The sequence below is a fragment of the Kutzneria viridogrisea DSM 43870 genome, assembly GCF_000525635.1.
Classification (GTDB): Bacteria; Actinomycetota; Actinomycetes; order Mycobacteriales; family Pseudonocardiaceae; genus Kutzneria; species Kutzneria viridogrisea.
This window is the reverse complement of sequence record NZ_CP007155.1, coordinates 1,653,674-1,711,344: the sequence shown is the minus strand read 5'-3', so window position 1 is coordinate 1,711,344 and position 57,671 is coordinate 1,653,674. Positions and strand designations below refer to the sequence as shown.

The 57,671-nt window shown below is 69.0% G+C and carries 52 protein-coding genes and 1 pseudogene (2 of these 53 running past the window's edge); 23 read left to right on the top strand and 30 right to left on the bottom strand.

What is annotated here, in order from left to right:
• A protein-coding gene (locus KALB_RS07655; RefSeq protein WP_035976528.1) for an HAD family hydrolase crosses the window boundary here: on the top strand, positions 1–241 show its 3' end. It extends 443 nt beyond the left edge of the window; the window shows 241 of its 684 coding nt (coding positions 444–684); the start codon falls outside the window, past its left edge; its stop codon occupies positions 239–241.
• Positions 242–275: 34 nt separating this feature from the next.
• The gene (locus KALB_RS07650) at positions 276–1,208 is read left to right on the top strand and encodes a DUF8017 domain-containing protein (protein WP_148309394.1); all 933 of its coding nucleotides are present in this window, start codon (positions 276–278) and stop codon (positions 1,206–1,208) included.
• A 25-nt stretch (positions 1,209–1,233) separates the two neighbouring features.
• Here the strand turns inward: KALB_RS07650 and KALB_RS07645 are convergent, their stop codons facing one another.
• Positions 1,234–2,982, bottom strand: coding sequence for a proline--tRNA ligase (locus KALB_RS07645; RefSeq protein ID WP_025355135.1), 1,749 nt, complete (start codon positions 2,980–2,982; stop codon positions 1,234–1,236).
• Between the two features lie 115 nt (positions 2,983–3,097).
• On the opposite strand from KALB_RS07645, the gene KALB_RS07640 reads away from it, so the two are divergent.
• On the top strand, positions 3,098–3,451 hold the full coding sequence (locus tag KALB_RS07640) for a VOC family protein (protein WP_025355134.1): 354 nt from the start codon (positions 3,098–3,100) through the stop codon (positions 3,449–3,451).
• A gap of 138 nt (positions 3,452–3,589) precedes the next feature.
• Here the strand turns inward: KALB_RS07640 and KALB_RS07635 are convergent, their stop codons facing one another.
• From KALB_RS07635 to KALB_RS07620, 4 genes are read right to left on the bottom strand one after another with little or no spacing between them, the layout of a single operon-like run.
• Positions 3,590–4,540 carry a phosphotransferase family protein gene (locus KALB_RS07635; RefSeq protein WP_025355133.1) on the bottom strand — a complete coding sequence of 317 codons (951 nt, stop codon included), beginning with the start codon at positions 4,538–4,540 and terminating at the stop codon, positions 3,590–3,592.
• Positions 4,541–4,544: 4 nt separating this feature from the next.
• Positions 4,545–5,090: a flavoprotein gene (locus KALB_RS07630; RefSeq protein ID WP_025355132.1), complete on the bottom strand. Its 546-nt coding sequence runs from the start codon at positions 5,088–5,090 to the stop codon at positions 4,545–4,547.
• Between the two features lie 27 nt (positions 5,091–5,117).
• Complete coding sequence (locus KALB_RS07625; RefSeq protein WP_025355131.1) at positions 5,118–6,284, bottom strand: S53 family peptidase; 1,167 nt, start codon at positions 6,282–6,284, stop codon at positions 5,118–5,120.
• 13 nt (positions 6,285–6,297) lie between these two features.
• Positions 6,298–8,421, bottom strand: coding sequence for a hypothetical protein (locus KALB_RS07620; protein WP_148309393.1), 2,124 nt, complete (start codon positions 8,419–8,421; stop codon positions 6,298–6,300).
• A gap of 282 nt (positions 8,422–8,703) precedes the next feature.
• Between KALB_RS07620 and KALB_RS07615 the strand changes: the two genes are divergently transcribed.
• On the top strand, positions 8,704–9,588 hold the full coding sequence (locus KALB_RS07615) for an NAD(P)-dependent oxidoreductase (protein ID WP_025355129.1): 885 nt from the start codon (positions 8,704–8,706) through the stop codon (positions 9,586–9,588).
• A 2-nt stretch (positions 9,589–9,590) separates the two neighbouring features.
• On the opposite strand, the gene KALB_RS07610 is transcribed toward KALB_RS07615, so the two are convergent.
• Entirely contained in the window at positions 9,591–10,043 is a 453-nt protein-coding gene (locus tag KALB_RS07610; RefSeq protein ID WP_025355128.1) for a MarR family winged helix-turn-helix transcriptional regulator, read from the bottom strand.
• A gap of 128 nt (positions 10,044–10,171) precedes the next feature.
• On the opposite strand from KALB_RS07610, the gene KALB_RS07605 reads away from it, so the two are divergent.
• Entirely contained in the window at positions 10,172–13,297 is a 3,126-nt protein-coding gene (locus tag KALB_RS07605) for an efflux RND transporter permease subunit (RefSeq protein ID WP_025355127.1), read from the top strand.
• A 53-nt stretch (positions 13,298–13,350) separates the two neighbouring features.
• On the opposite strand, the gene KALB_RS07600 is transcribed toward KALB_RS07605, so the two are convergent.
• A complete protein-coding gene (locus KALB_RS07600; protein WP_025355126.1) occupies positions 13,351–14,568 on the bottom strand; it encodes a glycoside hydrolase family 27 protein in 1,218 nt (405 codons plus the stop codon).
• A gap of 107 nt (positions 14,569–14,675) precedes the next feature.
• Positions 14,676–15,041, bottom strand: a complete 366-nt coding sequence (locus KALB_RS07595) for a nuclear transport factor 2 family protein (protein WP_025355125.1) — start codon at positions 15,039–15,041, stop codon at positions 14,676–14,678.
• 141 nt (positions 15,042–15,182) lie between these two features.
• On the opposite strand from KALB_RS07595, the gene KALB_RS07590 reads away from it, so the two are divergent.
• Together KALB_RS07590 and KALB_RS48110 are read left to right on the top strand one after the other, a co-directional pair.
• Complete coding sequence (locus KALB_RS07590) at positions 15,183–16,412, top strand: GNAT family N-acetyltransferase (protein WP_025355124.1); 1,230 nt, start codon at positions 15,183–15,185, stop codon at positions 16,410–16,412.
• A gap of 156 nt (positions 16,413–16,568) precedes the next feature.
• On the top strand, positions 16,569–17,333 hold the full coding sequence (locus KALB_RS48110) for a hypothetical protein (RefSeq protein WP_042221823.1): 765 nt from the start codon (positions 16,569–16,571) through the stop codon (positions 17,331–17,333).
• Between the two features lie 71 nt (positions 17,334–17,404).
• Here the strand turns inward: KALB_RS48110 and KALB_RS07580 are convergent, their stop codons facing one another.
• Positions 17,405–18,211 (bottom strand): Fpg/Nei family DNA glycosylase, encoded by an 807-nt coding sequence (locus KALB_RS07580; protein ID WP_025355122.1) that lies wholly within the window; start codon positions 18,209–18,211, stop codon positions 17,405–17,407.
• Entirely contained in the window at positions 18,211–18,684 is a 474-nt protein-coding gene (locus tag KALB_RS07575; protein ID WP_025355121.1) for a ribose-5-phosphate isomerase, read from the bottom strand. The genes KALB_RS07580 and KALB_RS07575 overlap by 1 nt, the downstream gene beginning before the upstream one ends.
• Before the next feature lie 79 nt (positions 18,685–18,763).
• Here KALB_RS07575 and KALB_RS07570 point away from each other — a divergent pair, with 79 nt between their 5' ends.
• From KALB_RS07570 to KALB_RS07550, 5 genes are all read left to right on the top strand, one after another.
• A complete protein-coding gene (locus KALB_RS07570) occupies positions 18,764–19,513 on the top strand; it encodes a 2-phosphosulfolactate phosphatase (RefSeq protein ID WP_025355120.1) in 750 nt (249 codons plus the stop codon).
• A complete protein-coding gene (locus tag KALB_RS07565) occupies positions 19,510–20,334 on the top strand; it encodes an MBL fold metallo-hydrolase (protein ID WP_025355119.1) in 825 nt (274 codons plus the stop codon). The genes KALB_RS07570 and KALB_RS07565 overlap by 4 nt, the downstream gene beginning before the upstream one ends.
• Positions 20,335–21,259: 925 nt before the next feature.
• Positions 21,260–21,865, top strand: coding sequence for a ferric reductase-like transmembrane domain-containing protein (locus tag KALB_RS07560; protein WP_063750722.1), 606 nt, complete (start codon positions 21,260–21,262; stop codon positions 21,863–21,865).
• A gap of 151 nt (positions 21,866–22,016) precedes the next feature.
• The gene (locus tag KALB_RS07555; protein ID WP_025355117.1) at positions 22,017–22,247 is read left to right on the top strand and encodes a ferredoxin; all 231 of its coding nucleotides are present in this window, start codon (positions 22,017–22,019) and stop codon (positions 22,245–22,247) included.
• A 5-nt stretch (positions 22,248–22,252) separates the two neighbouring features.
• On the top strand, positions 22,253–23,596 hold the full coding sequence (locus tag KALB_RS07550; RefSeq protein ID WP_081789836.1) for an NAD(P)/FAD-dependent oxidoreductase: 1,344 nt from the start codon (positions 22,253–22,255) through the stop codon (positions 23,594–23,596).
• A 54-nt stretch (positions 23,597–23,650) separates the two neighbouring features.
• Here KALB_RS07550 and KALB_RS07545 read toward each other — a convergent pair whose 3' ends face one another.
• Together KALB_RS07545 and KALB_RS07540 are read right to left on the bottom strand one after the other, a co-directional pair.
• Complete coding sequence (locus KALB_RS07545; RefSeq protein WP_025355115.1) at positions 23,651–25,081, bottom strand: aldehyde dehydrogenase family protein; 1,431 nt, start codon at positions 25,079–25,081, stop codon at positions 23,651–23,653.
• A 118-nt stretch (positions 25,082–25,199) separates the two neighbouring features.
• On the bottom strand, positions 25,200–25,829 hold the full coding sequence (locus KALB_RS07540; protein WP_025355114.1) for a mycothiol-dependent nitroreductase Rv2466c family protein: 630 nt from the start codon (positions 25,827–25,829) through the stop codon (positions 25,200–25,202).
• A 195-nt stretch (positions 25,830–26,024) separates the two neighbouring features.
• Here KALB_RS07540 and pepN point away from each other — a divergent pair, with 195 nt between their 5' ends.
• Together pepN and KALB_RS07530 are read left to right on the top strand one after the other, a co-directional pair.
• Positions 26,025–28,574: an aminopeptidase N gene (pepN, locus tag KALB_RS07535; RefSeq protein ID WP_025355113.1), complete on the top strand. Its 2,550-nt coding sequence runs from the start codon at positions 26,025–26,027 to the stop codon at positions 28,572–28,574.
• Positions 28,575–28,716: 142 nt separating this feature from the next.
• Complete coding sequence (locus KALB_RS07530; RefSeq protein ID WP_042221817.1) at positions 28,717–28,938, top strand: DUF397 domain-containing protein; 222 nt, start codon at positions 28,717–28,719, stop codon at positions 28,936–28,938.
• On the opposite strand, the gene KALB_RS07525 is transcribed toward KALB_RS07530, so the two are convergent.
• The 9 genes and pseudogenes from KALB_RS07525 to KALB_RS07495 form a co-directional block, all read right to left on the bottom strand.
• Positions 28,935–29,846 (bottom strand): phosphorylase family protein, encoded by a 912-nt coding sequence (locus tag KALB_RS07525; RefSeq protein ID WP_025355111.1) that lies wholly within the window; start codon positions 29,844–29,846, stop codon positions 28,935–28,937. The genes KALB_RS07530 and KALB_RS07525 overlap by 4 nt on opposite strands.
• Before the next feature lie 188 nt (positions 29,847–30,034).
• A complete protein-coding gene (locus KALB_RS07520; protein WP_051912997.1) occupies positions 30,035–30,880 on the bottom strand; it encodes a helix-turn-helix domain-containing protein in 846 nt (281 codons plus the stop codon).
• A gap of 232 nt (positions 30,881–31,112) precedes the next feature.
• Entirely contained in the window at positions 31,113–31,595 is a 483-nt protein-coding gene (locus KALB_RS07515; protein WP_025355109.1) for a DUF5130 family protein, read from the bottom strand.
• Positions 31,582–31,848 (bottom strand): aa3-type cytochrome oxidase subunit CtaJ, encoded by a 267-nt coding sequence (gene ctaJ, locus KALB_RS45135; protein WP_030108629.1) that lies wholly within the window; start codon positions 31,846–31,848, stop codon positions 31,582–31,584. The genes KALB_RS07515 and ctaJ overlap by 14 nt, the downstream gene beginning before the upstream one ends.
• A gap of 51 nt (positions 31,849–31,899) precedes the next feature.
• The gene (locus KALB_RS07510; RefSeq protein WP_025355108.1) at positions 31,900–33,180 is read right to left on the bottom strand and encodes an MFS transporter; all 1,281 of its coding nucleotides are present in this window, start codon (positions 33,178–33,180) and stop codon (positions 31,900–31,902) included.
• 608 nt (positions 33,181–33,788) lie between these two features.
• Positions 33,789–34,472: an HNH endonuclease gene (locus KALB_RS07505; protein ID WP_411931127.1), complete on the bottom strand. Its 684-nt coding sequence runs from the start codon at positions 34,470–34,472 to the stop codon at positions 33,789–33,791.
• A 171-nt stretch (positions 34,473–34,643) separates the two neighbouring features.
• Entirely contained in the window at positions 34,644–35,915 is a 1,272-nt protein-coding gene (locus KALB_RS07500; RefSeq protein ID WP_063750727.1) for a tyrosine-type recombinase/integrase, read from the bottom strand.
• A 120-nt stretch (positions 35,916–36,035) separates the two neighbouring features.
• Positions 36,036–36,233, bottom strand: coding sequence for a helix-turn-helix transcriptional regulator (locus KALB_RS45130; RefSeq protein ID WP_148309392.1), 198 nt, complete (start codon positions 36,231–36,233; stop codon positions 36,036–36,038).
• 10 nt (positions 36,234–36,243) lie between these two features.
• Positions 36,244–37,674: pseudogene (locus KALB_RS07495) on the bottom strand (replication initiator); the annotation flags it as partial.
• Between the two features lie 124 nt (positions 37,675–37,798).
• Between KALB_RS07495 and KALB_RS07490 the strand changes: the two are divergent.
• Positions 37,799–38,839 (top strand): IS630 family transposase, encoded by a 1,041-nt coding sequence (locus KALB_RS07490; protein ID WP_025353822.1) that lies wholly within the window; start codon positions 37,799–37,801, stop codon positions 38,837–38,839.
• Positions 38,840–39,106: 267 nt separating this feature from the next.
• On the opposite strand, the gene KALB_RS07485 is transcribed toward KALB_RS07490, so the two are convergent.
• The 5 genes from KALB_RS07485 to KALB_RS47505 form a co-directional block, all read right to left on the bottom strand.
• Positions 39,107–40,591 (bottom strand): FtsK/SpoIIIE domain-containing protein, encoded by a 1,485-nt coding sequence (locus tag KALB_RS07485; protein WP_201771891.1) that lies wholly within the window; start codon positions 40,589–40,591, stop codon positions 39,107–39,109.
• Between the two features lie 501 nt (positions 40,592–41,092).
• On the bottom strand, positions 41,093–41,671 hold the full coding sequence (locus KALB_RS47510) for a hypothetical protein (RefSeq protein ID WP_162483056.1): 579 nt from the start codon (positions 41,669–41,671) through the stop codon (positions 41,093–41,095).
• Positions 41,672–41,700: 29 nt separating this feature from the next.
• On the bottom strand, positions 41,701–41,988 hold the full coding sequence (locus KALB_RS48105) for a hypothetical protein (RefSeq protein WP_162483055.1): 288 nt from the start codon (positions 41,986–41,988) through the stop codon (positions 41,701–41,703).
• Complete coding sequence (locus tag KALB_RS48100) at positions 41,988–42,269, bottom strand: hypothetical protein (RefSeq protein WP_025355101.1); 282 nt, start codon at positions 42,267–42,269, stop codon at positions 41,988–41,990. Before KALB_RS48100 ends, KALB_RS48105 begins: the two co-directional genes overlap by 1 nt.
• A 17-nt stretch (positions 42,270–42,286) precedes the next feature.
• Positions 42,287–42,757 carry a hypothetical protein gene (locus KALB_RS47505; RefSeq protein WP_025355100.1) on the bottom strand — a complete coding sequence of 157 codons (471 nt, stop codon included), beginning with the start codon at positions 42,755–42,757 and terminating at the stop codon, positions 42,287–42,289.
• Positions 42,758–42,953: 196 nt separating this feature from the next.
• Here KALB_RS47505 and KALB_RS07460 point away from each other — a divergent pair, with 196 nt between their 5' ends.
• Positions 42,954–43,862 (top strand): DUF5919 domain-containing protein, encoded by a 909-nt coding sequence (locus KALB_RS07460; protein ID WP_030111193.1) that lies wholly within the window; start codon positions 42,954–42,956, stop codon positions 43,860–43,862.
• Positions 43,859–44,671 carry an inositol monophosphatase family protein gene (locus KALB_RS45120; RefSeq protein ID WP_081789240.1) on the top strand — a complete coding sequence of 271 codons (813 nt, stop codon included), beginning with the start codon at positions 43,859–43,861 and terminating at the stop codon, positions 44,669–44,671. The genes KALB_RS07460 and KALB_RS45120 overlap by 4 nt, the downstream gene beginning before the upstream one ends.
• 14 nt (positions 44,672–44,685) lie before the next feature.
• Here KALB_RS45120 and KALB_RS46365 read toward each other — a convergent pair whose 3' ends face one another.
• A complete protein-coding gene (locus KALB_RS46365; RefSeq protein WP_148309390.1) occupies positions 44,686–45,582 on the bottom strand; it encodes a hypothetical protein in 897 nt (298 codons plus the stop codon).
• Positions 45,583–46,133: 551 nt separating this feature from the next.
• Between KALB_RS46365 and KALB_RS46360 the strand changes: the two genes are divergently transcribed.
• The 6 genes from KALB_RS46360 to KALB_RS07435 all read left to right on the top strand — a co-directional run bounded on the left by KALB_RS46360 (position 46,134) and on the right by KALB_RS07435 (position 54,225).
• Positions 46,134–46,355 (top strand): hypothetical protein, encoded by a 222-nt coding sequence (locus tag KALB_RS46360; protein ID WP_148309389.1) that lies wholly within the window; start codon positions 46,134–46,136, stop codon positions 46,353–46,355.
• Between the two features lie 735 nt (positions 46,356–47,090).
• Positions 47,091–49,217 carry a prolyl oligopeptidase family serine peptidase gene (locus KALB_RS07455; protein WP_025355098.1) on the top strand — a complete coding sequence of 709 codons (2,127 nt, stop codon included), beginning with the start codon at positions 47,091–47,093 and terminating at the stop codon, positions 49,215–49,217.
• Positions 49,214–50,203 (top strand): mechanosensitive ion channel family protein, encoded by a 990-nt coding sequence (locus KALB_RS07450; RefSeq protein ID WP_025355097.1) that lies wholly within the window; start codon positions 49,214–49,216, stop codon positions 50,201–50,203. The genes KALB_RS07455 and KALB_RS07450 overlap by 4 nt, the downstream gene beginning before the upstream one ends.
• Before the next feature lie 31 nt (positions 50,204–50,234).
• Positions 50,235–50,618 carry a globin gene (locus tag KALB_RS07445; protein ID WP_025355096.1) on the top strand — a complete coding sequence of 128 codons (384 nt, stop codon included), beginning with the start codon at positions 50,235–50,237 and terminating at the stop codon, positions 50,616–50,618.
• 106 nt (positions 50,619–50,724) lie between these two features.
• A complete protein-coding gene (locus tag KALB_RS07440; protein ID WP_030111191.1) occupies positions 50,725–52,320 on the top strand; it encodes a glycoside hydrolase family 13 protein in 1,596 nt (531 codons plus the stop codon).
• Between the two features lie 63 nt (positions 52,321–52,383).
• A complete protein-coding gene (locus KALB_RS07435; protein WP_025355094.1) occupies positions 52,384–54,225 on the top strand; it encodes a LamG-like jellyroll fold domain-containing protein in 1,842 nt (613 codons plus the stop codon).
• 6 nt (positions 54,226–54,231) lie between these two features.
• Here KALB_RS07435 and KALB_RS07430 read toward each other — a convergent pair whose 3' ends face one another.
• From KALB_RS07430 to KALB_RS07420, 3 genes are all read right to left on the bottom strand, one after another.
• A complete protein-coding gene (locus tag KALB_RS07430; protein ID WP_025355093.1) occupies positions 54,232–54,867 on the bottom strand; it encodes a DUF8010 domain-containing protein in 636 nt (211 codons plus the stop codon).
• On the bottom strand, positions 54,860–55,249 hold the full coding sequence (locus KALB_RS07425) for an acyl-CoA thioesterase (RefSeq protein ID WP_042220286.1): 390 nt from the start codon (positions 55,247–55,249) through the stop codon (positions 54,860–54,862). Before KALB_RS07425 ends, KALB_RS07430 begins: the two co-directional genes overlap by 8 nt.
• A 184-nt stretch (positions 55,250–55,433) precedes the next feature.
• A protein-coding gene (locus tag KALB_RS07420) for an NAD-glutamate dehydrogenase (protein WP_025355091.1) crosses the window boundary here: on the bottom strand, positions 55,434–57,671 show its end. 2,724 nt of this gene lie beyond the right edge of the window; the window shows 2,238 of its 4,962 coding nt (coding positions 2,725–4,962); the start codon falls outside the window, past its right edge — the gene reads right to left on this strand; it ends in the stop codon at positions 55,434–55,436.

Here is a 57,671-nt window from a genome sequence, read left to right as displayed (position 1 = left end):
GGACCTGGTCGCCGCTGCCGTGCGCAAGGCGGAGGCCAAGCACGGCTGCCGATTCGCGCCGGACTCCGTGGTGGTCATCGGCGACACCCCGCACGACGTGGACGCCGCACTGCAAAACGGGGCTGTCGCGGTCGGCGTGGCCACTGGAGGGGCCAGCGAGCAGGACCTGCGCGAGGCGGGCGCCCACCACACGCTGCGCGATCTGTCGAACACGGCGCAGGTACTCGCGGCGGTTCTCTGACGCGGGCCGCCGGGGCCAGGTAGCGTTTGCGCCCGTGACGTGGCCAACCGGCGGACAAAGTGACTCCACTCAGCCCTACACGGGTGGGTTCGGGCCTCAGGGGAGTCAGGGCGACCAGCCGGGCCATGGCTACCCCGGCCAGCAGCAGTACGGGTACCCGCAGTACCAGCAGCAATACCAGTACAGCGGGCTTGGCATGTACGGCAATCAGCCGCAGCAGCAACCGCCCAAGCCGCCGCGCAAGACCAAGGCACTGGCGATCGTGCTGACGCTGGTGGGCGTGCTGGTGGTGGGCGGCGGCGTGGCGATCGCCCTGGTGCTCAGTCAGAAGTCGCAGCCCACGCCGGTGGCCAACGGCTCGAGCTCGGCAGCGCCCTCGACCACGGCCCCGCTCAAGCCGACCGATCCGCGCATCGCCGGTTGGCAGACGCAGGTGTCCAACACGCGCAACGTGGCCTACGACCTGCCCAAAGCGCAGTGGACCCTGCGCGACCCGGACGACGTGCTGCCGCTCGGACCCTCCACAGGTGACTTCGTGACCGGCACCGGCGGAGCCACCTACATGACCGGGTACTGCGCGGGCCAGTCAGGTTCGATCCGAGCGGGCATCGCGGTCACCGCCAACGACAAGGACGCGCCGGACAAGAGCGCACCGGCGACCGCCGCACACTGGGCGAAGGTGGCCTACCAGTACTCCAAGGGGCAGCCCGCCGACATCACCCTGGAACCGTCGAAGACGATCAGGGTCGCGGACGGGGCGACCGAGGCGGTGCTCGCGGTGGCCGACGCGACCCTGCACATCGACGACGCCTGCTTCCCCAAGACCGCGAAGGTCTACACGGCGGCGGTGAAGACCAAGCAGGCCGGTTCGGTGCTGCTGGTGTTGTTCGCCGATCAGGGCGTGCCGGGGGCGATCAGCGAGGCGGACGCGGTGAAGATCATGACGAGCATGCGGCCCGCCAGCTGATCGCTGACGGGCCGCGGTGACGAGCTCAGCTGCGGACCAGGTCCACCAGGTGCGTGACGGCCTGCTCCACCGGCACCTCGGCGCGCTCGCCGCTGGCCCGGTCCTTGACCTCGACGACCCCGTTGGCCAGCCCGCGGCCGACGACCAGGATGGTCGGCACGCCGATCAGCTCGGCGTCGGCGAACTTCACGCCGGGCGAGGCGGTGCGGTCGTCGAGCAGCACCTGCAGGCCGGCCTCGGACAGCTCGGCGGCCAGCTTCTCGGCGCCCCCACGGATCGTCTCGTCCTTGCCGGCGATCACCACGTGCACGTCCGCGGGGGACACGGCGCGCGGCCACACCAGGCCCTGACCGTCGTGGTACTGCTCGGCGACCACGGCTACCAGCCGGGACACGCCGATGCCGTAGGAGCCCATGGTGATCCGGATCGGCTTGCTGTCCGGCCCGAGCGCGTCCAGCGAGAACGCGTCGGAGTACTTGCGGCCGAGCTGGAACACGTGGCCGATCTCGATGCCGCGCGCGGCGACCAGGGTGCCCGCCCCGTCCGGTGAGGGGTCGCCCTCGCGGACCTCGGCCACGTCGATCGTGCCGTCCGGGGTGAAGTCCCGGCCGCACACCAGGTCGACCACGTGGTGGTCGGCCTTGTCCGCTCCGGTCACCCAGGCGGTGCCGCGCACGACGCGCGGGTCGACCAGGTAGCGCACCCCGTTGGCCAGCAGGGCGTTCGGCCCGATGTAGCCCTTGACCAGGAACGGGTTGGCCGCGAAGTCGGACTCCTCCAGCATCGCGACCTCGGCGGGCTCCAGCGCCGCCTCCAGCCGCTTGGCGTCCACCTCGCGGTCGCCGGGCAGGCCGATCGCCAGCAGCTGCCACTTGTCCTCGCCGGGACGGCGGGTCTTGAGCAGCACGTTCTTCAGCGTGTCGGCCCCGGTGAACTCGCGGCCCAGCCCGGCGCCGTTGAGGAAGGTCACCAGGGACTCGATGGTCGGCGTGTTCGGCGTGTGGTGCACCTGCGCCTCGGCGAGGCCCTCCAGCGGGCGCTCGGCGGGCGCGGGGGTCACCACGGCCTCCACGTTGGCCGCGTAGTCGGACTCGGTGCTACGCACGAAGGTGTCCTCGCCGGAGGGCGCGACCGCGAGGAACTCCTCGGATGCCGAGCCGCCCATGGCGCCGGAGGTGGCCTTGACCACCACGTACTCCACACCGAGCCGGTCGAAGATGCGCACGTAGGCGTCGCGGTGCGCCTGGTAGGACCGGGACAGCCCCTCGTCGTCCAGGTCGAAGGAGTAGGAGTCCTTCATCAGGAACTCGCGGCCGCGCAGGATGCCCGCGCGGGGACGCGCCTCGTCCCGGTACTTGGTCTGGATCTGGTACAGCGCGACTGGGTAGTCCTTGTAGGAGCTGTACTCGCCCTTCACGGTGAGTGCGAACAGCTCCTCGTGGGTGGGGCCGAGCAGGTAGTCGGCGCCCTTGCGGTCCTTGAGCCGGAACAGGTTCGGACCGTACTCGGTCCACCGGTTGGTGGCCTCGTAGGGTTCGCGGGGCAGCAGCGCGGGGAACTGGATCTCCTGGGCGCCGATGGCGTCCATCTCCTCGCGCACGACGCGCTCGATGTTGCGCAGCACCCGCATGCCCAGCGGCAGCCACGAGTAGCCGCCCGGCGCGACGCGGCGGACGTAGCCGGCGCGGACCAGCAGCTTGTGGCTGGGCACCTCGGCGTCCGCCGGATCCTCGCGCAGCGTGCGCAGGAACAACGACGACATCCTCGTGATCACGGTTTCGGGCTCCTCATGGCGGGCCTGCACAAACGAGCCACCAGCGTAGAGAACGGGCCCGGGCCGTTTCCAACCGGTTACCTCCACGCGGCCTTCCGGCGGTTACCGTCCCCGCATGGCACTGCGGATTCGCATGATCACCGTCGACTGCGCCGACCCGGGGCGGCTCGCCGCGTTCTGGCTCGAGGCCCTGAACGCCCGCGTGGTGCAGGACATCCAGGGTGACTTCCTGGTGCTGGCCGCCGACGAGGACGGGGTACGGCTGGGTCTGCAACGCTCGGATCAGCCCAGACCGGCGCGCAACCTGGTGCACTTCGACCTGGGCACCGACGAGCGGGCCGCCGAGGTGGCGCGCCTGGTGGAGTTGGGCGCGGAGGAGGTCGAGGAGCACGTGCACCCCGGCATGGCGTGGACGATCCTGCGCGACCCGGAGGGCAACGAGTTCTGCGTGGGCTCGCGCAAGGGCTGATTGCCGGGTTGTGGACAGTCGGCGGGTTGTCCACATGTGGATCTTGAGCAAGATCAACTGTCGGGGTGGGGCGGTAGGCTGGTGTCGGGGTCGCCCCCCAGGGAGTGGCGGGGGACGTTCATTGGTGGGTCGGCCGATTCACCACCGTGTGCGCGAGGCGACCCAGGCCAGGGCAGCGGCGGCGGCTCGCGCCTGGTAGGTGCGCAGGCCCAGTGAGCCGGAGGGTTCGGGCAGGCGGCTGGACAGTTCCCAGTGGCCGGCCAGTGCGGCGGCGAAACCGGTGACGGCCCAGGCGGGCACGCCCGCGAAGCAGGGCCGGGTCAGCACCAGGCGTTCGGCCTCGGCGGGCTGGTGGCCGGCGAGCAGTAGTTGGGGCACGAGCACGGCGGTGTCCAGCCAGGCGGCCCCACGGGAGGGGTAGGACCAGTCCACGAGCAGGACGCGGCCGTCGTCAACGCGGCGGATCATGTTGTCCACGCGCAGGTCGTTGTGCAGCAGGGTGTCGCCCTCGGCCCACGGGTGCCAGGCGGTCTCCATGGCGGCCAGCGAGTCCAGGTGGGCGAGCACCCACGGTTGCAGGTCCTCGGTGGCCGTGGCGTGCAGCGAGGTCCAGCCGCGCAGCAGCGGACCGAGGTCGTCGAGCACGCTGGGCACGTCGTCCAGCGGGCACGGGGTGAGCGTGCGAGAGGCACTGCCCAGCGCGGTGAGCACGGCGGCGAGGTCGGGCGAGCCGGGTCTCAGGTTGGGTTCGCGGCCGTCCACGTCGGCGAACACCAGCACGACCCACTGGCCCTCGACCAGGTGCAGCAGCCGCGGCGAGGGCGCCGCCTCGGGCAAGCGGGAGGACACGGCGGCCTCGGCCCGGTAGGTGCCCGCGAGCGGGTGGGCGGAGGGCAGGCCCTTGACGAACACGCGCCGACCGTCGGCCAGGATCAGCCGGGAGGCCAGACCGGAGGTGAAGCCGCCCGCCTGGCTCAGCGACCGGACCACCGGTGCGCCGATCCAGTGCTCGACCACCTCGCGCACCCGTCCGGGAACTTCCTGCCAGCTCGGCCTGGCGGTTCGCGAGCTGTCGACCAAGGCCGTCACGTGATCATCTTACGGATCGCGTGGCGGCCACGGCGGCCAGCACCGCGGCCCAGGGCAGCGGCCGGAACTCGCCGGTCCGCGGCTCGCACAGCGGCCACACGTCCTCGCCGTACACCAGGTCCACCCCGGCCGAGCGCAGCGCCGCCACATGTCCCGCCCAGGCCGGGTGCCTGACGTGCGCGGCGTTGACGCAGGGGAACACCACCACCGACACGCCCCGGGTGCCGATCGCCTCGCACACCTGGGTGAGCGCCTGGTTGTCGCCCAGTCCGAGCGCGAGCTTGGCCACGGTGGTGGCGGTCGCGGGGGCCACCACGTAACAGTCCACCGGCGGGTGCGGCTTGGCCTCGCCGGGCAGCCGGGACTCCACGCGCACCGGCAGACCGGTGGCCTGCTCGATCTCGGCGACCAGGCCCGCCTCGCGCAGCCACCGGCCGGCGGTCGGGGTCAGCGTGACCCCGACCCGCCAGCCGGCAGCGAGAGCGGGCCGGATCAGCCCGTCGAGCAGTCCCTCAACTCCCCCGGCGCCGGAAGCGACGACGCCGAGCACAGGTGCACCATCAACCACACGTCGAGGTTAGAAGGCGCCGATCCCGTCGGGCGTGCCCAGGCCGGTCGGGGCGTCGTAGCCCGGCAGCCCGGTGCACAGGTAGTCCTCGCCGCAGAACCCGTTGCTGCCGCCGACCACGTCGAACAGCTTGTCGGCACGGGTGTACAGGAACGAGGCGTCGTTGATCTGCTTGCCGTGCCCGGCCAGCGCGAGCACCCCGGCCACGAACGGCGAGGAGGCACTGGTACCGCCCACCACGAGCCACCCGGCCCGCTGCCCGAGGCCGTAGGTGTCGTACACGGCCAGCCCGGTCTTCGGATCGGCCACGGCCGACACGTCCGAACTGGTGCGCAGCCGGCAGTTCGGGTCGTGCTGCCAGGCGGGCTTGGCCACCCACGCCGAGCAGCCGCTGCCCGCGCCGGACCACGCGGTCTCCGACCAGCCGCGCGCCCCCGCCGACCGGGTCAGCGAGGTACCGCCCACCGAGATGACGCTGGTCAGCACGGCGGGGAAGGAGGCGGGCTGGAACCCGGCGTCACCGCTGGAGGCCAGGATCGGCACACCGGGGTGCTTGTAGGACCCGGCATAGGTGTCCATGCCGTTGAACTCGTCAGCGCCGTAGCTGTTGGACACGACGGAGGCGCCCAGCTTGACGGCGGTGTCCACGGACTGCGCCAACCCGGCGAAGGACGGGTCGTCGCCCTCCACCAGCAACAGCTTGCACTGCGGGCAGGCCGCCGAGGCCATGTCCAGGTCCAGTGCGATCTCCACGCCCCAGCCCGAGTCCGGCTTGGGCAGCGGCGTGGCGTCCCCGCGCTGGTTGACCTTGCGGAAGCAGCCGTTGGCGGTGCTGCACTCGGGCAGCCCGAACTGCTTGCGGTACACCGCGAGATCGGCCTCGGCGCTGGGGTTGTCGTAGGCGTCGACGATGGCGATCGTCTGGCCGGCGCCCCCGGTGGCGGGCAGCTTGTAGGCCTCACGCAGCTCGGCGGGCCCGAACCCGGCCGGTGGCGCGCTGACGCGCAGCCCCTGCGCACCCGTGCTCCGGTACATCGCGTAGCAGTGCAGCGCGGCGCCGTCCGCGCAGGCCCGCACCGGCGCCTGCTCGGGGGCCGCGCTGGCGGTCCCCGGTACCAGGGTCACCAGCAGTGCGCCCACGGCCGCGACCGCGGTCATCAGTGATCGGTGGTTCATCGTGTCCTCCCCCTCAGGCCGCGGGCACGGTCAGTGCGCCGGTCACGGACTGGGTCAGCGTGTTGCCGCCCGCGTCGGTGGCGCTGACCCGCAGCGCCACGTCCCCACCGGTGGCCGAGGCGGGGTTGGTCCACCGCGCGCGGAACCGCCCGTTGCCCAGGTCGGCGAAGTAGGTCGGGGTCCAGTGCGCGCCCCCGTCGAAGGACACCTCGATGGACGCCCTGGCGATCGGCAGGTTCTGCGTGCCCGGCGCGTGCCCGAAGGTCACCACGACCTGGTCGGGACCGGCCGCCTTGGTGCCGTCCAGCCCGGCGTCGAGCTGGTAGTTCGCGGTGACCAGGGGCAGCGCGGAGCAGTGGTCCGGCTTGCCGTCAGCGCCGCAGCGCCAGTTGGCGGGCACGCCCGTACTGCCGGAGTGGGCCGAGCCGAAGGTCCACTCGCTGTGGCTGACCGTGGACTGGTGGAACCACGGCGCAGTGCGCGTCTGGTCGTAGACGATCTTGTAGTTGGCCTGCTCGGCGGGCACGGCGATCTGACCGCCGGTCACGTCCTTGAGGTCGGCGACGGTCTTGTCCCCGGACAGCAACTGGAAGCGCGAGGTGGACACCGTGTCCGCACCGGGCGCGTCCAGGTACATGCTGTGCCCCGCGGAGTCCACCACCGGTGCCAGCGCGAGCAGCAGCGTGTCGTCCTTGCGGCAGGCACTGCAGACCCACGGCCCAGTCGGGTCGGCGGGGCTGACCAGGCCGGGCGCCAGCGGGCCGCGCAGCCAGTCGACCGGCGTGCTGGACCGCGGCTGGTACCGGGTGCGGTCGCCGGAGGCGATGCCGGTGAACGTGGCGTAGTTGGACAGCAGTGCCTCGGCGTAGAGCAGGTCGGCGGAGCCGCCGACGTACTCGGTGCGGCGCAGCGGCGCGGTCAGGTGCTCGAACACCCCGAAGCCGAACTGCTCGTAGGGCAGGAACATGATCCTGGACAGGCCCTCCTGGCGGGCGGGCTTGTCGCTGTAGTAGGCGGCCTTCACGGTGGCGAGCTGGTCGGCGGTCACGCGGTAGTGCTGGTTGGCCGCGATCGCACCGGCGTTGTCCAGCTTGAGGTCGTAGCTGTACGGGTCGACGGTGCCCGCGGGGGACTCGCTGTGCGTCTGCAGGTTGAAGTGGGACTCACCGAACTGGCTGGGTGTGGAGGGCGCGACGTAGGTCTGTGCGGTGCCGCCGCCGTAGCCGAGGCCGAGCGAGCCGGACTTGCGCGCGTCGAGGCGCTGGTAGCCCAGGGTGATCGAGGTCTGGGTGGAGGGCCTCGGCGTGTCCACCGTGATCTTGGAGGTCGCCTTGCGCGCGTCCACGGCGACCGAGGTGTCGCCGGTGACGGAGAAGTCGGAGGTCACCAGGCGCAGCGCGGTGACCTTGCCGTTCGGGTCGATCTCGGGGAACACCGCGACCAGGCTGTAGTTGCCCGCGGGCACGCTGATCCTGGCCTCCCCGTTGACCGCGCTGGGGAAGCCGCCGAACTGCCGGGAGTCGTCGACGTTGATCACACCGAGGGAGGCGCTGGTCGGCTTGCCCGCCTGGTCCACCGCGGCGATCTTCACGGTGTTCATCGGGAAGTTCGGCGTGGCGGGCTGCGGCTCGCCGGGCGCGTCCAGTGCGACCTTGCTGACCCCTCCGAACAACAGGCCGTCGCCGGTGAAGTGCCGCGCGGCGTCCGCACCGGCCTGCTTGGCCAGTGCCGCACCGAACTCCGGCCCCGGCGCGGGCGCGGTGCCGCCGGTGACCTTGATCGGCGGCTGGGTGAGCCCGTCGCGGATCAGCGCGGAGACGTCGAACAGCGACCGGTCCAGGGACCGCCCCAGGTAGGGCAGCGCCGTGGCCGGGATGACGTAGAGGTCGCCACCGATCTGCTGGGTGACGAACCCGTCGGAGGAGCCCGCCCTGGGCGCCACCGAGGCGACCTGCTTGCCGCCGACCTCACGGACCAGCACGTGGTCGCCGGTGACCAGGGTCAGCGCGTGCTCCTGGGGACCGGTGGCCGCGGGGCTGGTCGGCGCGGCCTGCGCGCCCGGTGAACCGCCCGCGAGCAGGGCAACCGCGACTCCGGTCACGGTGAACGCCTGCCCGAGCTTTTTTCGTTGCCGCATCAGGGTTCCCTCCATCACCTTCGGTGTGAAGCGGTAGATCCGGCCACCCCGGCACCGTGCTGGCGCCCGTCGACTCCCCCAGTCAGGCCCCGCAGTGGTCGTCAGAACGGTTAGTACACGAACGAGTACATGCCGTTGCGGGACCACCTCACGGTTCACCCCCATGGAGCAGTTATGACAGCCGTGTCACACCCGTAAGACGGGACATGAGGACCCTTTCAGGGGATCCACGCTCGCGCTGCGTGAATGTGAACGACCTGCCCCCGTGACAGGATCGGACACATGGACCAGACCACCGGATTCCTCGGACTGGGCAGCATGGGCCTGCCGATCGCACGCAACCTGGCCAGGGCGGGCCACCGGCTGCGGGTGTACAACCGCACGGCGGCCAAGGCCGAACCGCTGCGCGAGTTCGAGAACGTGACAATCGCTCACACTCCACTGGAGGTCGCCGAGCCGGGCGGGGTCGTGCTGAGCATGCTCGCCGACGACAACGCCGTCACCCAGGCCAGCGAGGGGCTCGCCGAGGTCCTCGGGCCGGACGGGCTGCACATCTCGCTGAGCACGATCGCGCCCACCACGGCCACCGCCCTGGCCGCACAGGGCTGCGGATTCCTCTCCGCTCCGGTCTTCGGCCGCCCCGACCGGGCCGAGTCGGCGGAGCTGATCGTGCTGTCCGCGGGCGAGCAGCGCCACCGCGAACGGGCCCGCCCGCTGCTGGAGGCGATCGGTGCCGCCGTGCACGAACTCGGCGAGGACCCGGCCTCGGCGAACGGGGTGAAGCTGGCGGGCAACTTCCTGATCATGAGCGCCCTCGAGGCCATGTCGGAGGCCTTCGCCTTCGCCGAGAAGCACGGTGTGCCAAGGGAACTGGCCGCTCAGGTGCTCACGACCACCCCCGTGCTCGGCAACGCCTACCGCGGTTACGGTGCCGCCATCTCCTCCGGCGCCTACGAACCGGCCGGGTTCGCGCTTCGCCTGGGCCACAAGGACGCCCGGCTCGTGGCGCAGGCAGCGGACCGGCTCGGCGTGCCCATGCCGATCATCGACCTGGTGGCGAACCGCTTCACGGCGGCGGAGAACAAGGGCCGCGGCGACCTGGACTGGTCGGCGCTGGCGATCGAGGTGTTCGAGTCGGCGGGGCTGGACCAGGCCGACCCGCGCTGAGCTCAGTCGGCGGCCGGGGACTGCTCGGCCGCCAGCTCGGCAAGCCGGTGGACCACCCGGTCCAACGCCTGCAACTCCTCGACCTCCAGCCGGGACAGCAGTTCCCGGTACTGCGCGTTGCCCGCGTCCATGATGCTGGTGACCAGCTTCGTGGCCTTCTCGGTCGGCTCCAGCCTGCGCACCCTGCGGTCGGCCGGGTCCTCGCGGCGCACCACCAGGCCCTGCGCCGCCAGCCGGTCCACCACCCCGGTGACCGTGGCCAGGCTCACACCCATCTCCTGGGTCAGCTCGTGCCCCGAGGAAGAACCGCGCTGCACCAGGGTGAGCAGCACCTTCAGCTGACGAATGGTGAGGTTCAGCGACATCAGCGGGTTCCACCGGGCCGCGCCGAAAACCCGCCCGAGACCGCGCTGTGCGACCGCGATGCGGGCGATGAGCTGCTCCTTCTCGTCCACCGATAACCCTTCGTCACCACGTCGTGACTGCTGGAACCTGAGAAAAGTATCAGGTCTCTCAGCGACCACACTGTTAGCCTTGGCCATATTGTTAGTTCGAAGCTAACCAATTTCCCAGAGAGCCGTCCATGACGTCGTTGACAAGACTGAGCCTGGCCAACCGCAGCCTGGTCGCCCTGATCGCGCTCATCGCACTGGGTTTCGGCGCGTGGGCCATCCCCTCCCTGCAGCGACAACTGCTGCCCTCACTGGCATTCCCCGCCGCTGTGGTCGTCGCCCAGTACCCCGGCGCCTCCCCGCAGATCGTGCAGGACCAGGTCAGCAAGCCCATCGAGGACGCGCTGCGCGGCGTTCCCGGGCAGACCCAGCTGACCTCCACCTCCAGCCAGGGCTCCTCCTCGGTCACCGTGCAGTTCGACTACGGCACGAACCTGGACGACGCCGTCAACAAGATGACCCAGGCGGTCAACCGGATCAGCGCGCAGCTGCCCACCAACGTCAAGCCCAACGTGGTGGTCGGCAACACCGACGACCTGCCGGTGACCGTGCTCGCGGCCAGCTCCGACACCGACCAGCGCGTGCTCGCGGGCAAGCTCACCAGCACCGTCGTGCCCGCGCTGCAAGGAATCACCGGGGTTCGCGACGTGCAGGTCACCGGCGCGCGCGACCAGGTCGTCACGATCAGCGTGGACAACGCCAAGCTGGCCGCGGCGGGGCTGAACGCCACCGCGATCAGCACTGCCTTGCGCTCCAACGGAACCCCGACGCCAGCGGGCACGCTCGCACAGGACGGCAAGACCACCACCGTCCAGGTCGGCAGCACTCTGTCCTCAGTGGACGACCTGAAGAACCTCTACCTCACACCGACCGCGACCGCGACCCCCGGGCGGGGTGCGCCGCCGCAGCCGGTGCGGCTGGGTGACGTGGCCACCGTCGAGCAGAACCTCGCTCCGGCGACCTCGTTGACCCGCACCAACGGCAAGGACAGCCTCGGCGTCTCGGTCACCAAGACCCCCGACGGCAACTCGGTGGACATCTCCAGCCAGATCCGCGCGAAGCTGCCGGAGCTGGCCGCCGCGGTCGGTGACAACGCGCAGCTGACCGTGGTCTCCGACCAGGCGCCCGCGATCAACCGCGCGGTGGAGGGGCTGACCACGGAGGGCCTGCTGGGCCTGGCCTTCGCCGTGGTGGTGATCCTGATCTTCCTGCTCTCGGTGCGCTCCACCCTGGTCACCGCGGTGTCCATCCCGCTGTCGGTGGTCATCGCGCTGATCGTGCTGTGGACCACCAAGACCTCGCTGAACCTGCTCACCCTCGGCGGGTTGACCATCGCCGTGGGCCGCGTGGTGGACGACTCGATCGTGGTGCTGGAGAACATCAAGCGGCACCTGAGCTACGGCGAGGACAAGAAGCGCGCGGTGATCGACGGCGTGCGCGAGGTGGCCGGTGCGGTCACCGCCTCCACCCTGACCACGGTCGCGGTGTTCGCGCCAATCGCCGTGGTCGGCGGGCTGGTCGGCGAGCTGTTCGCCCCGTTCGGCCTGACGGTGACCGTGGCGCTGCTCGCCTCGCTGCTGGTCGCGCTGACCATCGTGCCGGTGCTGGCCTACTGGTTCCTCAAGCCCGGCAAGGCGGGTTCGCACGAGGAGGCGGTGGCCAAGGAGCTGCGCAGCCCCCTGCAACGCATGTACGTGCCGGTGATCCGCTTCGCCACCAGCCGGAGGCTGATCACCGTGCTGATCGCGGTGCTGATCCTGTTCGGCACGCTGGCCATGGTGCCCCGGCTCAAGACCAACTTCCTGGACGGCAACGGGCAGAACACCCTGTCGGTCAGCCAGACCCTGCCGGTGGGCAGCTCGCTGGCCACCACCGACGCCGCGGCCAAGCAGGTCGAGTCGGCGATCAAGGGCGTGGCCGGGGTGCAGACCTACCAGCTGACGGTGGGTTCCAGTGGCGGCTTCATGGGTTTCGGCGGTTCCGGCGGCACCGCGCGCGCCAGCTACTCGCTGACCCTGGACGAGAAGGCCGACGTCACCGCGGTGCAGAACGACCTGCGCGGCAGGCTGGACGCCATCCCGAACGCGGGCAAGATCACCGTGGGCGCCGGTGGCGGCGGCGGTGACTTCGGCGGCAGCTCGCTGCAGGTGATCGTCAAGGCACCGGAGGAGTCGGTGCTGCGCAGTGCGGCGGGCCAGGTGCAGGAGGCCATGTCCGGCATCAGCGGGGTCGTGGATGTCGGCAGCGACCTGGCCAACAGCGCCAACGAGGTGCACGTGACCGTGGACCGGCAGGCGGCGGCGAAGCTGGGCCTGAGCGACTCCACGATCGGCCAGGCCGTGACCGCACAGCTCGCGGGCAGCCAGGTCGGCCAGCTGACGGTGGACGGCAAGCAGGAGAACATCATCCTGCGCACCGGGACCGCACCGTCCGATGTGGACGCGCTCAAGGCCGTGCAGCTGGCGCCCGGGGTTCGGCTGGACGCGGTGGCGAAGGTGGAGCAGACCACCGGGCCGGTGCAGATCAAGCGGATCGACGGGGCGCGCAGCGCGACCGTGACCGGCACCGCGACCGGGCAGAACACCGGGGCGATCAGCACCGAGCTGCGCAAGAAGCTGGACGGGCTGAAGCTGCCCGCGGGTGCCAGCTACAGCATCGGCGGGGTCTCGCAGCAGCAGAGCGAGGCGTTCGGCAACCTCGGCATCGCGCTGGCCGTGGCCGTCGCCCTGGTGTTCCTGATCATGGTCGCGGTGTTCCGCAGCCTGATCCAGCCGCTGGTGCTGCTGGTGTCGGTGCCCTTCGCGGCCACCGGGGCGATCGGCGCGCTGCTGGTCACCGGCACCCCGCTCGGCCTGCCCTCGCTGATCGGCATGCTGATGCTGGTCGGCATCGTGGTGACCAACGCGATCGTGCTGATGGACCTGATCAACACCTACCGGGCCCAGGGCATGGGCATCCAGGAGGCGGTCATCGAGGGCGGGCGGCGCAGGCTGCGCCCGATCCTGATGACGGCGGCGGCGACCATCTTCGCGCTGCTGCCGATGGCGCTGGGCCTGACCGCCAGCGGCGGCTTCATCTCCCAGCCGCTCGCGGTGGTGGTGATCGGCGGCCTGGTCAGCTCCACGCTGCTGACCCTGTTGCTGGTGCCCACGCTCTACACCATGGTGGAGAACGTCAAGGAGCGCTCGCGCGACAAGCGTGCCGCGCGGCGCGACCCCGTGCCGCGGGACGAGCCGGAGCTCGTCGACGCGCACTGAGCGAAAACGCCTGTGGACCACGGTGATCGCCGTGGCCCACAGGCGTTTTCGCGCTATTTCACGTGTACACGCAGCAGCACCGTGCCGTGCGAGGGCACGCTGGCGCTGATCGTCCCCGTGCTCGTGCTGACCTTCTTGCTCCACAGGTCGGTCAACCGGTAGCTGCCGCCGCCCAGACCGACCGCCGAGGCCGTGGTGCTGATCGTCGCGGTGGAGCCGGTCTCGTTGTACAGGGCCACCGCCACGTCCCCGTCGGCCAGCGGCTTGGCGAGCACCCGGCGACCGCCGTTGTTGGCGATCTGCTTGCCCTGCTTGCCCAACCGGTCCTGGTCCACCGCGATCACCTCGGTGTTGGCCAGGATCGACAGCGTGTCCTCACTGGCCTTGGTCAGGCTGGTGCCGATCAGTAGCGGGGCCGCCATGACCGCCCACATGCTGAAGTGGCTCCGCTGTTCCACCGTGGTCAGCGAACCGTTGCCGACCTCCAGCATGTCCGGGTCGTTCCACGCGCCCGGCTTGGCGTACTGGGCCAACGGGATGTTCTTGGCGATGATCGAGGAGATCCGGTCCCAGTTCGGGTGGATGTCGCCGGTGGTGCGCCACAGGTTGCCCACCGCCGGGGACCAGTCCTCGGTGTTGATCCCGTTGTCCCCCTTCTGGCAGATGCTGAACACGATGGCCTGACCGGTCGCCCTGCGCGCCGCGGCCAGTCCGTCGCGCATCGCGGTGTAGCGCTTGATGGTGGCGTCCCTGGTGTCCTGGCCGGGTGCCTGCTTGCAGTTGTCGTCCTTGAGGTAGTCCACGCCCCACTTGGCGAACTGCATCGCGTCCTGTGCCTCGTGCCCGAACGAGCCGGGGAATCCCTTGCTGCTGCACGTCATCGTGCCGGAGTCGTTGTACAGCCCCAGTTTCAGCCCGAGCCCGTGCACGTACTCGGCGGTGCCCGCGATGCCGTCGGGGAACTTCGCCGGGTTGGCGACCAGGTTGCCCGCGGCGTCCCGGTCGGGCTGCGCCCAGCAGTCGTCGATGTTGACGTAGGTGTAGCCAGCTTCTTGCAGGGTGCGCCCGTTGACCCGGTGCGTGTGCAGGAAGTCGGCGGTCTGCTTGACGAACGCCTCGCTGATGCCGCAGCCGATCGCGTTCCAGTTGTTGAAGCCCATCGGCGGGGTCAGCGCCAGCCCGTTGTCCAGGGCGGACGCGGGTTGGGCGGTGCAGGTGAGGGCGAGCGCCACGGCGGCGGCCACCGGGAAAGCCTTGATCAACCGAGCCACATCTCCGACCTTTCCTTGTCCGGAAACGCGGCGGCTGTCCCCTTTTACGACCAAGGATGGCCCGGTGACCGCTTCAGGTCAAGCCACACATCGGATGTATCTGCGGTTCAGGCGGGCACCTTGTCCAGGAAGCCGTGCACCCGGCCGAGCCTGCCCTCGGCGGTCGCCTCGGCCACGTCGAACCCGACCACAACCGGCTCGCCGCCCGCCTCCGGCACCAGCTCCCAGGTGAAGCGAGCCACCTCGTGGTGCGCGTCGATCTCCCCTGCCAGGCGGAACAGGTGGCCGGGGAACTGCTCCCGCACCGCGTCGACCACCGCGCTGACCGCTGCCGCGCCGGTGACGTCCACCAACGGGTCGGTCAGCCCGCCCCCGGTCGCGAACAACGCGTCGGCGAGTTCGGCGCGCACCTGAGGATCGGCGGTGTTCCACAGCTCCAGGTAGCGGTGCACCAGGTCGTGAAGATCAGCCATCGGAGTGTCTCCCTGTTGTCCGGCAAGGCTTTGTGCCTCGGCGCCCGGCAACACTGACACGGTGGCGGCAGGCTGGTCGATGACGTGGGAGGTCATGGAAATCCAGTCGCGCCGCCGCGCGGACTGGCGTACCAAGGTGCCATGTCCGATTCGTCACTGGTCACCCGCACGCTCATCGCCGCCGAGATCCCCGAGTTCGTGACCATGGTGTTCGCCGCGTTCCTGGACACGCCGACCGAGCAGACCATGGCCACGGAGAGCGCCATCCTCGAACCCGAGCGGACGCACGCCGTGTTCGACGGGGAGACGATGATCGGCGGCGGCAGCATCCTGAGCCGCCGGATGACCCTGCCCGGCGGGCTGCCCACCCCGGTCGCGGCCGTCACCATGGTCGGTGTCGCGCCCGGGCACCGCAGGCGGGGCGCGATGAGCTCGGTGATGCGCGCCCAGCTGCACGGACTGCACGAGCAGGGCGCGGAGCCGATCGCCACGCTGTTCGCCTCGGAGGGCGGCATCTACTCGCGCTTCGGCTACGGGGCGGCGGCCATGCGGCTGGAGATCTCCGTCCCCTCGGGCACCGAGTTCTGGGACTCGGTCGACGTGGGCGAGCACCGGGTCCGCGAGCTGGACAGGGCGACCGCGCTGCCGCTGATCGACGAGTTGCACCGTGCGGTGTCCACGCAGCGCACCGGCTGGCTCAGCCGCACTCCCGCGTCCTGGGAGCAGTACTTCAGCGAGAGCGAGAAGATGCGGCGCATCAAGGGTCGCACCCCGTACCGCTTCGTCCTGCACCCGGACGGGTACGCGATCTACTTCGCCGTGCCGAAGTGGGGCGACCGCGGCCCCGAGGGCACCGCCTACGTCAGCGAGGTCGTCGCCAGGACGCCGGTGGCCTACGCCGCGGTGTGGCGCTACCTGCTCGACATCGACCTGATCGGCACGGTGACCTACGAGGGCGCGCCGACCGACGAGCCGATCCAGCACCTGCTCACCGACCCGTACCAGGCCGAGCAGACCCGGTACGACTCGCTGTGGGTGCGCCTGGTCGACGTGGACCGCGCGCTGCCGCTGCGGCGCTACCGGGCCCCGCTGGACGTGGTGATCGACCTGAGCGACGAGTTCTGCCCGTGGAACACGGGCCGCTGGCGCCTGGTGGTCGGCACCGACGAGGTCGCCACCGTCGAGCGCACCGAGGCCGCCGCCGACCTCGCGATGACCGCCAACGAGCTGGGCGCGCTGTTCCTCGGCGGCACCTCGGCCCTGGACCTGGCTGCGGCGCAACGGATCCAGGAGCTCACCCCGGGTGCGCTGCGCACGGCCTCGCGGGCGTTCAGCGGGGACCACCAGCCGCACTGCCCGGAGGTGTTCTAGGGATGTGAGCTGGGCCGCTGCACCGGACAGGAACTCCCGGAGTAGCTTTCCCGTTGTCCGTTTGCGACCGATTCACGGCGCCGGAGTTCGGGAGGCCCAGTGGTAGTCCTCGGCGTGATCGTCCTGGTGGTGGTCATCGGCATCGGGGTGCTTGTCATGCGTCAACGCGCCGCCGCCGCCCAGCGACTGGAGGATGCGAAGGCCGACGCCCGCCGATGGGTGGAGCGGCTCGGCGGTCAGGTGATGAACCTGACCGGTACGAACGACGCCGCCAAGCAGGCGCTGGCCGACGCGTCCGAGCGGTACACGGCCGCGGGCTCGCAGATGGAGCAGGCCCGCACCGAGGACCAGTGCAAGCTCGTCACGCAGACGGCGATGGAGGGCCTGTACTACGTGCGGGCCGCGCGCACCGCGATGGGCATGGACCCCGGCCCCGAACTGCCCGACCTGAACGGCCAGTCCAGCGCGGGCAAGGTGACCGAGGACCGCCGGGTCGACGTGGAGGGCCACGAGTACGAGGCGTCCGCGAACCCCGGTGAGAACACCCCGCACTACTACCCCGGCGGCATGGTGGCCGGGCGCCCGGTGCCGCAGGGCTGGTACAGCGAGCCCTGGTGGAAGCCCGCGCTCGTCGCGGGCGCCTGGGGTGTCGGCTCGGCGCTGCTGTTCAACGCCATGTTCTCCGGTATGCACAGCCTGCCCTACGCCGCGGGCGGCTGGGGCGACCACGGCTACGGCGGTGGCTGGGGCGACCAGGTGCAGCCCGCCGCGTTCGAGACCGGCGGCAACCAGGGCGGCGGCTGGGATGGTGGCGGTGGCGGTTGGGACGGCGGCGGGGACCAGGGTGGCGGCTGGGACTTCGGCGGCGGTGGCTGGGACGGCGGCGGCGATTTCGGCGGCGGCGGTGGGGACAACTGGTGATGTGACGATCGCTCACTCACCGCACATGACATGAGGAACGGGGCCCGCGCTGAGCGCGGGCCCCGTTCTCGTCATTCCGGCTGGCAGTTCGGGCACCAGTACAGATTGCGCCCCGCCAGTTCCCTCGTCGCGACGGGCTTGCCGCAGACCAGGCATTCCTGGCCCGTCCTGCGGTACACGTAGACCTCGCCGCCATGCCGGTCCTGCCTCGGCGCACGCCCGGTGGCCTCCGGCATGTGCTCCGGCGCCACCGTGTCGATCCGGCCGACCCGCACCCCGTCGCGCATCAGGTGGACCAGGTCCGCCCAGATCAGCTCCCACTGCTCGCGGCCGAGTTCGCGGCCGGGCAGCATCGGGGTGATGCCGTGGCGGAACAGCACCTCGGCCCGGTAGACGTTGCCGACCCCGGCGAGCACGGTCTGGTCCAGCAGCAGCACCGCGATCGAGGTGCGGGACCGGGAGATCCGCGCCCAAGCCCGATCCGGGTCCGCGTCCTTGCGCAGCGGATCGGGCCCCAGTCGCGCGAACAGCCGGTCCACACCCTCGTCGGTGAGCAACTCGCAGGCGGTTGGTCCGCGCAGGTCCGTTCCGGTTGTGCGCCCGACCAACCTCATGCGCACCTGCCCGGTGGGCGCAGGCTCGGGAAGTGCGAACTCGGTGAACGTGCCGTACAACCCGAGGTGCACATGCACAGTCGCGTCCGGACCGTAGCGGTGCAACAGGTGCTTGCCGACCGCTTCGGCACGCTCGAGTACGCGGCCGTCCACGGTGGACGCACCGCCGAACCGGCCCTGTGGGCTGGACACGTGCGCCACCGCGCCCGCATACCTGCGCTGGTGCAACCGGGCAAGCCGGTGCAGCGTGTGGCCTTCGGGCATCAGGCGGTCGGCAGCTCCGGCGCGACCCCGGTGCGCTCGTACTCGGCGAGGATGCCGATCCGGCGCTCGTGCCGCTGCACACCGGAGAACGGCGTCGCCAGGAACGCCTCGACGATCGCGGTCGCCTCCTCGGTGCTGTGCATGCGGGCACCGACCCCCACGACCTGGGCGTTGTTATGCTCGCGGGCCAGCGTGGCGGTCTGCACACTCCAGGCCAGCGCGGCGCGGGCGCCGGGCACCTTGTTCGCCGCGATCTGCTCGCCGTTGCCGGAGCCGCCGATCACCACGCCCAGGCTGCCCTCGTCGGCGACCACCTTGGCGGCGGTCGCGATGCAGAACGCCGGGTAGTCGTCCTCCGGGTCGAAGGTGGCCGGGCCGACGTCCACGACGTCGTGGCCCTGACCGCTCAGGTGCTTGGCCAGGTGGGCCTTGAGCTCAAAGCCGGCGTGGTCGGAACCGAGGTAAACGCGCACGGTGCGCAGTCTGCCACCCCGGTGCGCGCGGAGTTCAAATCAGCTGCCCCTGGCTGAGGCGTACGGCACACTCGGCACGGTGCTCGACGACGTGTTCGCACAGGACGATTACCGGCTGCGACTGGAATGGGCGGCTGAGGGCATCGACGCCCTGGCCCCGCGGTGCGCCGTGCTGGTGGTCGTGGACGTGCTCTCGTTCACCACATCGGTGGACGTCGCACTGGGACGGGGCGGCCGGGTGCTGCCCGTGCCCTCGCGTGACGAGCAGGCCCTCGCTGCCGCCAAGCAGCGGGGCGCGGTCCTCGCCGGGGAGCGGAGCTGGACGTTGCGCCCGGCGTCCCTGCTCGACCTGCCCGCGGGCACGCTGCTCGCCCTGCCCTCACCCAACGGCGCGAGGTTGTGTGCACGTGCACAATCCACCGGCGCGACCGTGCTCGCCGCGTGCCTCCGCAACGCCGCGGCCGTCGCCGGGTTCGCGCACCACGCCGCCGCGGGCGCTCCGATCGGCCTCGTCCCCGCGGGTGAGCGCTGGGGTGTCACCGCGGGACCGCTGCGCCCCGGTGTCGAAGACCTGCTCGGTGCCGGAGCCGTGGCCGCGGCGCTGCTCGAACTCGACCCCGCTGGCGCCTCGCCGGAGGTCCGGCTGGCGGCCCGCACCTTCCTGTCGGCCCGCGCGGACCTGCCTGATCTGCTGGCCGCGTGCTCGTCGGGACGCGAACTCGCCGCTGCGGGACACGGCGCCGACGTGGACCTGGCGTCCATGCTTGGGTGCAGTGCAGCCGTGCCCGTGCTGCGCGAAGGCGTGTTCCAGGACGAGGGGGTCGGGTGAGCGAGCGGTGGATCGAAGTGGCCGATCGAGTGCTTGTGCGTCGGCACAAGGAGCTGGATCTGTCGCTGGGCCTCGTACTGGGTGAGGACGCCTGCCTGGTTGTCGACACGGGCGGCGATGTTGTGCACGGGACCAATTGGGCCACCGAGGTCCGCGCCGTGACCGCACTGCCCTGGCAGGTGGTCATCACGCATGCGCACTTCGACCACAGCTTCGGCACCGCGGCGTTCCTGCCGTGCCCGGTGTGGGCGCACGAGGCCTGCCGTGCCGAGTTGGTCGCCGAGGGCGCGCAGCAGCGTTCGCACTGGGCGCAGGTCTACCGCGAGCAGGGCAGGCCCGAGGTGGCCGCCCGCATCACCGGCACGGACCTCGTCCTGCCCGAGCAGTTGGTCACCGACCGGGCCGAGCTCGACCTGGGCGGGCGGACCGCCGTGCTCGTCAACCTCGGTGTGGCGCACACCAGCCACGACCTCGTTGTGCACGTGCCCAACGCGGACGTGCTCTTCGCCGGGGATCTCGTCGAGCACGGCGCACCGCCCGCCTTCGAGGGGTCCTCCCCCGCGACCTGGCCCGCGGTGCTCACCCGACTGCTGGAGCTGGTCGGATCACGCACCGTTGTCGTCCCCGGCCACGGAGAGCCGGTCAACGCCGGGTTCGTGACCCGGCAGCGCGGGCAGATCGCCGCCGTCGCCGAGCTGGCGACCGCCGTTCAGGCCGGTGACCTGCCCGAACAGGAGGCAGTGCACCGGTCGCCGTTCCCCGCCGAAGCCACCCTGGCGGCCATCAAGGCGTTGACTACACGTAACCGTTCCGGCGAGTAACAGGCCTGTTCACCCAAGGCATTGCCCCGAACAGTCGATAGCCACAGGCGCCAGGCACGACAAACTGTTACTCAACGGCTATCGGATCGGGACCGCACCGCCACCAGCGAGGCGCCCCCCGGCACCACCGGGCCGCGCTGACAACTCGCCGTCACCGAGCTGACGGACCGCGTGTCAGCTCGTTCAGCCCAGCATGGGATCGGCGTCGGGGCCGGCGTGGTGGAGACCACGCGAAGAGCGAGGACTGCTGGTGAACCGACGAGAAGGCATCGTCGTAGTAGGGGCTGGAGCGGCGGGCACACGAGCCGCGGAACGGTTGCGTGAGCTCAGGTCCGAGGGCGAGGTGGTGATGGTCGGCAACGAACCGCACCGCCAATACCGAGATGCGCCTACCACCGGGCCGGGCGAGGAGCGAAACGGTGTTCAGCGGTCCGTCTGCGACCGGCGCCGACCACCGGGGACGGTGACACCGCCCGCGCACCGGCTCGCTGTTGAGCTTTGTGAGTGCCCACCACTCACCTTTGTACACAGAAAAGCGTTTCCGAGTTCGACGCGAGTTGACCGAGGACACACCGGGCAAGCAGGAGAAGCCATGTCCGCGCCACAGACGCGCCGCAGCCCCGTTCTCGCAGGGATTTCCTGTGGTGGCACGGGATAGCTGTTCCCGGCACGTGCACAGCAGGTTGCGTCCTCGTGAGAACCGTTGACCAGGAGCAACCAAGTGAAGTGAGATTACTCCGTTCGGCGGTGCGGATTACTCCCGTCGAGGTCTGGAGTAGCTCGTTCACAACGACACACTGTTTAACCATGACCAACACTTAGTGATAACCGGGGCTTCGACCCGGAGAGTGGACGCGACCATGTGGGCCACCCCACTGCACCGTTCGGAGCAACCCGACGATCATCGCCGTCCGGGAGGCGTCTCGTGCTGACGCAGTTCTTGCTGGCTACGTCAACAGTCCATTCCCCGCATGACTCAGGAGTGCGACAGGTCGCCGCCCTGTCAGCGCGTCTGGCCTATGCGCTGATGTGCCTCACGCTTGTCTGGGGAGTTTTCACCGCCACGGGTTGGGTGACAAAACTGACCGGCCGCCAGGCTGTGCGGAGCACGCACATGATGATGGCGACCTTCACGCTCGCTTTCGGCGGCCTGCACGCCGCGTGCTTTCTCTTCCTCACTGATTCGGACGAGATATTCGATTGGACCAACCTCACCATTCCTCTGGTCAACGGCGGCCAGTTCCGGTGGTCGTTGGGGATCCTCGGTCTCGAGTTGATGCTGGCGATCACGATCTCGGTCGGGCTCCAGAAGTACTTCGTGTACCGGAGGTGGTTGCGACTGCACCAATCGGCGTACGCCGCTGTCGGGATGACGATCATCCACTCCTGGTTCGGCGCGGTGGCCAACGACCACCTCGCCATCGTGTGGCTGGGCGGGCTGACCTTGCTGGTTCCCACGGCCGTGCTCGCCGTACTGCGCTGGGTGCCGACCAAGACCCTGGTCGGTGCCGGGCTGATCAGCGGCGGATAGCCGCGACGGTCGTCGGCCCGCCCGAACCCCCTGGGCGCGGCCGCACCCCGAACTCCCCCTGCACGACCGCCACGACCGCAGGACCCGCGGCGCCCGCCACGACCGGCCGCCGCCTCCCGCCCCGCCACCTCGAGAAAGGACAGCTGACCCGATGAGTCCTCGTCGCGCTCTGCACGGCAGCTCCCTGACCATCAGCGTGAACAACGGCCGCTGCCACCTCTACGGCGTCTGCCAGTACGAGGCCCCCAGCCTGTTCGAGCTGACCGAAGACGAGCGGCTCCGGTACGTCACCGAGGTGATCCCGGAGTACGCCGACCAGGCCAAGGCGGCGGCCATGTGCTGCCCGATGCGCGCGATCCAGCTGTCCGGGGAGCAACTGTGAGCCGGATGGACAGGATCGTCATCGTCGGGGCCGGGCTGGCGGCGCTGCGCGCGGCGGAGCGGCTGCGGGAGCTCAAGTTCGACGGGGAACTGGTGATCATCGGCGACGAGCCGCACAAGCCCTACCACCGGCCGGCCCTGTCCAAGCAGCTGATCACCGGCAAGCTCACCGCCAAGGACCTGTTGTTCCCCGCGTACCAGGAGCTGGACGCGATCTGGCGGACGAGGACCAGGGCGCAGCGGCTGGACCCGGGCAGGCACGTGGTGCACCTGCCCGGCGGGGAGGACCTGCGCTACGACGGCCTGGTCATCGCCACCGGGGTGGAGGCGAGGCACCTGGCGGGGGCCCCGCGCCACGACCCGAGGGTGCACACGCTGCGCACGCTGGACGACGCGATGGCGATCAAGGCCAACCTGACCAGGACCAAGGGCAGGGTGGTGGTGGTCGGCACCGGGTTCACCGGCTGCGAGATGGCCTCCAGCTGCCGGGACATGAACCGCGACGTCACGATCATCGGCCGGTCCAAGACCCTGTTCGGCAAGGCGCTCGGCCCGGAGCTGGGCGCCGCGATCGGCGACCTGCACCGCAGGCACGGCGTGGACCTGGCGCTGGGCGTGGACATCAGGCACTGGGCGACCGGCCCCGAGGGCGTGGCCATCGTGCTGTCCAGCGAGCGCCTGCTGACGGCCTCCTGCGTGGTGCTCGCGGTGGGCACCATGCCGACCGTGGACTGGTTGACCGGCTCGGGCCTGGTGCTGGAGGACGGCGTGCTCTGCGAGCCGACCTGCCACGTGGTGGGCGCCACCGACATGGTGGCCGCCGGTGACGTGGCCCGCTGGCCCAACCTGCGCTTCGACGGGGTGCCCAGACGGGTGGAGCACTGGCTCAACGCGATCGAGATGGGCCGTGCCGCCGCCGAGAGCCTGCTCGCGGGCAAGGCCAGGGCCAAGCCCTTCACCCCGCTGCCCCGGTTCTGGTCCGAGCAGCACCACGTGCGCATCCAGGCCGCGGGCATCCCCGCCATCGGCCAGCAGACGATGTACCTGAGCACCCGTCCCAACGGGGCCGACCGCTCCATCACCGGCTACATCCGCGCGGGCAAACCGGTGGGCATCGTCGGGCTGAACCAGCCCAGGACGATGATCCACCTGACCAGGCAGCTGGACCAGAAGCTGCGCCCGATGGTGCCCTCCGAGCGCGTGCGCACCTCGCGCAGGGCCGCGGCGCAGACCCCTGCGGAGCGGAGCAGGACCGAGGCCACCAGCGGGAGCAAGCCCGGCGGCAAGATCGACGTGAACGAGTTGTCCGCCCGGATCAAGGCGCCTGCTTCGCTGAAGAACGGCAGGTGAGTCAGCAGATGTGAGGAGTCCTCCGATACTGGGAGGGCTCCTCACGGTGCTGCGCTAACGCTGGATTGCCTTCAGTTCGCAGAACTCCTCGACCCCGAACCTGCCGAACTCGCGCCCGTTGCCGGACTGTCGGTAACCGCCGAAGGGCGCCAGCACGTTGAACGCGGCGCCGTTGAGGTCGACCTGACCGGTGCGCAGCCGACGGGCCACCGCCAGCGCGCGGTCCTCGTCGGCGGAGAAGACGCCACCGGCCAGCCCGTAGATCGTCGCGTTGGCGATCTCCACCGCCTCGTCCTCGGTCTCGTACGGCAGCACGCTCAGCACCGGGCCGAAGATCTCCTCGTTGGCGATGGTCATGTCCTGGCGCACGCCGCCGAAGACGGTGGGCCGGACGTAGTAGCCCAGGTCCAGGCCGTCCACCGGCTCGGGACCGCCGCACGCGAGCCGCGCGCCCTGCTCGATCCCCGCGCGGATGTGGGCCAGCACCCGCTCGCGCTGGGTGGCCGAGACCAGGGGGCCGAGCCGGGTCGCCGGGGACGTCGGGTCGCCGGGCACGTACTTCTCCGCGGCGGCAGCCGCCAGCGCGACCGCCTCCTCGTGCCGCGAGGAGGGCACGAGCAGCCTGGTCCACGCGCTGCACGCCTGGCCGTTGTTCATGAAGCTGTTGCCCACGGTGAGCTTCACCGCCTTGGCCAGGTCGGCGTCGGCCAGCACCACGTGCGCGGACTTGCCGCCCAGTTCCAGGGACACGCGCTTGACCGTCGCAGCGGCCAGCGCGGACACCCGCCGACCGGCCCGCGTCGACCCGGTGAAGGAGACCATGTCCACCTTCGGGTGACTGGCCAGCACCTCGCCCACCACCGGCCCGGTGCCGTGCACCAGGTTGACCACGCCGCTGGGCACACCGGCCGCGGCGAGGACCTCGGTGAGCACACCGGCGTTGAGCGGCGCCACCTCGCTGGGCTTGAGCACCACGGTGCAGCCCGCGACCAGCGCGGGCGCGAGCTTGGCGATGATCTGCTGCACCGGGAAGTTCCACGGCGTGATCGCGGCGACCACACCGATCGGCTCCCGCACGACCAGCGAGTTGCCCACCTGCTGGTCGGCGAGCACACCGTCGGCGACGGCGCGCACGACACCGGTGGCGATCGCGATCGGATTGGGCACCTGCACACGGCTCGCGAAGGTGATCGGCGTGCCCACCTCGGCGGTGATGGTGGCGGCGAGTTCCTCGGCCCGGGCCTTGAGCCCGTCCGCGATGCGCCCCACCACCTCGGCCCTGAGCTCGACCGGCGTCGCGGCCCACGCCGGGAACGCCGCGGCGGCGGCCTCGACGGCGGCGTCCGCCTCCGCCGCGGTTCCCGCGGGGATCGTGGCGATGACCTGCTCGGTGGCCGGGTTGACCACCTCGATCCGCTCGCCGGTGCCCACGACGCGATCTCCGGCGATGAAGTGCTCGGTGCTGGTCAGTACCGGTGCCGCCACGATGTCCTCCACAGCGCTGTGACAGACGGGCCTACGCGAACGCCGTGAAGTGTCACACAGCGCTGCGCGCAGCTCGTTGTGCACGTGCACAACGAGCTGCGCGCAGCGCCGACCTGGCTCAGGAGAAGTCGGGGTCCTCGGTGCGGGTCCGCTTGAGCTCGAAGAAGTGCGGGTAGCCCGCGAGCAGCCGGGCACCGTCGAAGATGCGCCCCGCGTCCTCACCGCGCGGGATCTTGGACAGCACCGGACCGAAGAACGCCACGCCGTTGACGTGGATCACCGGGGTGCCCACGTCCATGCCCACCGGGTCCATGCCCGCGTGGTGGCTGGTCTTGAGCTCCTCGTCGTACTCGGTGCTCTTCGCGGCCTCGGCCAACTCGGCGGGCAGCCCGACCTCGGCCAGCGCCTGCTCGATGACCTCGGCGTAGTCCTTGTTGTTCTCGTCGTGCAGCCTGGTGCCCAGCGCCGTGTAGAGCGGGGCGAGCACCTTCTCCCCGTGGTGGCGGGCGGCGGCGATGGCCACCCGGACCGGACCCCAGCCCTTCTCCAGCAGCTCGCGGTACTGCTCGGGCAGGTCCCGCCCGGAGTTGAGCACCGACAGACTCATCACGTGGAAGTGCAGGTCGAGGTCGCGGACCTTGTCCACCTCGAGGATCCACCGGGAGGTGATCCACGCCCACGGGCAGATCGGGTCGAACCAGAAGTCGACCTTGACCTTCTCACCTGCCGCGGAATCCACTGCGCTCATCCTGAAACCCCCATCCGTGCAACCGTGCCGACCCGGCCTGTCCGGGCCCCACCTCCCTGCCAACCACGGCGGGCCGCTGACTCTTCCCGAGGCGGCGTTTCCGGCCAATCCTCACGGCGCCGGGTTGCGGACACGTGATTGGATGCCACGGTTGCCCCTGCCCACAGACCATCGACCCACAGACGAGGTGACCCAGTGGCCGCGCCGAACCTCACCCGCGACCAGGCCCAGCAGCGCGCGGCGCTCCTGGAAGTGCAGTCCTACGACATCGCACTGGACCTGACCGGCGACGGACCGACCTTCGGTTCGACGACCACGGTGCGCTTCCGCAGCCGCACAACAGGCGCGTCGACGTGGATCGACCTGGTGGCCGCGGAGGTCAGCTCCGCCGTGCTCAACGGCGTCGAGCTGGACGTCTCCGGCTACCGCGAGGACGACGGGATCCAGCTCGACGGACTCGCCGAGAACAACGAGCTGGTGGTGCGGGCCCGTTGCCACTACATGAACACCGGCGAGGGCCTGCACCGCTTCGTCGACCCGGTGGACAAGGGCGTGTACCTGTACACGCAGTTCGAGACGGCCGACGCGAAGCGCATGTTCACCTGCTTCGACCAGCCCGACCTCAAGGCCGTCTACGACGTCACGGTGACCGCCCCCAAGGAGTGGAAGGTCATCTCCAACGCGCCGGCCGCCTCCGTGCGGGAGCTCGGCCCGGACAGCAGCGAGCACGTCTTCGAGACGACCAAGCTGCTGTCCACCTACCTGATCGCGCTGGTGGCCGGCCCGTACGCGGAGTGGCGTGACGAGTACTCCGACGCCGAGGGCACCATCCCGCTGGGCATCTACTGCCGGTCCTCCCTGGCCGAGCACATGGACGCCGAGCGGCTGTTCACCGAGACCAAGCAGGGCTTCGACTTCTACCACCGCGCCTTCGGCGTCCGGTACCCCTTCGGCAAGTACGACCAGGCGTTCGTGCCGGAGTTCAACGCCGGTGCCATGGAGAACGCGGGCTGCGTCACCTTCCTGGAGGACTTCGTCTTCCGCAGCAGGGTCACCCGCTACCTGTACGAGCGGCGCTGCGAGACCCTGCTGCACGAGATGGCCCACATGTGGTTCGGCGACCTGGTCACCATGCGCTGGTGGGACGACCTGTGGCTGAACGAGTCCTTCGCGACCTGGGCCAGCGTGCTGGCCGAGGCCGAGGCCACCGAGTACACCCACGCCTGGACCACCTTCGCCAACATCGAGAAGTCCTGGGCCTACCGGCAGGACCAGCTGCCCTCCACGCACCCGGTCGCCGCCGACATCCCCGACCTGCAGGCCGTGGAGGTCAACTTCGACGGCATCACCTACGCCAAGGGCGCCAGCGTGCTCAAGCAGCTGGTCGCCTACGTGGGCCTGGACAACTTCCTCGCCGGCCTGCGGGTGTACTTCTCCAAGCACGCCTGGGGCAACGCCACCCTGGCCGACCTGCTCGGCGCGCTGGAGGAGGCCTCCGGCCGCGACCTGTCCTGGTGGTCGGCGCAGTGGCTGGAGACCACCGGGCTGAACCTGCTGCGGCCGAAGTTCACCGTGGCCGAGGACGGCACGTTCAGCTCGTTCGCGGTGCTCCAGGGCCCCGCTCGCCCCGGCAACGGCGAACTGCGCACGCACCGGCTGGCGGTCGGCGTGTACGACGAGGACCCGGCCACCGGCAAGCTCGTGCGCACCCACCGCGTGGAGCTGGACGTGGCGGGCGAGCGCACCGAGGTACCCGAGCTGGTCGGCGTGGCGCGCGGCAAGCTGGTGCTGGTCAACGACGACGACCTGACCTACTGCACGATGCGGCTGGACAACGACTCGCTGGCCACGCTGGTCGACCGCATCTCCGACATCACCGAGCCGCTGCCCAGGACGCTGTGCTGGTCGGCCGCGTGGGAGATGACCCGAGAGGCGGAGCTCAAGGCCCGCGACTTCGTCACGCTCGTGCTCGGCGGCATCCCGCACGAGACCGAGGTCGGCGTGGTGCAGCGGCTGCTGCTCCAGGTCCAGACCGCGCTGTCCTCCTACGCGGACCCGGAGTGGGCCGTGCAGGGCTGGCAGCGCTTCAGCACGACCGTGCTCGAGCTGGCCCGCCAGGCCGAGGCCGGGTCGGACCACCAGTTGGCCTTCGTCAACGCGCTGGCCACCTCCGTGCTGCACGAGGAGGCGCTGGCCGCGGTGGCCGGCTGGCTGAACGGTTCGGCCCCGCTGCCGGGCCTGGTCGTGGACACCGACCTGCGCTGGCGCCTGCTGCAAGCGCTGGCCGCGCACGGTGCCGCGGGCGAGCCGGAGATCACCGCCGAGCTGGACGCCGACGCCACCGCGACCGGGCAGCGGCACGCGGAGCGGGCCAGGGCCCTGGTGCCCTCCGAGGAGGCCAAGGCCGAGGCCTGGCGTCGCGCGGTGCACGACGACGACCTGCCCAACGCGGTCAACGAGGCGATCATCTACGGCTTCGCGCACCCGAACCAGAAGCCGCTGCTCGCCTCGTTCGCACAGCGGTACTTCGAGGACGTGGCCGGGGTCTGGGAGCGGCGCTCCAGTGAGCGCGCGCAGCCGACCGTGGTCGGGCTGTTCCCCGCGTGGGCGGTCAGCCCGAGCACCGTGGAAGCCGCCGACCGCTGGCTGGGCGAGGAGCGCCCGCCCGCGCTGCGCAGGCTCGTCACCGAGGGGCGCGCGGGCATCGTGCGCGCGCTGGCGGCCCGCGAGTTCGACCAGTCCTGACATCCCACTCCCTGCCGCCGACAGCGGGATGACTGTCCTGCTGTCGGCGGTAGTGAGGGCCGCACCGTGCAATTACCCTGGGTTCTCATCATCTAGCAGTGCGGATGCAGCACGTCGGGGTGCTGGCTGGAGGGATGTGTCCATGGCGGAGCGCGGCGGGATTCCGGATTCCGAGGTGACCCCCGCAGAGTTCGTGTGGCACAGAAGCAGCATCAGCCAGGACACCGGCGCGGAGTGCCTGGAGATGGCCCGCACGTCCGAGGGCGTGCTGGTCCGCGACTCGAAGAACCAGGCGGGCTCCACGCTCCGGTTCTCCCCTCGGGCGTGGGCCTCGTTCCTGGCTGACTGCGGTACGGCCGACTAGAGCCGGATCGGCGTGCACTTGCCCAGCAGGGACCGCACGTAGGCAGCGGCGGCCAGCGCGGCGTACCGGCGCCAGGCGTGGTCGCGGTGGGTGTCCCCGTAGTCGCTGATCCCGCGGACGACGAACCACTCCAGGCCGTTGAGCGTGCTGCTGCTGCCGATGCCCGAGCCCTCCATCTCCACGGCGAGGAACCCGTACCGCTTGGCGAGTTCGTCGCGCACGGCCACGTCGCGCAGTGAGCGGTCGGCGCTGCCGATCGAGCCGTAGTGCACCTTCGGGAAGCCCTCGCGGTGCCCGCTGCGGCTGCGGCTCGGGTGGCGCAGCCGGGCTCCGCTGGAGTCCAGCAGGATGTCGCTGCGTGTCGGCGGACGTGAGTACTTCGCGAGTTCGGGGCGGACCGAGAGGTCGAGCAGGTTCTCCCAGGGACGCCGGTCCCCGACCAGCTCGTCGGCCTGCAACATGTCCGCGCAGCGCACGAGCCGCGGCGAGGGCAGCGAGAAGGCCCGCCGCAGCTCGGTGTCACCGCCCACGACGCGCACGTGGTCGTAGTCCACGACACCCCTGGTCGCGACCACGATGTCCCCGCGGCGCACGTGCTGTTCGTGCCGGACCGGGTTGGGGATGCCCGCGGCGATCCCCACCATGATCGTCAGCTCCACGGTGGGGAAGCTGCGCGCCAGGTTGGCGCACCCGTTGGCGGCCGCGCTGTTGGCCGTGGATCCGAGCAGGGTGAGCACCACGTTGTGCCGACGGCCGCAGTCCCAACTGGGCAGCGCGCCCAACACGTAGGTGGCCGGGTCCTCGGCCACCCGCAGCTCGACAACCGAGTCGAGGAACGCTCGCATCGCGGCGAACTCCTCGGGTGTCGCTGTCAGCAGCCCCACGGTGGGCTGCCACTGCGGGTCCATGCCGGAGGTGTGTGACTGCTCCGGAATGCGGCTGCGAACTGAACCAGAGTGGGCGAAGCGCCCACCCTGGATCTGCCCTATGGTTGACATCGCGGGCGCCCTTCCATGCTCTGTGCTGTCCACACGTGGGGGTGGTGGGTTCGTCCGTTCCGGGCGGTACCCGTTGCAGCGGGTGCCGCCCCTTGCCGTCAGTGCGAGGCTTCCCGATCCAGCGACTCGATCAGCGGGTCGAGCGCCGCGCCCAGCTCGGCGGCCGGTCGCGCGGCCTCCTGCAGGACGTCGAAGCTCTCCAGGTACCTGCTGGTGATCTCGGCGTCGTCGCGGATCAGCGCCCAGTTGTGCGGGTCCTCCAGGTTCACCACGTGCTCGTCCTCGTCCTCGGGGAACTCGAAGATCGTGAACGAGGCCTTCATCGCGGGCAGCACGCCGCTGCTGAAGGGCAGGACCTGGATGCTGATCCTCGGGTGCTCGCCCAACTCCTTGAGCCGCCGCAACTGGTCACGCATCACCGCGGGGCCACCGACCCTGCGGTGGATCGCGTTCTCGTCGAGCACGACGAGGATCTGCGGGCAGCGGTCGCTGGTGAGCAGTTCCTGCCGCCGGAGGCGGACCTTGATGCCCATCTCGGCGGTCGCCGGTTCGACGCCGTAGGCCGTGATCACCGCACGGGCGTAGTCCGGGGTCTGCAGCAGGCCGGGCACGACCAGGGACTGGAACTGGCGGATGCACGAGGAGGAGTCCTCGTAGGCGAGCAGGTTGAGGAACTGCTGGCCGAACACGGTTCTGTAGCTGTCCCACCACGCCTCCTCCTTGGCCCTGGTGACGGCGAGCAGGGTGTCCGCGCGCTCGTCGTTGATGCCGTAGTAGTGCAGCAGCGCCATGACGTCGGAGGTGGACACCGCGACCGCGCCGGTCTCGATGCGGATCACCTTCGACGTCGACCAGCCCAGTGCGGTGGCGACGTCCTTCTGCGTGCGCCCCGCCTCGTCGCGGGCCCGACGCAGTTCGGCTCGCAGCCGCCGCTGCTGAACCACAGGGGTACCACCCTGTGCCATCACGCCTACCTCTCCGTGCCTGGTGTCGCAGCGCGAGGTGCCGCCGCGCCACATAGCTCCCATGCTAGCTAGCAGTGTGACTGGTGTCACGAGGAAAGGTGGCACAGTACCAGCTAGCACCTGCGTCCGAACGGGTGCGGTTTTCGGTGCGCGAACGAGCAGAGGCCCCCACCGCCAACTGGCGGTGGGGGCCTCCCGGGTTCGAAGTGCCTCAGCGGCGGGGAGCCGCCCCGGCCTGGTCGGTCATCATGCGCAGACCGCTGACGAGCCCGCCGATCAGGTCGCCCTCCTTGAAGGAGGCGACCATGCTCATCACGGCGAGCTTGCAGCCGCGGTCGGGCAGCCTGCGGTGCGACTCCGCACCGGTGACGATCTCCACGGCGCGCTGGGTGGGCGACACCGCGACCAGCACGCTGATGGCCGGGTCCTCGCTGCGCGCGTGCAGCGTCTCGGCGGCCTGCCTCGTGTCGCCATCGAGGTCACCGAGGTAGACGCTGAAGGCCAGGCCGGTCTGCCTGCTGGACAGGGTCAGCGCCTCGTCCAGCTGGGCCAGCTCGGCGACCTTGAACGGCACCTTGGGCGCGGCGGGGCTGTACTCACGGGCCACGGAGAGCCTGCCGTTGGCGGTCAGGGCCTCGCCGTAGCCGAGCTCGACGTCCTCCGCGGGGCGCTCGACGATCTCACCAGCTACCACGGGCACCTCCCTTCGCGGTCGCGGCGGGCTCGCCTGCCTGCTCCTGCCCGGCACTGTCGTGCGCGGGGTGGGTGTGGGCGGACCCCAGACCCGCCGGGTTGGCGGTCCACCACACTGGCGCGTATCCCCATTCCTGACCTGGCTGGTACCGGGGCGTGCGCGCGAACTTCGGCCACAGCGTCAACAACGCGATCACACCGTAGATAGCCAGCGGGATCAGCGCGAGGACGAGGATGGTGTCCACGGCGTTCACGATCGCCTACGGTAGCCGAGGCCGTGCCGGGCCGCGCGACCGGCCAGCCCGCTAGACCGCGGGCTCGGGCACCCGCAGCAGGGCGCGCGCCGCCAGCAGGGCCGCGGCCGCGATCAGCACGCCGACCACGAGGAACACGGCGCGCAGCGAGGTCTGCACGGCCAACGGTCCGGCGAGTCCCGCCCCCAGGGGCATGAACCCCCAGGTCAGCACCCGGTAGGTGCTGCTGACCCTGCCCATCATCCGGCTTGGGGTCAACCGCTGGCGACGGCTGGCGGCCAGCACGTTCCAGCCGCCCACCGCGCAGCCGACCACGAGGTAGCCGAGCACAGCTGTGGCCACCGAGGGCACCGCGCCGACCAGGACCATGCCCGCACCGAGCAGCACCAGCGATCCGATCATGACCGGCCCGTCGCCGACCTTGCCCGCCAGCAGGGGGCTCACCCTGGCGGCGAGCAGGGTGCCCAGCGACAGGGCGATGAGCATCGCGGACATCACGGCGGCCGGTGCGCCGAGGGTCTGCACCACGTAGAGCGCGGTGACCGCGTTGGCCGCGCTGACCGCGAACGCCGTGATCATCACCGTGCCGACCAGCGCCCTCAGGCCCCGGCTGCGCAGCAGGAACCGCCCGCCCTCCAGCAGGTCGGCGCGCAACCGGACGAGCGCGGACCGCTGGTCGCCGGGGGCGGGCTCGCCGCGCTCGGGCACCACGTCGGGCAGCCGCGCCACCTCGACGGCGGCCACCAGGAAGGCCAGCGCGTTCAGCGCGAAGCACAGCGCGGGCGGCCAGGCCAGCACGAGGCCGTCACCCGCGGGCTCGGCGGCCAGCACCAGGCCCGCGGCCAACGGGCCAGCCAGGTCCAGGCCGATCGTCTCCGCCGTGACGAACCAGCCGTTGGCCCTGTCCAGGTCCTCCGGACCGGCCAGTTCCACCAGCAGGAGCTGCTCGGCGGAGTCGGCGAAGGTCTGCGCGGAGGTGACCAGGAAGGCGAACACCACCAGCACCAGCACGCCCGCCTGGTTGACCAGCACCAGACCGGCCAGCGCGGCGGTCAGCAGCGCGCGGGCGCTGTGCGCGCAGAGCACGACCGTGCGGGGACGCATGCGGTCGACCAGGGCACCCGCGGGCAGCGAGACCAGGAGCCACGGGAGCACCTCGGCGACGGCGACGGCGGAGACGGCGAGCGGGTCGCGGGTGCTGATCGCGGCGAACACGGGCAGAGCGGTGACCCTGATGCCGTCCCCGACGAGCGCGATGAACCAGACCCGGAGGAGTCGCCGGAAGGCGGGCGTGCGAATGCCGTGCCGGACTGGTGGTGGATCCGCGGTCACGTCGGTCCTCTCGGCCCGCGGGGAACGCATGTGGCGGTGCGTCCCAGCCCCTCGACCACGGCGCGATTGCTGTAGGTGACCGAGGACCTGCTGTCAGTGTGCGCCGACAGTACCTATCGGCGCAGTCCCGGTGAAGACCGACATCGACCGCCAGTTAAAGTGATCACAGTCACATGACCACTCGGGGGAACCCGTACCGCCAAACGGTCTCGATCCGATTGACAACGCAAAGCCGCCGGTTTGGCGGCTTGTCTTAGCGGCCACCCCGGGCTTAGCTTTTCACCTGTACGGGTCTTGCATCTCGCGCCAGGCCCCGAAACCTGCCGCCGAACCTCGCAGGAGGACACGCCATGTACACCACTCACCTCCGCGACGCCCGGCAAGCCATCACCCATTCGGGTGGCACTGCCATTGAGTTTCACTCTGGGGTACGGGTCAACGGCCCTGGTCTGCACAGCGATGGTGTGCGCGTGAACCGTGGTGGCGTGCGGGTCAACTGAACTCGCCGCACCGTGTCGGCCACCTGGCGGCAGCCGACAACGGGCAGCACGCAGGACCAGGACAGCACACCGGGCGAGCCGGCCGCGTGACGAGGGGTCTCTACACCCTCACGCGGCCGGCTCGCCCAGGTATGGCAGCCATTGGGGATCGGCGTCGGCCACACCCGCGAGCAGCCGCCAGTGCGGCCCGCGCGGGGCGGTCGGCGCGATCAGGAGCCTCCATCCCAGTTCGGACAACAGCTTGTCCGCCTTGCGGTGGTTGCACTTGGCGCAGCAGGCGACGCAGTTCTGCCAGGTGTGGGGGCCACCCCGGCTGCGCGGCACGACGTGGTCGATGGTCTCCGCCCGCCCGCCGCAGTAGGCGCAGCGGTAGCGGTCCCGGTGCATCAGTCCCGCCCGGGTCAGCGGGACACGGCCGCGGTAGGGCACGCGCACGTAGGTGGACAGCCTGATCACCGAGGGCACCTCGAGGCTGGCCGTGGAGGAATGCAGCACCAGCCCGGCGGGATCGCCGTGCACCACCTCGGCCTTGCCGCAGACGACCAGCACCACCGCGCGTCGCAGCGGTAACGCGGTGAGCGGCTCGAAGGTGGCGTTGAGCAGGAGCACCCGGCGCCGTCCCCAGGTCGGCCCCCCTGGCGCGCGCGGCCCGTGCTGCCCCATCAACCTGTCGGATCCCACGCTGGCTACGTGGCCCACGACGGACTGGGGCAGGGCGTCACTGCACGAAGGGACCCGCGGCGCGAACCCTGGACGAGGGGCGCCGATCGGAGTCGGTTGTCGGTCGGGCACGCGACCACCTCCACCGGTGCTGCCCTAGTCGACCACAGATGACCCGTCCAGCGCACGTGTGATAACCGACATGTTCGCTACGATTTGCTCTCACCTGGGCAAACACCCTGTTCGGGCGTGTCCTGCGCACGTCAGGCCGTCTCAAGGCCGTCTGGCGCCATCTTGGCCACTTCACGCCATTCCGCCGCTCTCCTTGACGGCCCTGGGCTTGCGCGGCTTGAACATGGCGTTGGCCGCCAGCCGGGCCTTGTCGAACGAGTCCGGCATCAGGTGCACGTACGTCTTCAGGGTGAACGCCTCCGACGAGTGGCCGAGGAACACAGACAGCTCCTTGATCGACACACCGCGCGCGAGCATGGAACTGGCGAACAGGTGCCGCAGCGCGTGCATCCCGTCCGACCGGTCGGGGTTGTAGTCGAGCTCAGCCGTTGCGAACGCTGGTCGCCAAACCGTGTCATTAATTGTCACGCCGGAGTCCAGACCGCCCTGTTCGTTGGTCATGAGCACGTTGACCGTCTCGAACTTCTTGCCGTCCTGCTCGCCCCACGGGAGCATGATCGACACAGGTTGGTAGTTCTCCACGTAGTCGTCCAACTCTTCCAGGAGCCCATCCCCCAACGGGATGTCCCGCGTCTTGTGGCGCTTGGGCAGCTTCCACATGAACTTGCCGTGAATCCGCACCAACTGCCGTGTGCAGCGGTAGACCATCCGGTCCCGGTCCACGTTGTCCATCGAGAACGCCAGGATCTCCCCTTGCCGAAGTCCCAGCCCCGCACCGAGCGGAACCATGATCTTGCGCCGAGCGGGCAGCGCCAGGTGCACCTTGCGCATCTTGGCCTCAGGCCAGACCTGCACCTTGCGCTGTGACGCCGGGGGCCGGGAAATCGACTTGTCCTTGCACGGGTTGGTCCGGATCTTCCCCTCATCCACCGCCGCCTGAAGGATGGACGACACCATGTCGAACAGCTGTCGGCGGTAGGTGTTCGAGGGTGGCCGCTTCTGCCTGTCCATCCACCCGAACCACTTGCGGATGACATCAACCTTGATCGTCTCCAGGTAGCGCCCACCGAGGAACGGATAGACCTGGTTCTCCAGGTTGCTGGTCACCGTGCGCACACTTGACGGGTCCTTGGTCCGCCCCATCAGTACCGATTGCGCGTACGCCTTGAACTTCACCTTGCCCGCGTCCGGAGGCATGTAAGTGCCCGCCAAGACGTCGTGCTGCTGCTTGGTCAGGAACGCCCGCGCCTTGGTGAGCTCCTTGTCAGGGAAGGACTTCGAATCCTCCTTGCCATCCGGGTCGTACCATCGCACCTTGTACCGGTCGCCCTTGCCCCACAACGAATTCTTCTCCCGCAGTGGCTTACCGTTCTTGCCCAGCACGAGCTTGCCGTTTTCATCGCGCTTCGGGCTTGTCCATCTGTCCTGCACGTGACCAGCCACGCCCGTCACCCCCTTGCCTTGTCGTTGCTGAAAGATTCGGCCGAGGCGTGTCCGGTGCCCCCATGCCGAGGACACCGGACACGCACCCGCAGACGCCACTACTCCTGACAGGACCTGTTCTCAGGCTGCATCAGGAGTTGAGGACTGGCTTTCAAGCCATGCCCGGACGTGAGCCGGGTCGTAACGAACGTGCTTACCCATCTTGTGCCACGACGGCCCATACCCCTTGTGCCGCCACTGCCTGAGCGTGGTTTCCGGGATCTGCAAGAAGGCACTCAGCTCCTCCGGCCTCCACAGGCCCTCACCACTTCCAGTCATTGCGCTCCCCCTAGGCCGCCTCCGCTGTTGCTGAAACATCCGGCCCCGCCGAACCGTCCGGTGGCGCCCCTCCCTGTGCCGCCAACATCGCTTGGTCGTACTCAGCCCGCCACCGTTGCCGCTGGGCGATTCCATGCAGCAGCAGATGCGCCCGAGGAGGCACATTCGGGTCACCCGGACGCACGTTGTGCCACACCAACCGGTCCGTGTCCTGCACCGGCTTGACGATCCCCACCGCCGCCAACGCCTCCGCCACGAACCGCTTCCGATCCGCCCTGTGGTCCGCAAGCGTCTTCCCCGACCACTTGCGCGACACCAGCACCCGCCGCCCCGGCAACCCCAACGTGGTGCGTCGGTGCGCCTTGTTCTTGCACCGCCCCGGAGTCATCCGCGAGGACACCCCACGAGGCTGAACCCCGTACAGCAGCCACACCGCGCACCGCTCAGAGCACGGCGTCACCTCAAGCTCCGCGTGAAGCCGCTCGTGGTGCTCCTTCTGCCGGTCCGTATCGGCCTCGATCACCTCACCCACGCTCTTGGTGAGGTACTTGGTCAGGTAGCCGATGTGCCGCCCCGCCTCCTCACTGCCGCCGAGAATTCCCTTCGAGTGCACCTGCCGCCCGAACTCCGCCACGTGCGCCGGTTCCACCAGGTCCGCCGTCGCCTCCTCCCAGGTCCGCAAAGGCGTCCTGACCTGCGGATCTACGAACCCGGTCACCGCGGATTCCCACACCGGCAGCGGACCGTCCGGCAGGTACACCAGTTCGTTGTGTTCAGGCCACCACACCTGGAGGTAGGTAGCCGCCGTCACCTGCCGCAGCACCTCATGCGGGATCGAGCCCCGGACCGCCGCGTGCAGGTGCGGAGCGACACGGCGCTGGGGCTCCACCGTCGCGAAGTACTGGACGTCAAACCCGACCACCCGCCGCAGGTTCTGCCACCACCGGTCAACCAGTGACGCGAAGTGCACCGCGTCACGGGCCGCCCGCCGGTAGTCATAGCTCGCGAAGTCCACCGGGGTGCCATCAGTCCGGACCCTGCCGTAGCTGTCGAGGGTGAGCGTGACGAACATCGAGGGCCGGAACCGTCCGGCGTACTCCCGCCCCACCGTCCGCTTGTCCACCTTCCGCCGAGGAAGGTCCGGAGCGTCCTGCCGCCGACGCGTCGACCGACGAACACCCCTCTTCTCCGACGCGTCCGGCGAGGGCAGATGACCCCGCACACCCGCCGCCTTGAGTTCAGCGTCAGCGTCCCGGATGTCCTCCTGCAGTTCCTCCGCCGCCACCAGGTCCCCGTCAGCCACCGCACCCCGATACGCGGCCAGCAGATCCGCCCGCGCGGTCACCAGCTCCACCTGTTCCTCTGTCGGCTCCTCCGGGGTGAAGTCCGGTTCCTCGTTCATGTGCCAGCCCTCACGGCACTGCGTCACCCGCAACGCTCTAAGCAGGTTGCCAGAAGTTGTGTCTGTAACTCGCGTGAGTTGACCTTGCCGTGAACGTGAAGAGCCTCGTCGGGTTGGATTCGGTTACCACACCAGACTCCACCACGACGAGGCCTCCACCAGTATGCGCCCCGCGCATGTCTACGCCGACTTGACCCCTGCCCAGCACCTCGAACTGGTCACCGCGCTGCACGGACCCTGGCGAGTCGCCACCCGCATCGTCATCGTCTTGCTGTCCGCGTCCGGGATGAGCGCGCCCGAGATCGCGGAACTTCTGCACTACGAGCCGGTCACGGTGCGCCGCTGGATCACCCGACACACCCGCGACGGCATCAACGGGCTACCCGACCGACCCCGCAGCGGACGCCCCCGCCTGGGCAGCCCCACGCTCGGACACCGCATCCACACCCTGCTGCACACCCCGAAAGCCTGGACCACCGCACGACTGTGGCGCGCCGCCCGACGCCCCGAAATGAGCCTGCGCACCTTCTACCGGCGACTGCGTGAACACGCCAGGTGGCGGCGTCCCCGGCTGATCGCCAAAGGCGACCCCGACCACGACACGACCTGCGCCACGATCCAGGCCCGCCTCGCCGCACTCCCCACCGGCTCCGTGGTTCTGGCCGAGGACGAAACCCACCTCGACCTGCTGCCGCGGGTCCGATCGTGCTGGATGCCCACCGGCCTGCGTCACCGGATCCTGACTCCCGGCAGCAACATCCGCCGCACCATCCACGGCGCGATCGACCTCACCACCGGCGCCTGGCACCACCACGTCTCCGTCAAGAACGTCTCCGTGGTGTTCTGCTACTTCCTGCAACAGGTACTCGACGCCTACCCCGACGCCCCTGTTGTCGCGGTGATCTGTGACAACGGCGGCACCCATCACAGCGGGATCACTCGCCGCTGGCTGGCCGAACACCCGCGCCTGTTACTGATCGAGGGCGCGAAATACAGCCCGCAGGACAACCCCGTCGAACGCGTCTGGGCCGGCCTCAAGCACCACATCGCCAACACCGCGCCAGCCACGATGGCCGGCCGCGTCCGACAGGCACACGCCTACTTCCGCGACCGGAGCACCGAACAGAACCTGATCACCGCCGCGCCCTGGACCAGCCCCTGGCTACCCGAAGGTTTCGGACAAGACTTTTGGCCACGTGCTTAGCCCGCTTGGCACACGGACCACACTGTGACTCCACAGTGGACCCACACGGCACCGCCACATACCGCAGCTCGAAGGAGTCCGGGTCCTCCACCTCCTTGACCAACGGCCGCACGCACACGCCGAACTTCTCAGCGGCGGCTACGGCAACGTCCATCGCGATGGGCATCCGAGCCCGCTCCGCCCGAGACTGCCCGACCACATCACCAGGGAACGACGCGGCACCCGCCGAACTGTCTACAGTGTCCTTGTGGCTCATGGTCTCCTCGGTCATGCCGCCTCACCCCCTTCCCGGTCCATACGTCGCGCGAACTCCACAACCCGACCCGAACCCACACGGTCAGCGCCCCGAGCCGGTTGGTTCACATACGCCTCCAGCGCACGGATACCAGGGTCATCGGTCCACGCGATCCGTGCTCGCACTGGGATCCTGCGCCGCTCCGCCGTCACATACCCCACCCCCGGCATGTCCTCCGGAATCCGGTCACACCGCGCACCCCGCTGGTAAGCGCCTTCCCCTAGCACCATGTCCACATAGGACTCCGTGGGCAGAGCCAGCGCGAGCCGGAATGGGAACAGCTCCCGCCACACCACGGTTTCCTTCGTAGGCTCCTGCACGTACCCGCGCACCACGATCCCCAGCGCACGCCCCTGCGTCAGCAACAACCCCGTCAGATTCTCGATCTTGGTCCGCAGCGGCTTGTCCGTCAGGTACTTGGTCAACGCGGCGATCTCATCGAACTCCAGGATCTCCAACGGAACCTCACGGCTCACGGTGATCCGGCGTGCCCGACCGGCGATCAGCGCTTCACGCCGCAGCATCTCCGCCACCAACTCCTCCAGCACCCGCACCGCCTGCTCTGGCGTGGTGGCATACCGGGTGAATAGGCCCCGCCCATAAGCCAGCTCGATCCCCTTGGGGTCGATGCCTGAGGACCGCACCAGACCATCCCGGATGGCCGGGGCCAGCACCCAGTACGGCGCCCAGGTGAACGAGTTCTTGCCCGCCCCTGTCTCCGCCGCCGTCAGCGTGTGCGTGCCGAACAACGGCATCCGCAGATCCCGCCCGTACTCATCCCGCCCCACCCACACCGACCGCAGGTCCACCCCATCCCCCTCGGCCTCCACGTCCAGCGCCGGGGGCAGCACCAGGTCTGCCAGCATGTCCTTACGCTGGAAGTCCAGCGACACCATGCCCGGCTCCAGCTCCCGCACCACACACCGCGCCGACCGCCGCGCGTGCGCCAGCTCACGAGACCGCTCCTGGAAGTCTTCCGTTTTCTGACCGGCCGCCATCAGTACCCGGACTTCATCCCAGGCCGGACCCGTCGCGACCTTCGCCACCGTGGGCAGGGTGACCTCCTGGGCAATCTCGTCCACGATCACCAGCCCGCAGCCCCGAGTCCACCGCTCCCAGTGCCGGGCGTAGAAGGTCCACCGCAGCCACCAGGCCCGCACGTGCCGCCACACGTAGAACTCGAAGAACACCGGAGCCCGCCACCACAGCAGCAGACCCACGACGTCCACCAGGCCCACCAGGACCAGCCCCACCACGGCCAGCACATCCCACGCGCCCGTCAAATGGCCGACGAGCACCAGGCCCACGACCACCAGCAGCACACCGGAGATCCGGGGGTGCCGGTTGAGCCAGCACAGCCCCCGCCACACCAGTGGGACACCCTTGCGCACCAGCTTGTAGACCAGCCAGCACACACCCTGCACGAGTTTCGAGGCCAGCCACACCACCGCAAACACGAGCGCGGCAATCAGCGTTGCCTCTTCAACGCCTTTACTGATTTTTCCCATGACAGATCGATGTTCCCTTGTTCGAGTGTTCACAATGGACAGTCACTGGTCCGTCTCCTTGCCCGAAGGAGGCAGACAGGTCCCGTTCACCACTCACGCGAGGAACGACCCGTCACCGCAGCGGGGTACCGCAACGGCGGGTAGATCAGCGGCAGACGACCCAAGCACGGACTACACACCAGACTGCCGGGCTCGAAGCGAGCGAACTTCCCGCACCGAACACAGTTTCGAGCCCGCCGACCGCGATTTCCGTTACACGGTAGGGGACTTGACGCATCCCTGGTGCCAACCGCTACGCTTGTCATCGTTCCGCTTCCTCTTCGGGGGTAGTGGACGAGAGAGAGGAAGGGGCAGCGGGTCCGCCAAGACATGTGCTGCCCCTTCACTCGGTTCTTATCTCTGTGAAGTTGTCCCCAGCCGCGCCCTTGTCTGTGTGGCACGGCCGGATCGTCAGTCCTCGATCCCCACCTCTTCACAGAGAATCTGGGGAAGACTCGGTTTGTTGTCGGCTTTGATCATCAACTTTCGCCCTGCCCGCGCCCGGCTGATCGGCCCATCCCACGTCTTGCGGTGAGCCAGTAGGCGATCGTCCAGGATCTCCAGCACCGCCAACCGAACCCCGACCCACGCCAGGAACTCCTCCCCGTCGTCACCGGGTGGGTCTTCGTGGTCACGCCACCGCATGGCCAACTGCGGCAACGACAATCCCTTCAGCTCATCCCGCATCCCTTGCGCGGTCGGTTGGCCCCGCAACGCCGGATACATCCGTGCGACCCGCGCCCGCAGGTCCATCGCACCGGTCCGGCACAACTGCCCCAGCGTCACCGTCAGTGCCCGCAGCGCCGCGTGAACGTGCTCCACCCCTTGGTTCATCAGCGCCGCCGCCACCGGGTTGTTCCCACCACCCACACGGTCCATGCCGACCACCACGGCCAGGAACTCCACCATCTCCACACGCATCGCCGCCGCCTCCGCAGCCGTCGCAGTGCTCGTGTGGACCCGCGACCGGCGAGCATCGCTGTCGTCCACCTGCGTCACCTCCCAGGTCTCCCGCCTTGTCACCACGGACTCCTCCGCACAACCCGAGGGGTCTGCATGGGCACCACCACCGGCTCTGGCACCACCACCTCCGGCTCCGCCATCTCCGGCACCCGCGCCGCCACCAGCTCCGCCAGGTCGATCGCCGCCACCCGCGACAGGTCCACCACCACCGCACTGGTCCCGACCGGCAACCGGACCCGCAACCGCGCCCGATCCGCCGACAACTCCAGCCGCACACCACCCATCGAGTTCACCGGCACCGCCACATCCGCAGCCCTCGCCGACCGCACACGCCCCCTCCCCATCACCAACCCTCCTGCCCTTGCGAGGTGACCCGCCCGTACCACTCCCGCGCCTGCCCGTCGAACGCCTGGGCCGCCGTGTCCACCGCCGCCGAAATCCACCACGGCAACCCGTCGACCTCACCCAGCGCCCGCCACGCCCGCGCCACATCCCGCGACACACTCACCATCGCGTTGAGATCCGCCACCGTCGCCGACCGCAACCCCGCACGAACCCCGACCTCCTGATAAGACCGGTACGCCTTCTGCCACCGGTCCACCAACACCGGGGAAACCTGCTCCATGACCCGCTCCCCAGTTCTTACGCGGCAGACTTCTCAGCACCGGCGCTCTCGCCACCGGCACGCGACCGCCCCGACGACCCGCCACCGGTCTGCACACCCCGCAGGCCCGTCGCTCGAACCTGGTAAACCAGCCACTTCGCCTGGCCCGAGGACTCCGGACGCGGACGCACCGTCATCCCCTCCAGCACCACCGCCCGAACCGGCACATTCGGCGCCACCGCAGCAGGCGGAACCGGCTGAACCTTCGCCAGGAACTCCACCGTCACCACCTGCTCCCGCGCCTTCTCCGCCGCCGGGTCCGAGCACTGCCCCCGGTAGATGTTCAGCCCCGTCACCGGGTCGACCATCGGCCGCACCGGCCGCCCCTTCGCCCTGTCCTCCTGAGACTGATACTCAAATACCTGCGTGATCTCACCCATCAAGAACAGGCCCTGCGGAAACCACTCATCGAACTCCACGAAAAAACGCACATCCTGCGGAGCAGGCATGTCATCAACCTCCTCGGTCGGGGTGAGGCCCCCGGCACCGCCGCCACGTTCCTGGCGACACAAGAAGCTTCGGCCGTCCAGAGTCTCGTTTGAGCTGTGTAGGCGTCTCACCTGCGACTTTTGAGACTCACCTAGTCTCGTCTAGGTCTCATCTGCGTGTTACCCTGGAACGACCAGGAGCTAGGACGGGGGACCAGTGACCGAAGTTGATGAGACGAGCTCCACGGTGCTGAAGGCACTCCTCAGGCACCGCCACCTACAAGAGCACTCGGCCTTCCTTCGCGAGTACGACCGAGTGGCCAACAAGATCGACCCCGGCCTAAAGGGCAAAGGCCCTAGTCGCGCGACGTTTTATCGGTGGCTTTCCGGGAATATCGGCAGGCTCCCCTTCCCAGGGCACTGCCGAATCCTTGAGACCATGTTCAACGGCTGGACCGCCGCACAACTCTTCGAGCCACACGGCGGAGGAATCGAAGTCACTCCGGAGCCACCATCCCGCGAGTCAGCTCAGCCCCGCCCGGCCCCTGTGCCCTCAGCTGTAACATTTCCCAGCAATCCTGGCACCGCCGACGTGACGGCAGTATTTGCGAGCCGATCGCAGTTCATGCACGAAATGCCACCTCACCAACTCTTCAGTGGGGCGCAGCGAATTCGTATGGTTGGCTTGTCTCTCAACTTGCTCTGCCAGCACTACCCAGACCGCGAGCTTCAGGAACTTCTAGAGGGCGGAACAAAAGTTGACTGCCTATTCCTGGACCCCGCAGGTGAAAGCATCAAGGCCCGAGAAGCCGAAGAAGGCCACCCAGCAGGGATGCTGGCAAACCTGACCGACGTCAACATCCAGACGCTCCGCAGGGTAGGCAAGAAGCTGTCCCCCGAAGCAGACGGAGCATTGAGTATTCGAACCTACGACGAGTGCGTAAGGTTCAACATCACCATCTTGAATGACTCCATTTGCATAGTACAGCCCTACCTGCCGGACGCACGCGGCGTTGAGTCGCCCACTTTGGTAGCCGAGAGGAAGTCAGACACGACCGGCCTGTACGACACTTTCTCGCAAGTCTTCGATTCGATGTGGGATCGGGCAAAGGAGGTTTCCGAGTGAGGAGCGCAGCGTCCCTGCTCAACATCGCTCAGACGGCAGTGGCGATTGGCGTCGACTTGATCAAAAGCTCCCGTCCAGAATACATCCAAGATAAGGGTGACCGCGATACGGTAACCGAGATTGATTTCGAAGTAGAGCGCCAGATCCGTGAATATCTCCAGGGCGCCACACCTGAAATCGGGTTCCTTGGCGAGGAAGAAGGAGTTCAGGCAGCATCAGGCGAAGCAGAGTGCTTTTGGACGCTCGACCCCGTTGATGGCACTGCCAACTTCGTGCATGGGCTACCTCTTTGTGCCGTCGCCCTGGCACTGACCTGCAACTCGAAGGCAATTGTCGCAGTTGTCGCAACACCCTTCCTCGACCTCCACTACAGCGCCGCCGTAGGCGAAGGTGCGTCCGTTAACGGCCGCCCGCTGAAATGCAGTGACACAACAGAGCTTTCTAAAGCAATCGTCTCAATCGGAGACTATGCCGTCGGAGAAAACGCAACCGACAAGAACCACAAGCGCATACGCCTCACCACTCTGCTAGCCGAGAACGCCGAACGGATCAGGATGTTTGGCTCAGCCGCCATCGATCTGGTTTGGGTGGCAGAAGGCCGAACTGATGCCACGGTCATCCTGTCCAACAAGCCATGGGACACCACCGCGGGCGTTCTCATCGCCCGCGAAGCAGGTGCCATTGTCGTTGACGTCGAAGGCAATCCGCACACACTCGAGTCAACAGCCACCATCGCGATGACCCCAGCGCTCCTTGACTCCCTTCTCCCGCTGGTGCACGCAGCCAATTTGGACGGAGCATCCGGCTAACTCAGCACAAACCACTATTTCCCGTTCCCCAGAAGAAATCTTGCGTTCAGCAAGGCGTTTTCCATCGGCTTCATGTTTATCCATGCTTTTTTACTCAGGTGCCGCTCCCAATTTTCAGCTTCATTAAGCAAAGCTTCTTTTCCGATTGAATACACGGGATCACTATGTGCCAGAGCACTGTCAGTTACATACCATCCGTCAGGTAGCAGCTGAATAACCGAATCGACTTCGCCAGGATACGAACGCTCACGCATAAGGCGAAGAATTCGAAGATTTGAGCCAAGAACCTCTAACGGCAAGAGTGGATCATAACGGCCACCACCACGCCCAGAAATCTCTGTACTAATTTTCGCGAGGATCTCGACGAGATTTGCCCCCTTTGCGCAGCGATGACGAAAAATGGCAGAACCAAACGCCTCCGCCACAGAGATAATCACTTGCTCAGAGTCGAACTGGAAGACTAGAACGTAGGGACCGTCATTGAAATTGACACGTATTCCTCGCTTGCTCACTAGTCCAGACTCTGTCGCTTCTCTCAGTAAATCGACCAAGTCAGTAGCAGTGTAATCAAGCGCACGTCCTGGCCGAGAGTACAGATTTCCCACCCGTTCTTGCTCCTGAAAAGTTGCCGCTTTCACTTCCTCTTGAATATCCCGCATTCTCCGCTCAGTTTGATCTACCGAATTTGCCAACTCGACGACCTTGGCATTAGTTTCACCAATCTCACGACTAAAGCGCTGCAAAAATATCGCCACCGGGACAGCTAGAAGTATCGTCACTCCAGCATTTCCAAGAGTTGATGACCACCAGCCAGAATCAAAGCTTCCCAGAACTCCAGATAACCCAATTACAAGCGCACCGACGACCAACCCTGCCAAAAATAGGGCAAAACGGCGGAATGCTGACCTCATCTTCAAACTACGCACCATCCCTAACTATCTCCAAGATTCTTTCTGAGTGAATGCTACGACATTCAGGCTTCCAAAATAAGTCAGTACACCCATTTAGGGTATAGCGACCGCAGGCGAAGTCTGTTCAGGCCGCAGGTACTGAGATCCGAAAGTGAGACGCAGCACCCACTCACCGGCCGCATAGGAACTAAGAAGAAGATGAAAGATGGTCGTGGATACCGCCGAGTGAGGTCTGACGAGCTGTGCACTTCCGTTAGCTACACGTTGCCGAATTTGGCTCTATGGGATCAAGGCGCCGCCAGCGGCGGCGCGCACTCACCCTGGCAGCGCAGGGCCGGGCCGACAGCCCGGAAGGGCTTGCCTTCCGCCCTTCCGCTCCGCACGGGCGTCGGCAGCCCTTCCGGCACGGCCCTCCCAACGCGCACGCCAGCAAGCGCCACCGCTGGCGACGCAGCCCACAGTCCGATTCAACTCGGACAACATGGCCAGAACGCGCCATTGACAGCCACAAACGCCTCCACGCTGCACCAACAGGCATAGCCTGCCACGCCATGAGCGACCCACGTTACAACCCCCAGGAAGACGACCGAGTACACGTCATCGGAGGCCAGTTCAAGGGCATGGACGGCACAGTAATGGACACCATGATAGATGTCCCCGGAATCCATGAACCCTTTGCGATAGTCGAGCTCGATGGCTTCCCCAGCGTGCATTGCATCGAGTTCATCCACCTCAGCCCTGTTCAGCCGGACCCGTCACTCTCACTGGAGTAGCCCGCTGTGGTAATGCCGCTGGGTGACGCGACAGTGTCCCGCCCGAATCGTCACCGATTCGGACGCTCCACCGCCCCGTCACCCTTATGCGACCCGCTCACCTTGTTCCGTGAACAACGCATCTACCAGCGAATGCACCTGCTTAAAGATTAAAAACCCCACCCTCGCCTTTTTATTTTTTAATACCGGCCCGTCCGTGTCAAGGCGGGAAAGAGTGCCTTGACACTCCCGGACCGGCACTAACTTCGGCATGGGCAAGGGAAAGGGGACGGGCAAGGGTTCCTCAGCACTCCAGCCCCGTTGCCCAGCTCACCGAGGAGGCAGCAAGTGCGCATCGACCGCAGGCCCAGCCCCAACCAGCTCGTTCTGTGGCCGCGCCACCAACTCAGCCCCCTCTACTTCGTCCCACGCCGCCGAGCCAACCGCCAGGCCCCCGCCAGCACCCGACCGCAGCCGACCGTCAGCCGCCGAACGCACCGGCCGTACGGCGCCGACAGCGTTCGGCGGCAGGCCAACCTTAGGCCGTCTCCAGGCCGTCTGACGTCGAACCGGGGCGAAACGCAACGGACGCTATCGGACGCAAACCCGCAGGTCAGAGGCCCTATACGCTGGAGGTGCCCGAAGTCCACGCTCTGCGTCATAAGAAAACCGACATGTCATGAACCCGTCGCGAAAACCCTGCTGAACCGAGCCCTAACGGCGATCGTTTTCACTTAGGTGGCTACCCTTCCGAAGATGACGAAGGCTCTCCCCGGCATCGTGACCTACCCGAAGGCACCGCGCCTCGACCTGGTCGAAGACCTGCACGGCCACCCGGTCGCCGATCCCTACCGCTGGTTGGAGGACCCCGCCGACCAGCGCACCGTGGACTGGTCCCAGGACCAGGACGCGCTGACCGGGGCCTGGCTGTCCGGGCTGCCTGGCCGCGAGCCCCTGGAGTCGCGGCTGCACGAACTGCTGCGCGCAGGTTCGGTGGGCGTGCCCGTCTGGCGGTCGGGGCGGGCCTTCTTCACCCGCCGTGCCCCCGGCGAGGAGCACCCCTCGGTGTGGCTACGCGAGGCGGACGGCAGCGAGCGCGTCCTGATCGACGTGGCCGCACTCGACGAGTCGGGCAGCACGACCCTGGACACCTGGTCGCCCAGCCGCGAGGGCACGCTGCTGGCCTACCAGGTGTCGGTCGGCGGCAACGAGCACTCCCTGCTGCACGTGCTGGACGTGGACAGCGGCGAGCTGGTCGAGGGCCCGATCGACCGCTGCCGGTACAGCCCGATCGGCTGGCTGCCCGGAGGGGCCGAGTTCTTCTACGTGCGGCAGGTCCCCGCCGACCAGGTACCCGAGGGCGAGGAGCTGTTCCACCGCCGGGTCTGGCGGCACCGGGTGGGCACCGACCCGTCCACCGACGTGGTCGTGCACGGCGAGGGCATGGACCCCACCTACTACTTCGGGGTGAGCACCTCGCAGGACGGGCGCTGGCTGGTCGTCGACGGCCGCCGGGGCACGACGCAGCGCGAGGCCGTGTGGATCTGCGACCTGCACCAGGAGACGCCGGCCATGCGCGAGGTGCTCTCGGACTCCGCGGGCGCCCGCTGTGACGCCTGGGTGGCCGCCGACGGTCGGCTGTACCTGCTCACGACCTTGGACGCGCCCCGCGGCAGGCTGTGCGTCGCCGACCCCGAGCACCCCACCCCGGAGGCGTGGACCGAGCTCGTACCGGAGGAGGACGACTCCGTCCTCAACGACGCGCACCTCCTCGGTGATGTGCACGCGCACAACGCTCGTCTGGTGCTGCTGCGCACGCGCCACGCCGTTTCCGAGCTCCACCTGCACATCCCGGAGACCGGCGCGCACGAGGGCGTTGTGCCGCTGCCCAGCACGGGCTCGGTGCACGGGCTGTCCGTGGTCGACGCGCACACCCCGTCCGGCGCCGACACGCTGTGGCTGGGCTGGACCGACTTCACCACCCCGGTCTGCGTCCGCGCGTTCCGGCTGGGCGCCGCGGAGACCACGCTGTGGGCCGCCGCCCCGGGCAGTGTGGCGGTGCCCGACGTGCACACCCAGCAGCTGGCCTACCGCTCCGCCGACGGCACCGTGGTGCGGATGTTCGTGATCTCCCGCTCCAGCCACCCCGACCAGCCCCGCCCGGTGCTGATGACCGGCTACGGCGGCTTCGCGGTCAGCCGCCGCCCCGGCTACAACAGCTCCGCCCTGGCCTGGGTGCAGGCGGGCGGTGTCTGGGTGGTCGTCTCCCTGCGCGGCGGCGGCGAGGAGGGTGAGCAGTGGCATCGCGCCGGGATGCGCGAGGCCAAGCAGAACGTCTTCGACGATTTCCACGCCGCCGCCGAGCACCTGATCCGCACCGGCTGGACCACTCCCGAGCAACTGGCGATCATGGGTGGTTCGAATGGCGGACTGCTCGTGGGCGCGGCGTTGACCCAAAGGCCGGAGCTGTACCGCGCCGTGGTGTGTTCCGCGCCACTGTTGGACATGGTGCGCTACGAGCGGTTTCTGCTGGGCAGGCTGTGGGCGGAGGAGTACGGCAGCGCCTCGGTGGCCGAGGAGTTGGCTTGGCTGCTGGCTTATTCCCCGTACCATCGCGTCTGCGAGGACGTCGAGTACCCGACAGTGCTGTTCACCGTGTTCGAGTCCGACAGCAGGGTTGATCCCAACCACGCGCGCAAGATGTGCGCCGCGTTGCAGCACGCGACCAGTGGGGATCCCACCAAGCGGCCCGTCCTGATCCGCCGGGAGACCGAGGTCGGTCACGCGGGTCGTTCGCTGTCCAGGGGTGTCCGCCTTGCCGTGGACGAACTCGGCTTCCTCGCCAACGCAGTCGGTCTGGACCTGGAGGCACTGAGCACATGAGCGGGCAGGGCAACGACGTGGTGTTAGCGGCGAACTGGTTCGCCGACAACTGGCCGTCGTTGGTCACCGGTGCGATTCAGATCGTGGTCATCCTCGCGGTGGCCCTGGCGGTGCGTGCGCTCGTCCACCGGGCGATCGACAAGCTGACCAAGGGCACCGGCGAGATCCCGCCGCTGCTGCGCCCGCTGCGTGAGCGGGCACCGCAGGCGGTGGGCGTGCAGCGGTCCGAGCGCCGCAGGCAGCGGGCCATGACCATCGGCTCGATGCTCAAGTCGGTGACCACCCTGCTGGTCTACGGCGTCGCCTTCATCACCGCGATGCAGGTGCTCGGCCTGCCGCTGACCCCGATCATCGCCTCGGTGTCGGTGGTGGGCGTCGCGGTCGGCTTCGGCGCGCAGAGCCTGGTCCGCGACTTCCTGTCCGGCATCTTCATGATGCTGGAGGACCAGTACGGGGTCGGCGACGTGATCGACGTCGGGCAGGCCACCGGCACCGTGGAGTCGGTGGGGCTGCGCGTGACGACCCTGCGCGACGTCAACGGCACCGTCTGGTACGTCCGCAACGGCGAGGTGGCCCGCGTGGGCAACTCCAGCCAGGGCTTCGCGGTGGCCGTGGTGGACGTGCCGCTGGGCCACCACGGCAGCCTGGACCAGGCGCTGGACGTGCTCGGCGAGGTCGCGGAGAAGGCCGTCGCCCAGGAGCCGCTGTCCGAGGACGTGCTGGAGGCCCCTCAGGTGCTCGGCGTGGAGAAGGTCACCCCGGAGAGCATCACGCTGCGGCTGACGGTGAAGGTCCGGCCCGGCAGACAGTGGGCCACCCAGCGCACACTGCGGGCGCGGGTCATGGCGGCGTTCGTGGCGGCCGGGATCGAGCCCCCGGTGGTGCGCCACCAGAGCCTGGGCGAGCCCGAGCCGCCCAAGCCGCAGCCCGCGCGGGCCAGCAAGTCCGGTGGAGAGGACTCCAAGAACGTCGACCTCGGGTTCTGACCTGGACCGCGAGGATGCGAGGATTGGGCACGTGGTGACGCCGCAGAGTTTCTACGAGGCCGTCGGCGGCGAGCAGACCTTCCGCCGCATCGTCGCGCGCTTCTACGAGGAAGTCGCCAAGGACGAGATCCTCCGCCCGATGTACCCCGAGGAGGACCTCGGGCCCGCGGAGGAGCGGCTGCTGCTGTTCCTGATGCAGTACTGGGGCGGCCCGCACACCTACTCGGAGCAGCGCGGGCACCCACGCCTGCGGATGCGGCACTCCCCGTTCCAGATCGGCCCCCTGGCGCGCGACGCCTGGCTGCGCTGCATGCGCGTGGCCGTGGACGAGGCCGGTCTGGCCGAGCCCGCGCGGCAGCAACTGTGGGAGTACCTGGAGATGGCCGCCAACAGCATGGTCAACAGCTGGGTGTGAAGATCGGCTCGGTGAGAACCATCACTGCACGGTTGAGCACTGTTTTCCCGCTGGCGTAACCCATATGGGGACAACCGCTCCCTGACGAGTGGCAGGATGACTCTTCGTGCGACGATCCGCTGACCTTCCCACGGAGATCGCCGAGAAGTCGGCCTGGTGGCGTGATGCCGTGTTCTACCAGGTGTACGTCCGGTCCTTCGCCGACTCCGACGCCGACGGCGTCGGTGACCTGGAGGGGATCCGGGCCCGGCTGGGCTACCTGGAGCTGCTGGGTGTGCAGGCGCTGTGGCTGACCCCGTTCTACCGCTCCCCCATGGCCGACCACGGCTACGACGTGGCCGACCCCAGGGACGTGGACCCGCTGTTCGGCGACCTGGCCGCGTTCGACCGGCTGGTCGCGGACGCGCACAGCCGGGGCATCCGGATCACGATCGACCTGGTGCCCAACCACTCCAGCGACCAGCACGAGTGGTTCCAGGCCGCGCTGCGCACCACCCCGGGCAGCCCTGAGCGGGAGCGGTACCACTTCCGCGAGGGCCGGGGCAACGACGGCTCCGCCCCGCCCAACAACTGGACCAGCATCTTCGGCGGCCCGGCGTGGACCAGGCTGCCCGACGGGCAGTGGTACCTGCACCTGTTCGCCCCGGAGCAGCCCGACCTGAACTGGGCCAACCCCGAGGTGCGCGCCGACCTGGAGCGCACGCTGCGGTTCTGGCTGGACCGCGGGGTGGACGGGTTCCGCATCGACGTGGCGCACGGCATGTCCAAGCCCTACGGCCTGCCGGACATGGACCCGCGTGCGGGCCAGGGCGCCGGGGTGCTGCACGACAACGTGCTCGACCCCCGGTTCGACGACGAGGGTGTGCACGAGATCCACCGCATGATCCGCAAGGTGCTCGACGAGTACCCGAACGCGATGGCCGTCGGCGAGATCTGGGTCAAGGAGAACGAGCGGTTCACCCGCTACCTGCGCGCCGACGAGCTGCACCTGGGCTTCAACTTCCGCCTGGTGGAGGCCGAGTTCGACGCCGACTCGGTGCGGCAGGCGATCGAGTCCTCGCTGGCGGCGGTGACCTACGTCGACTCGCCGCCCACCTGGACACTGTCCAACCACGACGTGGTACGGCACGCCACCCGCTACGGCGAGGGCGAGACGGGGCGTCGGCGGGCGCGGGCCATGGCGCTGGTGGAACTGGCGCTGCCCGGCGTGGTGTACCTGTACAACGGCGAGGAACTCGGGCTGCCCAACGTGGAGCTGCCGGACTGGGCGCTGCAGGACCCGATCTGGACGCGGTCCGGGCACGCCGAGCGCGGCCGGGACGGCTGCCGGGTGCCGATCCCGTGGGAGTCCGATCGGCCGCCGTTCGGCTTCTCCTCGGGCGAGGCGACCTGGCTGCCGATGCCGCACGAGTGGGCCGGGCTGACGGTCGAGGCGCAGCTGGAGGACCCCGAGTCGATGCTCTCGCTCTACCGGCACGCCGTGGAGCTGCGCAAGACGCACGAGGCGTTCGCCGGTGAGGACCTGGAGTGGTACGGCGCACCGCCCGGCTGCTTCGCGTTCCGCCGCAAGGGCGGGGGCCTGATCTGCGCGCTGAACACCGGCGGCGCCCCGGTGCCGCTGCCGCCCGGCGAGGTGCTGCTGTCCAGCGGTCCGATGGCCGGGGACCACCTGCCCCCGGACACCGCGGTCTGGCTGGTCTGACCGACAGCAAAGGTTTACCGCGCGTTCCGGGACCATTGGCACCGGCCAAGTAGCTTGCGCGCCATGAGCGATGCGAGCCGGAGAACGTTCCTGCGCGGTGCTGGCCTGCTCGGCGCCGGGGTCGCCGCGACGAGCGCCCTCGGCGCGACCGCGGCCCCGGCGGGCGCGAGCCCGCTGAGCTGGCAGCCCGACCCGGACGATCCCAGGTTCACCGTGGTGGTCATGCCCGACACCCAATACCTGTTCGACGCCGACCGGGGCGACTCGGCACCGCTGGACGCCTCGCTGCGGTACGTGCTGGGTGGCAGCGAGGACAACATCGTGTTCCTGTGCCACCTCGGCGACCTCACCGAGCACGGCCAGCCCGGTGAGATCGAGCAGATCGGCCAGTCCTTCCGGGCACTCGACAGGCAGCGCGCCGCGTACAGCGTGCTCGCGGGCAACCACGACGTGAACTCTTCGACCGACGACCAGCGCGGCACCACCCCGTACCTGGCGACGTTCGGTCCGCAGCGGTTCCGCACCTCACCGACCTTCCGCGGTGCCAGCAAGGACGGCTACAACAGCTACCACGTGTTCTGCGCCGCCGGACAGGACTGGCTCGTGCTGGCGATGGACTGGCGCCCGTCCGCGGCCGGGTTCGCCTGGGCTCGGGACGTGCTCGGCAAGCACCCGCGCACCCCGGTCATCCTCACCACGCACGAACTCGCCTACGCCGATGACGCCGGCCAGGCGACCGTGTCGGAGTTCGGCAGGCGCCTGTGGGACGAACTGATCAACGATCACGACCAGATCTTCCTGACGCTCAACGGGCACTACTGGCCGCCTGGCCGCACCGTGTTGCGCAACAGGGCGGGCAACGAGGTGCACGTGCACATCGCCAACTACCAGGACCGCTACTACGGTGGCAGCGCGATGATCCGGCTCTACCGGTTCGACCTCGCCCGTAACGTGATCGACGTGCGCACCGTGTCACCCTGGCTGCTCGAACGCGCCTCGGACCGGCTCAACGAACTGAACCGGTTGGAGATCGAGTTGAGCGGTCCGGTCAACTACTTCACCGTGCCGATCGACTTCACGCGGCGGTTCAGCGGGTTCGCCCCGAAGCCCGCGCCCCAACCGCGCCCGGCCCGCGAACTGCTCGTCCCCGGCACGGTGGCGTACTGGCGCTTCGACACCGGACGACCGGAGGGCACGCCGCTGGCCGACACGGACACCGTGCGCGACCTCACCGGCCGCGGCAACGACCTCACCCGGGTGACGCTGCCGGGCAGCGACGAGTCCGCGCTGGTGTGGTCGGGCGAGTTCCACCAAGGTCAGCCCGCCCATGCGAGCCTGCGCTTCACCGGCTCGAAGAACCCCGGCCGCGGCGCGTACCTGCGGACCGTCGCCAGCGCACCGCTCAACGCCGCCACCTTCGACCGCGGCTACACCATCGAGGCGTTCGTCAAGCTGCCCGCGGACTTCAAGGACGGGCAGCACGCATGGTGTGGCGTGTTCTCCCGGCTGGGAAGCGGTGCCGACGCGGGCAAGACCGGTGACGACCCCAAGGAGCCCGCGGCGACCCTGGCGATCTCCGACGGCGCGGGCTTCCAGTGGGCGGTCTTCCCGCTGAACCAGAACGCGATCTCGACCAACTGGGGACACGAACTGCCGCTGGACAAGTGGTGGCACGTGGCGCTGGTCAACGACGGCAGGCACACCACGATGTACGTGGACGGCTGCCCTGTGCTGCGCAACCCGAAGACCCCTGCCGCGGGCATCGCCGCGCCACGTACCGGTGGTCGTTGGCTACTCGGGGCGTACGACTACGACCGCACCGTCGACCAGGGCTTCCACGGCTGGATCGGCGACGTGCGCGTGGTCGAGCGCCCACTGCGGGTCGCCGAGTTCATGCTGCGCTGAGCCGCCTCACACCAGCAGCGGCAACAGGGCGTGCCTGCGGCGCACCACCGCGCCGAACTTCGCGTCGATGCGCAGCCACGAGTCGGTCGCGGTCACCCGGACGATGCCCGTGGTGTCCGCGCCGCCTAGGAAGCCCATGCCGGACAGCGCGAACAGGCAGCGCAGCGGGACCTTCACGTCGAATCCGCTGCCGCTGACCGTGAGCACGGTCTGGTCCATCAGCGAGGCGGGCGGCGTCCCGTGCGGCCCGGTGTTCTCCTTGGCCAGGGCGACACCGCGATCGGCCAGTTCGGTGACGACCTCGACCGGCAGGTCGTCGACCTGACTCCAGCCCTCCACCGGGGGCAGCGCGGTGCGCCAGAGCAGGTCCTTGGGCGCACCGGGGTCGACCCGGTCACCGCGCAGGATCGCCAACCCGGACAACAGTTCGCTGCCCGCCACGGCCACGTCGGTGGGCGTGACGCTGCCCGCGACCGTCCTGGTCGCCAGCACGTCGAACGGCGTGGACACCCAGGCGTCGACCGTGTCGGCGTCCCTGGCCCGCAGCCGCACCACGCCCTGGTTGTCCAACCGCACCGCCCGCGCGACGAAGGCACCGAGGTCGTCCCGCTCGGACGGGTCGGCGAACACCAGCTCAGCCACGACTTCCTCCGGAATGCCAGCCGGCCAGGAAGTCCCGCTCGGCCTCGCTCAACCGACGCGGCCTACCCTGCTCCACGTCGTAGGGCGCCATCAACGTCTCCGCCGTGACCGCGACGTCGGAGCAACCTGCTTTGCCCCTGTGCACGGAGTAGTCGAGCACGAAGGAGGAGACGCGCAGCTCACGCACCGAGATCTCGATGTCGATCTCGTTGCCGTCGAACACCAGCGGCGCGCGGTAGTGCACCGCCAGCTTGACCACGACCATGCCACGCGTCATGTCCTCGATGCCCTGCCGCGCGGCCTCGGTGAACACCATGGCCACCCGCGCTTCCTCCAGCAGGGTCACCGTGTTCGCGTGGTTGACGTGCCCGTAGGCATCCATATCAGACCACCGCGGCCGCACCTGCGCGACAAAGACACCCAACGACAACGCCTCCCCGGCACTGTGCCCGACAGCAGCCGATGATCCTACCCAGCGGTTCCGGTGCCGCTGCCGCCCCTCATGGTGCTGGGGGCACCACAGGCGAGTTGCCTGTGGTGCCCCCAGCACCAGTTCACCGCTGTGCTCAACGGATCATGCTGCGCACCTGACGCGCGGCCACCGACAGCGTGGCCAGGTCGAGCTTGCCGACCCGGCTGATCTCCTGCAGCGCGGCACGGGCCCTGGCCAGGCGAGAGGCGTTGGACTCCTCCCACTTGGCGATCTTCTCCTCGGCACTGTCGCCGGGGTCGCTGTTGCGCAGCACGTCGAGCGTGATCGACCGCAGCGAGGAGTACAGGTCGTCGCGCAACGCCAACCTGGCCAGCGCGTGCCACCTGTTGCCGCGCTCCAGCGCGCTCACCGAGCTGAGCATCTGGTCGATGTCCAGGTGCTCGGACAGGGCGTAGTACAGCTCGCCGGCCTCCTGGTGGCTGCGCTCCACGCCCAGCCCCTCACGCTCGGCCAGCTCGGCGACCTCGCTGACGTCGAGGAAGCCGTAGGTGTAGAGCAGCGCCGCGATGCGCTCAGCCAGCTCGACCGGCGCGCCGTCAGCGACCAGCCGCTGCGCGTGCTCGACGACCTGCTCACGCTCCCGCCCGCGCAGCAGAGTGAGCGCCTGCGGAGCGAGCTCGCCGACCACCCGCGAGAAGCGGCTGATCTCCGCGCCGACCGCCAGCGGCTGCGGCCGGTTGGACAGCAGCCAGCGCGAAGCGCGGTCCAGCAGCCTGCGGGTCTCCAGCATCATGGCGTCCTGCAGCTCCGTGGACACCACGTTGTCCAGCGCGTCGATCTCCTGCCACAGCTTGGGCAGGCCGAACACGTTGGTCACCACGGCGTAGGCGCGCACCGCGTCGGTGGAGCTGGCGCCCACCTCCTCGGCGAGCCGGAAGGCGTAGGAGATACCACCGCCGTCCACCACCTCGTTGACCAGCAGCGTGGTGGTGATCTGCTTGCGCAGCGGGTGCGAGGAGATCGCGTCGCCGAAGCGCTCACGCAGCTTGGTCGGGAAGTACTCCGGCAACCGCCTGGCGAACGCCTCGGAGTCGGGCAGGCTGCTGGCCAGCACCTCGTCCTTGATCGCCAGCTTCACATGCGCGAGCAACGTGGCCAGCTCCGGCGAGGTCAGGCCCTGACCGGACTTCTCCAGCTCCTTGAACTGAGCGATCGTCGGCAGCGACTCCAGCCTGCGGTCCAGGCCGTGGTTGGCCGCCAGGTCGGCGACCAGCCGGGCGTGCACCGAGAGCATCGGCGCCGCGTGCGCCCGGCTCACGCCGAGCACCGAGTTCTGCCAGTAGTTGTCGCGCAGCACCAGCTCGCCGACCTCGTCGGTCATCTCGGCGAGCAGTTCGTTGCGCTGTTCCCGCTCCAGCTTGCCCTCGGTGACCAGGTGGTCGAGCAGGATCTTGATGTTGACCTCGTGGTCGGAGCAGTCCACCCCGGCCGAGTTGTCCAGCGCGTCGGTGTTGACCTTGCCGCCCTTGCGGGCGAACTCGATGCGACCGCGCTGGGTCAGGCCCAGGTTGCCGCCCTCACCGACGACCTTCACCCGCAGGTCGCCGCCGTCCACCCGGACCGCGTCGTTGGCCTTGTCGCCGACCTCGGCGTGCGATTCGGCCGCGGACTTCACGTAGGTGCCGATGCCGCCGTTCCACAGCAGGTCGACCGGCGCGAGCAGGATCGCCTTGATCAGGTCCGTCGGCGCCAGGTGCACCACGTCCTCGCCAAGGCCGAGCGCCGCCCTGGCCTGCGGGGTCAGCGGGATCGACTTGGCGGTGCGCGGCCACACGCCACCGCCCTCGCTGATCAGGTTGCGGTCGTAGTCGTCCCAGGAGGAGCGCGGCAACTCGAACAGTCGCTTGCGCTCAGCGAAGGAGGACGCCGCGACCGGCACCGGGTCGATGAACACGTGCCGGTGGTCGAACGCGGCGACCAGCCGGATGTGCTCGGAGAGCAGCATGCCGTTGCCGAACACGTCCCCTGACATGTCGCCGACACCGACCGTGGTGAACTCCTGCGTCTGGGTGTCCACGCCCAGCTCGCGGAAGGCGCGCTTGACGCTCTCCCACGCGCCCTTCGCGGTGATGCCCATCTGCTTGTGGTCGTAGCCCACCGAGCCGCCGGAGGCGAAGGCGTCACCGAGCCAGAAGCCGTACTTGCCCGCGACCTCGTTGGCGATGTCGGAGAAGGTCGCGGTTCCCTTGTCGGCGGCGACCACGAGGTAGGTGTCGTCACCGTCGAACCGGACCACCTGCGGAGCGGGCACGACCTGGCCCGCGTCCAGGTTGTCGGTCAGGTCGAGCAGGCCGGAGATGAACATCCGGTA

Excerpts from the sequence above, each read along its gene's own strand:
- KALB_RS47505 (WP_025355100.1), bottom strand. The coding sequence starts at position 42,757 with ATGCCTGCTCCGCAGGATGTGCGTTTTTTCGTGGAGTTCGATGAGTGG.
- KALB_RS07435 (WP_025355094.1), top strand. The coding sequence starts at position 52,384 with ATGAGCGATGCGAGCCGGAGAACGTTCCTGCGCGGTGCTGGCCTGCTC.
- KALB_RS07550 (WP_081789836.1), top strand. The coding sequence starts at position 22,253 with ATGGACAGGATCGTCATCGTCGGGGCCGGGCTGGCGGCGCTGCGCGCG.
- KALB_RS07590 (WP_025355124.1), top strand. The coding sequence starts at position 15,183 with ATGTCCGATTCGTCACTGGTCACCCGCACGCTCATCGCCGCCGAGATC.
- KALB_RS07620 (WP_148309393.1), bottom strand. The coding sequence starts at position 8,421 with ATGCGGCAACGAAAAAAGCTCGGGCAGGCGTTCACCGTGACCGGAGTC.
- KALB_RS48105 (WP_162483055.1), bottom strand. The coding sequence starts at position 41,988 with ATGGGGAGGGGGCGTGTGCGGTCGGCGAGGGCTGCGGATGTGGCGGTG.
- KALB_RS07455 (WP_025355098.1), top strand. The coding sequence starts at position 47,091 with ATGACGAAGGCTCTCCCCGGCATCGTGACCTACCCGAAGGCACCGCGC.
- KALB_RS45130 (WP_148309392.1), bottom strand. The coding sequence starts at position 36,233 with ATGACTGGAAGTGGTGAGGGCCTGTGGAGGCCGGAGGAGCTGAGTGCC.
- KALB_RS07540 (WP_025355114.1), bottom strand. The coding sequence starts at position 25,829 with ATGAGCGCAGTGGATTCCGCGGCAGGTGAGAAGGTCAAGGTCGACTTC.
- KALB_RS07615 (WP_025355129.1), top strand. The coding sequence starts at position 8,704 with ATGGACCAGACCACCGGATTCCTCGGACTGGGCAGCATGGGCCTGCCG.
- KALB_RS07425 (WP_042220286.1), bottom strand. The coding sequence starts at position 55,249 with ATGGATGCCTACGGGCACGTCAACCACGCGAACACGGTGACCCTGCTG.
- KALB_RS07530 (WP_042221817.1), top strand. The coding sequence starts at position 28,717 with ATGGCGGAGCGCGGCGGGATTCCGGATTCCGAGGTGACCCCCGCAGAG.
- KALB_RS07625 (WP_025355131.1), bottom strand. The coding sequence starts at position 6,284 with ATGAACCACCGATCACTGATGACCGCGGTCGCGGCCGTGGGCGCACTG.
- KALB_RS07555 (WP_025355117.1), top strand. The coding sequence starts at position 22,017 with ATGAGTCCTCGTCGCGCTCTGCACGGCAGCTCCCTGACCATCAGCGTG.
- KALB_RS07640 (WP_025355134.1), top strand. The coding sequence starts at position 3,098 with ATGGCACTGCGGATTCGCATGATCACCGTCGACTGCGCCGACCCGGGG.
- KALB_RS46360 (WP_148309389.1), top strand. The coding sequence starts at position 46,134 with ATGAGCGACCCACGTTACAACCCCCAGGAAGACGACCGAGTACACGTC.
- KALB_RS07525 (WP_025355111.1), bottom strand. The coding sequence starts at position 29,846 with ATGGACCCGCAGTGGCAGCCCACCGTGGGGCTGCTGACAGCGACACCC.
- KALB_RS07580 (WP_025355122.1), bottom strand. The coding sequence starts at position 18,211 with ATGCCCGAAGGCCACACGCTGCACCGGCTTGCCCGGTTGCACCAGCGC.
- KALB_RS07490 (WP_025353822.1), top strand. The coding sequence starts at position 37,799 with ATGCGCCCCGCGCATGTCTACGCCGACTTGACCCCTGCCCAGCACCTC.
- KALB_RS07605 (WP_025355127.1), top strand. The coding sequence starts at position 10,172 with ATGACGTCGTTGACAAGACTGAGCCTGGCCAACCGCAGCCTGGTCGCC.
- KALB_RS48100 (WP_025355101.1), bottom strand. The coding sequence starts at position 42,269 with ATGGAGCAGGTTTCCCCGGTGTTGGTGGACCGGTGGCAGAAGGCGTAC.
- KALB_RS07450 (WP_025355097.1), top strand. The coding sequence starts at position 49,214 with ATGAGCGGGCAGGGCAACGACGTGGTGTTAGCGGCGAACTGGTTCGCC.
- KALB_RS07595 (WP_025355125.1), bottom strand. The coding sequence starts at position 15,041 with ATGGCTGATCTTCACGACCTGGTGCACCGCTACCTGGAGCTGTGGAAC.
- KALB_RS48110 (WP_042221823.1), top strand. The coding sequence starts at position 16,569 with ATGCGTCAACGCGCCGCCGCCGCCCAGCGACTGGAGGATGCGAAGGCC.
- KALB_RS46365 (WP_148309390.1), bottom strand. The coding sequence starts at position 45,582 with ATGAGGTCAGCATTCCGCCGTTTTGCCCTATTTTTGGCAGGGTTGGTC.